Origin of the sequence: Paenibacillus sp. FSL F4-0087 (assembly GCF_038020215.1) — a bacterium.
Taxonomy (GTDB): Bacteria; Bacillota; Bacilli; order Paenibacillales; family Paenibacillaceae; genus Paenibacillus; species Paenibacillus taichungensis.
The window spans coordinates 5,594,137-5,651,807 of the sequence record NZ_JBBODJ010000001.1 but is presented as its reverse complement, the minus strand read 5'-3'; the positions used below and the strand labels follow the sequence as shown (position 1 = coordinate 5,651,807).

Sequence of the window (57,671 nt, the reverse complement as noted above, 5' to 3'; positions counted from 1 at the left end):
CTCCTCGTCCGTATCCACTAAAGCCAAAGTTCCCTGGTTCAAGTATGGTGAGTGAACCATCTGCCAGATGGATTGACGACCGAAAAACAGGCTACCCGCCCCAATAACAACTACCTTTGGATGCTGTGTGTTTGTAGCATTCATCAATAACCCTCCTCGTAACGATATAAGTTCATTATAGGTGAGTGGGCTAGAATCGGAATGTGTGATAGTTTTCAAAACATGTCATATGGTACGATAGATAACAAGAGATAAATCCTTTGCTACATTATTAAAAAAATGAAGGATGTCATAAAGTGGAGGGGTGATGAGTTGGATCAGACGCATGCAGGGATAGTAAATATGAGTATAATGGACGAACTTTCGGAGTATATCACACTTCGCATGAGCTCCTATTTGGAACAAACTCACGACAGCAATTGGATGGAGCACAAGTCTCATTCCGATTATGATCTGTGGTTTATTACAGCAGGCTCCGTCCAGATCACCATCGATGGGATCGAACATATGGCGGACCGGGGTGACATTGTATTTTTTTATCCGGATATGCCCTATCTGGCTTCCACGACTGGAGAGCTGTGCCGATTCATATACATGCACTTTGATTTCAGCATTGCTGAGCAAAAGCGAATTCTGGGCGAGTTTCAACTGCCGGGCATCGTACCTGGCAACCTGGTTAGGGAGGAATCAACATTGTTCACCTCGTCCTATCTAAGGTTCAAGCAGGACAGCGGCGCTTCCGGAAGTCCACTCTATTTGAAAGCTTCTCTGCTTCTCGTCATTGCAAAAATATTGGAGCTGCACGGGCAAGGTCTGTATAATGGTGAATTTCTAAAAGACCGAAAATCGAGGAAAACGGAAGGAAGTCTGGAGGTTCTGCAGAACGTATTCCCTTACGTGAATTCGAATCTGCATCGTGCCATCCGAGTTAACGAGCTTGCAGCCATTGCCGGTGTCTCTGAGAAATATTTTATTTCTTTGTTCAAGAAAATTCTGGGTATTACACCGGGACAGTACATCAATCAAATCAAGATGAACCGGGCACGGGACTATCTGTATGAGAAAAAATATACGGTCCAGCAAATTGCCGGATTTCTGGGCTATCCCGATCCCTTCACCTTCTCCAAAGCATTTAAAAAATTTTACAACGTGCCTCCTTCCAAATTTGAATAGAGTGCCATAGCTAAACAAAGAGGCAACCGGTCTATGCCGGCTGCCTCCACATTTGGTTAGTCACTGGTTATTCATGCTTCAGGTGTAAGTCACTTCAGCGTTTCTCATAACGTAAAGGGTGCTTCACTCGAATATATGTCATGGAAAAATCCCCTGTACGGTATATCCTCTTCCAGACATTTAATGAGATACAACACTTCTTCGTTATCTTCCGGTTCTTCACCAGTATGCTGCATTTCCTCCAATTGACCTAGGATATTCTCCAAAAGGGTAACTTGAATAAATAAAGGCAGCATCTCCAACATCGAATCTTCGATCTTGGTTTCGGAAGTATAACCAGCGAGGGCAGTTTCAAAATAATCATGCATGAACGCTTTGCGTTTACCGGCGTCAGGTTCGAATTGTATCCAGCCCACACCGTGTGTCCATAGATCTGCCAGATCATACATATACCAACCGAAGCAGGAATTATCAAAATCATACACCGTGATTTGACCGGTATCAAAATCGATTGAGTAATTCCCATCATTATAATCGAAATGGATCATCCCGAATGTTTCCTGGTTTGTATCCAAACCTTTTAAAGTATTCAGCAGTTCGACCATCTTCTCCTTAAGCAGCGAGAATGATTCAGGTATCAAGTTATTGATATATTCACCTTTGTAATTATCAAAAAAATGATGCCGGCGATGAACGGGTACATAGCTTTTGGATAGCTGATGCATTTTGCCCAAAACTTTGCCGCTATTATAATAGTATTCGGTAAGTGGAACACCTTCTCGGTACTGATAATTATTTTCTACCAGCAACTTTCCCTTGGCCTTGTTAAACAGGCTGACAAAAAACGTATGATGATTATAAGTGATTTCTTCTAACAGATGGCCCTTTTTCGAGTTGACTACATTCGAGACACTTGCCCCGTGTTCAAATAAATAACGGACATACTCCAGTTCGGCAATGTAATCTTCCCGCTTTCTGTCAGGCAAAAAAGACACTCGGAGTATGAGCGATTCACGCCCCTCTTGCTCACAGGTATAAACGACATTCCGCCCACCCTCATGAGGTGGAATAAGCTGAATGTTGTAACCCTCCAGATAAAACAGCTCGCATACCAATTCCAGTACGTGCGTATTGCTGATGTTAACAGCTTCGTTAAAGTTAATAATGATCTCCTCCAGTAAACATTGTCGGGACGATCTCCCGCACTGCAATGTCCACAAAAGGAATCTCCATTCCGCAAATATCCTTCTGTGAACCTAAAGCACAATCACCTTGTTAGTCATTGAAATTCGCTCCTTTTTGTTCAGATATATATATCTTAACCTAAAATTCCAGATTATTCTATTGTTTTTACTAACACTGTTGCCACCTAATAATATCGAATCAAAATATCTGGGTCGTCGTCAATGGACCATGAGTAAAAAAAGATTTGGTGAAAAGCAAAAAAATGTGTCTATGTAAATGAAAAAAGATAATTCAGAGGAGATGTCACTTGGGATTGAATGCAGAACAATTTAATTATATTTCAGAGACAGAACGATTAATAATAAGACCTTTAAAGAAAGACGACTATGAAACTTCCCATCCTTATTCCAATTCAGGTCTGGTTGCTATCGATTTGGATTTCATATGATCGGGGTTATAACAGTAATTTGAGTATCTACCCCTCCATCAAGCACCATTCCCTCAAAATACTTTCCGGTCACATTCCCTGTAAATGTAATCATGACAACAGAATCATCCACGCTGTAATTCGAATGATTTCCCAATGTTCACATGTACCGTGAACATTTCTTCTAATCTCACGCGTTACCACCTCCAGATTAAGTTAATTATAACTCTACTCCTTATTTTGTAGGTAGCGAGGAATTACATGAGGGATAGCATGACCCACGGAACCAAAGATCAAAATACCAAAAAGACTGATCCGTATTTGGAATCAGTCTTTTTCAACATCATTAATATTGTTTTAATCCGTTCTCACCGGTAACTTGCCCTCAGCTTTCCGTTGGCCAACAAGCACTTTGATCCCTGCTGTCGTATTGGACTCCTGCTTTCCATACACGGCAAGCCCTGAGCGCACATTCTGCAAATAAATCATCTCATACGGATTGCCAAGCGACAATAGGGAGTAACGCTGATTACGCCTGTTCATCGTATCAATCAAGGTTTGATAATCGGACCAACCGAACTCACTGGCCACGTTACGGAACTGGTAAGAAGCGAGAATGACGTAGTCGGCCTGTCCAATCGCCTGGAGGGCTTCATTCGTCTTCCCTTGTCCAATAAGAGAAATTTCTGTCTTCAGGGATAGGTTACTTGCAGCTTGTTTCAGTTGCTTTTCAAGCTGCTTTGCCTGTTCCTGTTCGGCTGCGAGAATAACGACCCGGTCGCCTTGTTGAATTTGATCCGGAAGTACACCCTCACGGCTGGCCAATACGGTGACCGCTCGCTCGGCAATTTCCTGCTCCACCGCACGATGCTGCTTCGATCCAATGATACCGTTAAGCTCGGTTAACTTTTGGGCTAGAGTCTGGCTGCGTTCAAACAAACCATATTTGGCTTTCAACTCCAAAATTCGCTTCACTGAAGCATGAATGGTTTCGTCCGGGATCTTCCCGCTCTTCACTGCGTTCACGAGCGTTTGATGTGCAACTGCCGGATCTTTTGGCATAAGGATGATATCAACACCTGCGGAAACAGCACGTTCCACGGCTTTATTCTCCCCAAAATGCTCCGCAATCGCATTCATGGTAAAAGCGTCAGATATGATCAGACCTTCGTATCCCAGCTCCCCCCGAAGCAGTCCGGTCAGCACCTTTTTGGATAAGGTGGCAGGAATGGGCACACTCTTTCCGTCTTTGAGTGAAGTGACATGCTCGTTATCAATGGCCGGGAAAGCAATGTGTGCAGTCATGATCATCTCGACCCCGTTCTCAATCGCATCCCGAAATGGTTTTAATTCTACCGCATCAAGCCGTGCGCGGTTATGTGTTAGCACAGGCATACCGAGATGTGAGTCTACGGTCGTATCCCCATGCCCTGGGAAATGCTTGACTGCCGCGATCACCCCGGATTGCTGTAGACCCTTTATCGTTGCGAGACCAAGCCGCGTCACCAAATCCGCGTCTGAGCCAAACGATCGTATGCCAATGATTGGGTTGTCTGGATTGCTGTTAATGTCTAGCACTGGCGCAAAGTTGATCTGTATCCCCAGTGCCTTCAACTCCTCTCCTGTCAACTGACCAGCCGCTTCAGCTAGAGCTGTATCTCCCGTTGCGCCAAGCGCCATTTGCCCCGGCAGATTCGTCCCGCCCGGTATCCGCTTAACGACGCCTCCTTCTTGGTCGATGCTAAGAAATAAAGGAATGTCGCCGGCTTCCCTTTGCATGTCATGTGTGAACGTTGTAAGCTGCCTAATATCTACAATATTTTTGTCGAAAAGAATAAGCCCGCCCAAATCTTGATCATGAATGCTGCGTTTCAGCCCTTCATGAACGGTCGTAGTCACTTTACCGTTCCATTGCCTAATGTCAGGCATAAGCATCTGGCCGACTTGCTCGCTTACGGTCATATAGGATATCAGCTTGTCCCAATCTTGTGTACGAATGGCTGCTTCACGTTCGAACCGAATCACTCGTGACATAAATACAGCATATTCCGCTCGCGTGACCGTTTGATTCGGACGATAAGTACCATCCGAATATCCGCCGACCAAGCCGTTGGAGCTCAAGATCAGAATAGGCGCTTCAGCCCAATGTTGTTTTGTATCTGACCAATTAGCTGGTTGCTTGCCTTCCAAGAGTGAATACGCACGCGTAAGAAATGCTGCAGTTTCGGCACGGCTAAGCGGTGCATCCGGACGGAAGGAGCCGCCAGGAAATCCGCTGGCAAGTCCGTTTTTTGATGCTAACGCGATTTCCCGATAAAAGGGGTGAGTTGTCGGAACATCCGAATAAGTCGTTGTACCTTCCACTGGTTTCTCCAGCTCTTGAGGATAAAGCTCTCGCACCATAAACGTGACGGCTTGCGCCCTTGTTACCAGCCCTTGGGGCTTAAATATTCCATTTCCATATCCTGCGACCGTTCCTCGTTCGGCCATATACTCGATACCGTCTTCTGCCCACTTCGAATGCTGAAGATCGGTAAAACGTTCTTCCGCATCTGCACTTCCTGCCCATATGAGCATAGAGCCGAGAACAGCACCGAATATCGCCATCATTTTTAGTTGCATCTATTTCACTCCTGTTGATGTTCTTTGTAAGAAGAATAGACGCTATTGATGTATGTTTTGTTGCGTTGGGTCGCTGCTATTATCGCTTGGGTACATGATTAACACCTATGAACACTTGACTGTTATCTCACCATCTAAGATAATTACAGTTTGACTAAAAAATTCCTACAAGAGGATCTTTCATTTGGAAGGGGGGCGCTCGTTATTAACTGGTTAAATGATCTCTATAAGATAAATAAACGGGAATCAAAAAAGGAAATCGAACGATCTTTGGTTAACGCCATCTTCCGAATCTATGATCGGTTCCCTCGAATTGGTCTTAGAGAGCGAATCGGGCAGCAAGAAATGTCTCTCGATATAGCCGATGCTTATATCCACGGGCATAACGCCATGATTGAAGCTGGTGTCGGAATCGGCAAGTCTTTTGGCTACCTGATACCGAGCCTGCTCATGAATCAAATGTCGCAGAAACCGGTCATTATAGCCACATCTTCCATTCAGCTTTCGGAACAGATACATAAAGATTTAAGAGTCATTGGTAGCAGGTTGGGCTTCACAACAGTTCGCTCTGTCGTTGGGAAAGGTATGGGGCAGTATGCGTGCCGAAGTAGGGCCGCGGAATGGAGCAGGCCTGATAATCCGAACTCCTCACTGTCTACCCTTGCCCAGCGCATTTTAGATTTTGAAATTGATGAAAGAGCGGATATTAAAGCTGGAATTAGTGATGCCGAATGGTCCAACTTTTCCGTAAATGATTGTAAATTTGAACGTTGCCATCATAAAAATGCATGCTTGTTTTACGATATGAGAGCTAAATTAAATGCAAAGGCTCATGAGATTGATTTTATTATTGTGAACCAGGACCTGCTCATACGGGATTTGATGAAGAAAAAAGAAGGAACCAAGAGTATCATCTCAGAACAGCCTGCTCTGATCGTCATTGATGAAGCGCATAATCTGGAAGCAAAAGTTCGAGATGCCAGAACGCTTGAGTTTACTTATCGGGGAATCAGCCGCATTCTGGATAATACTGTACAGCTTCTAACGAAGCAGTCCGGGGATAAAAGTCTCTTCTCACAATCCAAGTTTATAAAAAAATGTGTTGAACGAATCTTCCAACAGATAAACGCGGATCTGCTCCACCATGCGAAGCAGGATAGCGACCGTATAAAAGTGTCGGAAATCAAAGGTATACCGTTAAACCAAGTCTCGAACGATTTGAAAGATCTTAGTCTTCGCCTTTCCATTTTGACCTCCCGTCACGAACGGGAGATTGATGACGCTTTTGAAGCTATAAACGGGCTTATTACCCTCATCCATGTTTTGGCTGAAATAGAGGATAACTATCTCATATGGGCAAGCAGTCCCTTGGGAGTAGCCACAATCAGCATCTGTCCCAAAGATATAAGCCAATTTCTGAAGTATGCTTTATTTAATGGCAAAGCGCCTGTTATCCTAACATCGGCAACGCTGTGCCAAGGTGGGGATACGCTGGAGGAACAATACTCTTATTTGACGCAGTCCCTCGGTTATAAGGGGGATTTTATGGATCGAAAATCCTCCCCTTTTGATTACACCAACCATACCATGATGTACATCTCCAACAAAGTTCCATATTACCACCATGATCAGCGCGAAAACTATCTTGAAGCAGCCTACAACGAATTGGTTCAACTTTGTAATTTAACACAAGGAAGAACAATCGTCCTTTTTTCAGCAAAGGAAGACATGAAATACATTCATAAGAAGCTAATTTCAAGGCCTGATGAATATAAAGGGGCAGTTCATGTTCAGAAAGAGGGATCTTCCCAGGACAGTGTCATCGCCGAATTCAGGAAAAGCAAAGGTGTGCTCCTGGGTACCGGTGTATTCTGGGAAGGCGTGAATATCGAGGGTTCTGACCTGTCACAGGTCATTATTTTCCGGCTGCCCTTCCCTGTTCCTTCGGATCCTATTTATGAATATAAGGCATCTGTAACGAAGAATTCGTTCATGGAGGTGTTTGTACCGGATATGCTTCTCCGGTTAAGGCAAGGAACGGGACGCTTGATTCGCAGTGAAACGGATCTTGGCATACTCAGCATACTCGACTCCCGTCTCAGCGCAGCGGCAAAAAAGAGTTACCGGGAACAGGTGCTGGATACGCTGCCATTCAAAAAAGTGACTGAGGATTTTTCGACTTTGGAAAAATTTGTTCAACAAAAAGGGATACGACGTACGGATTGATCGTGGAACAACCCAACCATATAACTTTGCAAATCACATGAAATAGGCCCTTCCACCCATAAAGCGGAGGGGCCTATTCAATGCTTGAAGTAAGATATATGCTACAATATATTCCAGATCTAAGAATCCCAAAGGAGGCAATTACATGGTTGAAAGACCGACTACAGAGGAGTATGCAGCTTTTTATGAAGGGTACATCCAGCTTGTTCCTGAAGGGAACATCATCGAACAGTTAGAGCAGCAGGCCAACATCGTACAAACTTTGCTTTCTTCATTAACAGAGGAGCAAGCAAACTATCGTTACGCCGAAGGCAAATGGAGCGTGAAGGAGGTCATCGGCCACCTTTTGGATAATGAACGCATCATGAGCAGTCGATTGCTTCGCATCGCCAGAGGCGACAAAGCGAATCATCCTGGCTACGATCAGGACGTGCTTATGCAGAGCCAACCTTTTAACGCGTATACCGTAGCCGATTTGAACGAAGAATATGTCATCACACGCCGCTCTACCATTCTTATGCTCCGTCACCTCACGCCGGAAGCTTGGCTCTGTAGAGGGATCGTCAGTGATAATCCTGCTTCAGCTCGATCGATCGCCTATATTTTGGTTGGACATGAGCTTCACCATTTATCAGTACTTCGCGATCGTTATTCGCTGGATGTGAAATTATAATCCCAACTAAATTATATTTCTGGCTTCTTCTACAATTTGATTGATGATATCGCCTGCAGATTGGTTATCTGTTAACATTCTCGTTCCCTGACCTGCCCAAAGGGCCATATACTCGGGATTATTTTGCTTAGCTGAAGCATTTCTAATCTCGCGAGTTAATGTATTTTGGGTAGGAAAGGTTAGCGGCTTAATACTGGATGCTTCCCAATGTTGTATAAAGTCGTTCTTGATGCCACGCGCCGGCCGGCCAGAAAAGGCATTTGTAATTACGGTGCTTTCCTCTGTGCTATCAAGCAATGCACGTTTATATACCTCATGTGCGCCAGACTCAACTGATGTTAAGAAACGAGTTCCCATTTGTACACCTTGAGCTCCTAAAGCGAGTGAAGCCACCAGTCCTCTGCCATCCATAATTCCGCCGGCAGCAATGACTGGAATATGAACGTGATCTACAATTTGTGGGACTAGTGCCATGGTTCCGATATTTGCTCCACTAGGCTGAGATGATACATCAAAAGTTCCTCGATGCCCTCCTGCTTCACTACCTTGTGCAACGATGACATCACATCCGCGCTTCTCCGCTTGAATAGCTTCCTCTACCGTGGTGACCTTACTCATAATTTTGATCCCTAACGATTTTGCCTTCTGCATATGATGCTCGGAAAATAATCCAAACGTTGTACTAATAATCGGAACTTTTTCGTCCAGCAAGATGGCAAACTGTTCTTCAAAATGATTGGGTGTACGTATTTCATCTTGAGCACGCTGCTTCACACCCAAGGATTCTCGAATTGGGGTCAACTCTTCGTTTACCGCCTCAAAATTCGTATAGTGATCCGGTCCAACATGAGCAAAAATATTTATGGCAAACGGTGCTTGCGTCCATTTTTTAACCTCGTGTATCGCGCCTCTTAGTTCCTCAGGACTCATATAGGCAGCGCCTAACGTCCCTAACCCACCTGCATTAGAAACCGCAGCGACCAGGGGTGCCATGTTTGCAATACCCGCCATCCCCGCAAGAACGATTGGATAACGAATATTGAAGCTTTCACAGAACTTACTGTTTAATTGAATAGACATCGAGGTTCCCTCCTCATCAATTCGGATTCCATTCTTTATAGTTTACATCGAGTTTATCCATCTTGTATAATCCGTAAATCAGATGTTATATATCATGATTTCAGATAGATTGTTTTCTAAAGGAGGGTCAACTTGGATATTCACTTGCTGGAGATTTTCATTCAAACCGCTCATGAAGGGAGTATTTCCAAAACAGCTAAAAGCCTAAATTATGCTCAATCCAATGTTACACACAAAATTCAACAGTTAGAGGCCGATCTTCAAACCGTCTTATTCTATCGCCACAAAAAGGGAGTTACACTTACTCCTTCTGGACAAGTTTTAGTAGGTTATGCCGAAAAGATACTAAATACCATTAACGAAGCCAAAGCCGCAGTAGGAAGCAGCTCCATTCCTTCAGGTCCTCTCATTATCGGTTCTATGGAAACAACTGCAGCGGTTCGGCTGCCTTCCGTTTTCGCGCAATATCATTTGAAATATCCGAATGTAGATTTTTCTTTAGTTACAGGGCCAACAGAAAGGCTGCTTCATGGAGTCCTGCATTATGAACTGCATGGAGCTTTTGTTTCCGGTCCGATAGAACACCCAGATCTCACGCAAGATAAAGTCATTGAAGAGAGGCTTGTTCTTGTTACTTCACCCAAGCATCCCCGGATACAATCGATTCATGAGTTACAAAATCATACGATGCTGGTTTTTCCCAAAGGATGTTCATACCGAGCCAAGCTTAACACTCTCTTACAAGAAGAAGGATTATTGCCTGTGAAATTAATGGAATTTGGAACCCTCGAAACGATAATTGCTTGTGTTAGCGCAGGTATGGGTATCACTTTACTGCCTTATTCCATCATTTCGGATTATGAAGTACGTGACAAGGTAACCTGCCACTCCTTACCGGAGAAGTATTCTTCAGTAACAACCATGTTCGTTAAACGAAAAGACACCCTCATTACACCGGCACTATCTGCTTTTTTAGATGAAACTAAGAAAGAAATTCTCCAAAGCTAGCTGTACCGATAAAACAAAAAAAGCCGCTATTACAGCGACTTTCAATGGGGCTATGCTCTGTTTCCTCCACTTACGCTTTTGCCCACTTCAATACTCTCTCTTGATTACAAAAAATGAACCCCGAATCGTTCCAGCTAACTTAGATTTCTGTCTGGCAAACTTAAACTTGCCTTCCAACTCCGCTGGAACTTCCATCCCCTCAGAAAGCTTAAAACCCACGGCCCGCTTCTTAGGGTCATCCACCGTATACATGACATTGAGTCCAAGACCATCTTCATAAAAGACGTAGGAAAATCGAATGTTTTCTACTTGAAAAGCGGATGTTTCCAAGGGCTTGGCTGCAAACTCAATATCACGTTCTTCCTTCAAAATTCGTGTTACATAGTCAAGGGTGTCCTGACTTTCGCTAGCAGGAACAACCGTAAATTCATGCTTATATTTGTTCATAAAATAACGGGCTTCATTCGCACGTAAACCTGCAAGTGCTGCTGCTACTGGTGAAGACTCTAATCCGACCGTAGACACATTTTTAAAATCAACGATATACGACATTCCGATCTCTCCTTCAAGTTTATTTCTTAATAACAGGAATCCATATTTCACCAAATAACAAGCCGTTTCGTTGTCCCATCTCAACCGTAGTATTTGGCCCACCGACATAAGCATAATTCGTTTCCGTTGGAAGGACTTGACCAAAAGCAACGCCAGTAAGGTTATTACTTAACTCATCAGATGTTGCCCCTTCCCCTTTAACGACTAGGTACTCACCTTTAGGGAATTGGATCACTCTGGTTGCTTCTGGCAGTGTTTCTTCTGTCATGACGCCAGCATAATGCATCATCTTGTTATTCACCGCTTCGTTCACAGCAAAAATATAGTCATTTGTCGCTATTGCTTTTAAAGAGTCCAGACTTCCATCTTCTTTCACAGCCGACCAAAAATCAGCCTTTTCTTTGTTAATACCAGCATAGTCTGTGTAGTTGCTCTTAAGCTCCGTTCCAATACCCAAAACGATAAAGCTGTCTTTTCTTCAAAATTATAATTACTCATTCGTAACACCATCCTCTTTAAATTTATCAATGCATTTGTCTTTTCACTTGATGGGTTTATAATAACCTTAAATCATGTCAAATTATGATACTGTTTAGGAGGACCCGATGAAAAAAGTTGAACGGATTAATATCATCATGAGGTATATTAACAACCGTGCTCACTTTACCATTTCTGAAATCATGCGGGAATTTAACATCTCTCGTTCGACTGCTATTCGAGATATCCGAGAAATTGAAGCTATGGGCATGCCACTTGTCGCTGAAGTTGGGAGAGATGGGGGTTATTTTGTCATGAACAACTCTGTCTTGCCTACGGTCCGCTTTACGGATAATGAAATTAAAGCTCTTTTCCTCGCCTTTATGGCAACCCGAAATCAACAACTCCCTTATCTAAAGAGCCGTCAGTCTTTAACCGAAAAGTTACTGGGCCTCATCTCCAAAAATCAGCAAGATGACCTTGTTCTTTTAAATCAAATATTGCTTTTTGAAGGGACAAACCCCCATAATCCCGACTTGCTTGATCTGTCAGACCTGCCCCACCCTATGTTGGAAAAACTCATCCAGCTTCTTCTAATAGAAAGCTCTTTGTTGGTTACCGTCCAGGAAGAAAGGGAAATAAAGTCGTATCCCATATATCTCCTGCACCTTTATCGTGAGAAAAGCCTATGGATCATTGAGGCCTTCGACTTAGAGGAAGAAAAGCGGCGGATTTTATCTGTCGACAATCTCACCCATATAGAACCCTTTCCTACGAAGAAAAAGGTAAGTAAGAAAAAAATTTTAGAAAAATTAAGTAAGCAGGAAGAAATGATCAACCTTGTCCTTGAACTAGGTCCAAAGGCGATTGCACAGTTCAAGAAATATCACCCTTTAAAGCTTTCACTTTCTTATACGAACCCTTACCAAACTACAGCCGTTATAAAGACGTTTATCAACGTTCATCATGCAGAAGAATTAACCGAAATAACCAATTGGTTGCTTTTCTTGGGTGGAGATATCCAGGTTAAGGAGATGCCAGAAGAAATTTTAGCAGGTGTACAAGAGAAATTAAGCTTATTTTGCCCATAAGTAGTAGTGGATAGTTAAACCCAAATAATTTTGAACTTGATCTTGCTTTTTATTATCTGCTGTTTCTACTGAGATCTACTATGGGACATTATCCCAATTGCCCTAAGCTTTAAGGAAACGTTTAGCGATAAAAAAACGCATTGAGGAATTATCTCCTCAACACGTTTTCTGGCGATCTACAAATCGCTTATATCATCTGTTATTATTAAGCTCTTCAAAGAACTTAATATTAGTCTCGAAATCAGGCACGGTTTGAGATTCTTCAGCTTGTTTAACTAATTTTACAACCATATCATTATAAGGTGTTGAGATTTGTTTGCCTGAAGCTGACCGTGGAACTACTCCATTAATATAATCAATTTCGGTCTGCCGTTGCTTTTCGAGATCCTGTAACATGCTTGCTTTTAACAGTCTGGAGGACTCCATGAGAATCCGAAGTGTTTCAATTCGTTCCGGGATATCCTTATCACGTTGTATTTCCAAAGATTCAATATCAAAGCCACCCATCGTGGCAAATTTCACACCATTTGCGTGTCCAACTTTGATTGTTTCATCGGCAATACGGACGGCACTTACAATACTAATATCATGATCAAGCACAACGCCATACTCCACGTTTAGTGCTGCAGATAGGCCGCTAAATGCATTGTTAATAAGCAATTTAGACCACTTCGTGCCAACCAGGTTATCGGAAATATGTGTTCCACCCACAAGGTCTAGTATAGATTTGATCTGTTGAATTCTTTCGGTTGTTTCACCATTTAATTCGCCAATTTGAAAAGCGTACTGCTTAAAGCGATTGAACTCTGTTGTAAGTCTTGATACTCCCGGTTCAATAAACGTAGCACCAAATTCAACAGATCCGGCAATGACCCGTTCTCGGCCAACAATGGAAGCCACCTTTTCTTCAGGGATACCGTTTTGCAAGGAAAGCACAACACTTTGGTCATCTAAATACGGCAACAGGTCTTTTAGTACGGACTCGTTATATAGCTGTTTAGTTAGAAGCAAGACTAGATCATAAGTTCCTGACATGTCGTCAGGAGTAATGGCCTTCACCTTTGCCTGAAAATCCGTAGTGCCAGTAATTTGGGCCCCTGTCTGGTTTAATGCGTCCACATGTGCTTGATAGACATCGATCAACTCTACATCTTGTCCGCCGGCAGCAATATATGCACCAGCAATGGTTCCTAAGGAACCTGCTCCTAAAATTGCAATTCTCATATGAATTCCCCTACCTTTTCTTTTTGATTGCTTTTAATGACGTTTATTTTTCATCAGCTAAATAATCATATATAACTGTTGGAGAAGGCAGTGAAAGCTCTGTGATGATATGGGAAGCCGAAACAACCTCAATTACAGGCAAATCTGCCATCGGCGCAAGAGCATGAGCGAATAGCTCCAGTCTTGCAGGGCCTGACCAGGCACCTTGTATTTTAATATCCGTAATTTGGCTCCGGACCAATTCACAGATTCTTGGATATCCGTCATAACCAGGCATCTTTTTCAGCATATAATTTGGTTTAACAATCTCTTGTAGCGCCTCCGAATGATCAAGTGGAAAATGCTTATATCCCATGGTCGCGGTAGCCACTCTCAAAGAGCCATAATCCATAAGTCCAACCAATGTGTCGGAATCTACATACAAACTGGGTTTGCCCATTTTTTTAGGATAGGCACCTATCTCCCTGCCTGATGCGATTGCAGGAAAACTGTCTACGTACATGGCGTGGAGATAATCTCCTTCCTCCCCTTCAAAGCTCACAGGTATCACCTGACCACACTCTGTATAGGAACCAAGGCCTGTTACATCCGGCATTTTCATAATCTCAAACCTTACAAGCGGAGAGGTAACCTCCAATGGCTCCGGAACGATTTTTCTTATGCTTTCCAGATCAGTCCTATATAAAATGTTCAGATATTCGCGATTATAAAAACGATATGGCCCCAAAGGAAATGCCCCTGCATCTAGCGGAGTTGTAAATTGCTTAACCACTTCTTCCTTTCTCATCTGAACGACACCTTCCGATCTCTAATTTCTTCATTCTGTTGTCTGATTTCTCTATCGAAATGATGATTACAAAACCCATTTTACATCTCAATTTACATTTAATCTAATACATGATAATATATAAACTCATTTATTATAATAAATATAGGAGGTGCACTATAGTGGAGCTGCTTCAGTTGAAATATTTTCAGACCGTCGCTTATACAGAACATATTTCTAAGGCTGCCGAACAATTAAATATTGCTCAGCCTTCTTTAAGCCTGACGATAAAGAGACTTGAGGATGAGTTGGGTACAACCTTATTTGATCGGAAAGGAAGAAATATTCAATTGAATGCTTCCGGAAAAATCCTCTTGAACCATGTCAACAGGATCTTCACCGAAATTGAAAATGCAAGAATGGAAATACAGACGAAGGATATGGCAATTGACCATACCGTCAAAATATCGATTTCAAATCCTAGATTCCTATCTGGATTGATCAGCAGGTACATTACCCAGTGGCCGGATACCAATATACAACAAGGACTCGGAGCTAGAAATGACATCCTTGCAAGCTTAAAAAAAGGGGATATTGATTTGGGGATCGCAGGTCCACCTATAGCGGACGATGAGATTGAAAGTTGTGTCCTTATTAATGAAGATATCGTGCTAGTTTTACCATCCACTCACAAGTTTGCGACAAAATCTGAAATTTCGCTAAGCAAAGTGGCTGATGAATCTTTTATTTCCCTTGCTAATAATGAGGAATATAGCTTTTTTACAACCGAGCTTTGCAAAAAAGCAGGATTCACTCCCAAGAATATATTCGAGGTTGATTCTCATTTACTGGCAGAAATTATTAAGGTTAATCAGGGTATCGCGCTGCTCCCAATTTCGGTCTGTAGAAAATTGGATTTGATTTACGTCAGAATTGTGGATATTAATCCTACCTATCCAGTGGGACTATCTTGGGTGAAGGATAGACATTTGACTTCTTCGGCCCAAAATTTCCGGGACTTTATTATTGCATATTTTAATGATCATTACGCATTGTACAAAGTTTGAAAAACTACACATTCGGAGCATTCTGTGACTTTTTGCGACTTGAAATTAGTCATTGTTTTTCATCTATAATGCTGTAATATATCATTCACTGATTGCTCAGGTGACTGCTCCGAACTGTCCAGCCAAAATCCCATTTGAGGCGTTTCCTTCAAAAAGTCTGAATACAAATTCTCTACCGTAAAGCCAGTGTACCCTACCTTTCCTCTTGACTTTTCACGCTCTTTTACCACCTCTACCTTAGGACACAGCACAACTAACTGAACCGGATAATCCTTTAACTGCTCCATCATATAGACTAATTCCGCACCATAGTAATTATCCTGCAAAACTACAGAAAAACCATTCTCATAATAGGTTTTTGCGGCATTTGCGGCTAACTGATAACGCAAATATAATTGACGGACTGCTTCATCCGACGGTTCAGCGGACATGTCTTCGCGGCCGGATACAATCATGCGACGGAATATATCACCACGCAGATGCACGGCTTTTCCCAGCTTGGAAGCCAGCAGCTCCGACACTGTTGACTTACCAGAAGCCATTACGCCTGTAATTAAGTAGATCGCTTTTTCCATAACTAAGTACCTCCTTCTTTTCATAAAAAGAAACAACCCTATACAAAACAGAAACACTCAACATAAATAAGAATGAGCTCTTAGGAATATTTATTTAACATAGCATTTAGAAACTCTCGAAACTCTTCAACATATGCTTTAGGTTCTATGATTTCCAAATCCGTCCCGAAACTAGCTAAAAACCGAAATCCAAAGTGGTTTTGTGGCATATCTATTTCGGCTATAAGGAGTTCAGAATTGTAAGCTTCAATCCTTTTGTGACCGTACCTTTCAATAAATTGATCTTTTATTCGATGTGAGATCAATACTTTAATTGTAATTAGTTTCGGTTGATAATATTGCTCTGTTTTCTGTTCAGTCATATAATCTCTAGCAACAAATGTTTTAATATCGATATTCAGATTATCCGTTCTGGACAATTTAAAAGTTCGATATTCCATTCGATCTAAACAAAACCCCTTCAAATACCAACTCATTTCACTAAAACGAAGCTGGTATGGCTCGACCCGTCTCTGCGACTTGACTCCACTTTGATCTATATAATCGAATGTAAGTAACCTTCCTTGCTCTATTGCTTCCTGGCAGGTCTTTAAGATTTGGACAATTTCAGGACGACCATCCCAATTATAAAAAGACAGTTGAATTGTACCTCCTGAAATCGTTGAACCTATCATCGATTCAATCTTTTTAAGCGTTGATTCTATTTCGTCACTAAAGAGAATTTTTCCCAATCCACCCAGTGCAGTTAGTATATTTTCTAAATCTTTGCTACTTAAAAGTCGTTTGTCTATTTTGTATTCATCCATAATCCCGTATCCACCGTTCACTCCATTTATAGCATAAATGGGAATGTTAGATAATCCGAGTGTTTCCATATCACGTAGAATCGTCCTTTTGGACACATTGAATAATTTCGCAAATTCGGTGGCTGATACCACATTCTTTTGCAACAAGATCATTATGATCGATATTAATCTTTCAATTTTGTTCATGATAGTCCTCTTTAGGTAAATAAATTTTGAACGTAGCACTAATAGGTGACAATCTAGCTGTCACCTATTATAGCTTACACTTCATGTATTACAAGAAGGAGGTTTTATCATGTCAGTTATTGCATATTTAAATTTTGATGGGAACACTGAGCAAGCCATCGCGTTTTATTCAGAAGCTTTAAACGCAAGTGAGGTAAAAAAAGTGAAATTCAAGGATTTTCCACAAGATCCAAACTATCCTTTACCAGAAAATGAGTTAAATATGATTATGGAGTCATCGTTAGAATTCGCTGGTGGGAAAATAATGATGTCGGATCTTCTTCCTTCGATGAAGAATGTAACGGGTGAGCTGGTTAAAGGCAACAATATAATCATTAGTATCATTATTGATGATAAACAGGCAATGAAAAACTACTTTACTAATTTGTCTGAAGGCGGCTATGTGATCATGCCATTATCAGAGATGCCTTGGTCTTCCTGCTTCGGAATGTTGGTTGATAAATTTGGTATCGTTTGGAAGTTTAATAGCGACGCTTACACATTCCTGGATAGCGTAATTTCTAATGCTACTTAATGAACTGCTTCCAGCAAAGTCAAAAAGCGAATTGAGATCTTGGTTTCAAGAACATTACCTGACTGAAAATTCTTGCTGGATCGTTGTGAGTATGAAATCAACACCAGGTACACTGTTGTATCTGGATGCTGTTGAAGAAGCTTTGTGTTTTGGATGGATTGATGGACAAAAAAAGAAAATTTCCCTGACTCAATTAGCTCAAAGACTATCTCCGAGAAGTAAAAAAAGTTCGTGGACTGAATTGAATAAAGAACGAGCCCGTCGCCTTGAATCGTTGGGATTAATGACAGATGAAGGTCGAAAGGCTCTCCCTGATCTCAGTTACGAATCATTTAAAATTGACCCTATTATTGAGCAGAGGTTAAAAGAGGACACGGATGTGTATCAGAATTTTGCGGCATTCCCAGATCTTTATAAAAGAATTCGAATCGACACCATCCAAAGCTATAAAAATCAACCTGAGTTATTTAACAAAAGATTAGATAAATTTATAACAAACACCAAACAAAATAAAATGTATGGTAATTGGAATGACAATGGACGCCTTTATGACCAAAACACCTCACCTTGAATATTCAAGGTGAGGTGTTTACCTTTTAATTGCCTGTCTTTTTCTTCTCGGATTCGGGATAGCGGTCACCAACAATTTGGATCTTGCTAATCTCATCATTAATTGTCATCAATTCTTGCACGGTGAAGACGATCTCGGTTGCTGCAACATTTTCTGTGATTCTACTGACATTTGTTGTCCCTGGGATAGGCACAATAGAGGGTTTCTGAGCAAGAATCCATGCTAGCGTAATTTGCGCTGTGGTTACATTTTTCTTCTCAGCCAGCTTACTCAGATACTGAACAACCACCTGATTTGCTTCCATCGCTTCCTTTGTAAATCGCGGAAGCTCGCCCCTATTGTCATTCTCTGTGAATGAAGCATTCTTGTCTAATTTTCCGGTAAGAAATCCACGACCCAGGGGACTATAGGCTACCAAACCGATCCCCAACTCATCGAGTACAGGAAAAATATCTGTTTCCAACTCTCGCCACCAAATCGAGTATTCACTTTCCACTGCCGTTAGTGGTTCAACGGTATGCGCACGACGAATCGTTGCAGCGCTCGCCTCTGACAACCCCCAGTGAAGAATCTTACCTTCTTTTTTTAGTTTTTGCATCGTCAACGCCACATCTTCAATTGGAACCTTTGGATCAACACGGTGGATGTAGTATAAATCGATATAATCCGTTTTTAATCTTTTTAATGATCCTTCAACTGAACGAATAATGGATTCTGGTCGGCTGTCCAGTTCATTTGTTGTGCTAGCAATCTTATGGCCTCCTTTCGTTGCAATTTGTACCTTATGCCGATGACCTGTTAGCGCCTCACCAACAAGCTCCTCATTGGTGTATGGCCCATAAACCTCCGCTGTATCAAACATCGTGATGCCAGCATCAATAGCTGAGCGTACAACGGAAATCATTTCACCCCGGTCTTTTGCCGGTCCCCGATGGTAGTTCAGCCCCATACATCCAAATCCAACTTCAGAGGTTTCCAAACCGTTGATTCCCAAAATTCTTTTCTTCATCATCGTTTCCTTTCTTAACCGTATTTTTTATCAGTCTCATAAATTTGTATAAGAGTATCTACTCCTATGGTAATTTCCAAAGCGAAAGATTTCTAATACCTATGATGAATTTTTTATCATGCCTAATGTGTATCGTATAATTATCTGTAAGTTATCCATTAGTGGACTTATGGAAGGATGATTAGAATGGATATTCGTGTTTTGAAGTATTTTTTAACTGTGTCTAACGTAGGCAATATAACAAAAGCAGCAGAAATCCTTCACATTACACAACCAACACTAAGCAGACAGCTTATGGATCTTGAAGAAGAGCTGGGTACTCGTTTGTTTATACGGGGCAAGAGGCAAATTACGCTGACTGATAGCGGGTTACTTTTTCAACAACGAGTAAAAGAAATTATTTCCCTTCTAGATAAGACAGAAAGAGATCTGGTAGAACAAAAAGATTTGATTGGTGGGGTTGTTTCTATTGGATGTGTTGAGTCCACCGTTTCTAGAGCGTTGCCAGAATTACTAGAGGAATTCTCCAATCGGCACCCTAGGGTACAATATGAATTGTACAGCGCAGATGGAGATGACATTAGAGAGAAACTTGATCGAGGAAATATCGATATCGGTATATTTTTGGAACCAATTGAAGCTGCAAAATATGAATATATTCGATTACCCTATGAGGAAAAGTGGGGGATTCTGATGAGACGTGATGATCCTCTTGCTCAGAAAAAATCTATTGGTATTGAAGATATTCTTGCTTTACCCTTAATTCCACCCCGACGTACAATTGTACAAAATGAGATTGCAAGCTGGCTTGGAGTTGAGAATGATAGCCTGTCAATTTTTGCATCACATAATTTACTGACGAATGCTATGCTGTTGGTAGAACGGAAACTTGGATATGCCATTTGTGTGAGTGGATCTTATACGATCCGGGAAAGTAGTCGTACTTGTTTTGTTCCATTTGAACCTGAACGAACCACTAGCCATGTACTCGCATGGAAAAAGAATAAAATATTCAGTTCAGCTACTGCACACTTTATTCAGTTTATAAAAGATAGCTATCAAACTTAATCTCCATGATTATTTAAATAACCCAAAGCCCACGTACTGCTCCAAATTGAGCAATACGTGGGCTTTTACGATCTTAATTCATCTGAACAGTTAGGTGACCTTCTCCGGTATTTTTGGATTCAGCATGAAGTCATCTCCCTAATCCAAATGTTCATCCATCGCTGGCTTCGCCTTACTTGCCCATGCTGTTCCAGAACGCTTGGAAGGCGCCTTTCTCGATTTCGAAGAATACCGGTACATTGCCATAACGCACCAGACCTTCCCCAAATAGGACTAATTGGACCTGCGTCTTATCTTCGAGCGTCAGGTAGATGATCTTGCGATCTTCCTGCCCGTATAGGCGCTCCTCCAGTTCAGGGCTTGTCGCTACCGGTTTGGCAGCGTATAGCGCTGAGATAAAGCTGTTCAGCGATTTGTCCGCTGCGAACGGTTGCAGCTGCTGCAAGCCGTTGTTCCAGCTGGCGAAGGTCTCCCACTGCGCCGAAGTGACGTTGCCTTCGAGATGAAGCTTGCCGATCAGGTCTTCACCGTTGCCGATAGCGATGCCGTTGCTCTGGTCAAACAGTTGGGCATACCCCTGACCATCGATCTCGGTGTAGGACATGATGCGGAATTTCGTGTCATAGCCGTTGACCGCATAGATGTCTGCTTCTCCAATGTTGGAGGCCAGCTCCGTGTACTCCCCCTTGTCACTCAGCTCATGAATGCCCCCGGTCGTAGTACCGAGCTTCTCGCCTCGCAGGGCAAGCGCATCCGCACCATCAAGTGATGTAGCAGACTGTGTATAGACATTGCCCTGATAAACCACCAGTTGAAGCATATCGGCTTTCACGCCATTCTTGGAATCCGGCAGCTCTGTCTTCGGAATCACCACAGGGTCGAATGATGCACCCGGAGTGACCTGTGCCACCTGCGTCGCTGGCGCGGCTGGTCCGCTCACTTGCTGCCATATGCTTGGCGCCGCGAGTCCAACACTGGCAGCAATGACAACGCTCGCTGCAATGTATAGAGGTTTTCGCCGGCGCTTTTGTTCATGACGTTGTGTGTTCAAGGTTTGCTCTATCCGTTTTTTCATTTGGTCATTTGTTTTCATATGGTCCACCGCTTTCTTATAATTTCGTTTGAATTGTTCCTCGTTCATTGGGGTTCTTCTCCTTCCAGCTCCAGTTTTAACAGCTGTCTTCCCCGCTTCAATCGCATCTTCACTGCAGACTCGCTGATCTGCAGAATCTCGCCGATTTCCCGGATCGGATAATCTTCGTAATAGTACAAATGAACCACCGATCTATACTTGACGGGCAGTGACAGCACGAGTTCAATCAGTGCCTGATCTTCGGGGTCGTCTGTCGTAAGGGGATCTGCTCCCTCCAGCTTGACCTCTCGTTTGCGCCAGCCTCTGCCTAATAAGGATTTACAATGATTGGTGATGACCCGGATCAACCATGCTTTCTGATGTTCTGCATCGTTGAACGTAGGGGCTTTTTCCATTAACTTGATGAAGGTATCCTGAGTGGCTTCCTCCGCGTCCTCTCTCCTGCCGAGGTGCACCATGGCAATCCGGAACAGCGTATCCGCGTAAGTCTCATAGACTTTCATCATATGATCTCCCCGTTGGGGCATTGATCGCTGCATGGTTGTTCTGCCCTCCTTTATATCTCTAACACTCTCAAGGACGGCATTTGGTCACATTTTGTTGTAAATTTAATATTTAGATATTTTTCAAACGAGTGACCAGATCAACCTCTTGTTCTCAAGGACGGATATAGATTTGTAAGAAAAATAATAAAAAGCCGCTAAAATAGCGACTTTGACGATTAAAACCCCGATTGGGATTCATCATAGAGCGGAGCTTCTTTTCGCAAAGATTAAACTTACAGAAAATGTAGACAGACAAAAAAGCCGTCATAATGACGGCTTACACGATTTAACGCATCTATGGTAGTTACAGCAATAACAGAAAGCGTGTTAAATACTTCTATGGATCACACTTCTGGTCTCTGCTGCCTCAAAAATGGTCTCAATCAGTACAAGTACTCTGTGAACTTCATCATTCTTAATTGCAATTTCAGATTTCCCTTCGAGTACAGAGACAAAATTTTCATAGAAGCTTTGCTCCTCCAAGTCCGGCTTTTCTATCGCAAACTTTAGCGTGGACTGTTCGGACGGCGGTGCCATCGTTTTGGTCAATCCCTGTCCCGCTTGGATAGGTTTCGGCTCTATATGAGCAACATCCGGATTTCGAGTGATAATCTCTCCACTTAAATCCCAGTCCCTAATCACTGCTGTACCTTCCGTTCCTTTGAGATACCATCTCGGTAACTTCACATAATTGGTTGTTCCCACTTCAATAAGTGCTGTCAGGCCATCTTTAAACGTTATATAACTCGTAAAACCATCATCCACTTCAGTTCCCAAAATATAACTTAAATTAGCCGCAACACTTTCAATTTGACTATCTGTAATCTGTAGCAGTTGGTCCAGCAAATGCACGCCCCAATCCAGCAGCATACCTCCACCGTAATCCTTCAGCTGGCGCCAATCGCCAGGGATGCCGTTGGCTCCTTGAACCCGGGATTCCAAATGGAACAGCTCTCCAAATTTCTTTTTATCGATGATGTCCTTGGCAGTCCGGAAATCTTCATCCCAGCGACGATTTTGATGGACCGTAAACACACGTTTCTCCTCGTTCGCTACCTTAACGATATCATTAAAATCCTTGCTGGTTATTGTAACCGGTTTTTCGCAAATCACATGTTTTCCAGCCTGCAGAGCTTGAATTGCTATTTCTTTGTGAACATCATTAGGCGTAGCAATTAAAACGATATCCACCAGATCATCTGTTAGCACAGCATCCAGATTTGCGTATGTTTTATAGCCGGCTTCCTTTCCCAATTCCATTCGATATTCAACAGTATCGTATACCCCAATTACGGAAATCTGTGATACAGGCTCAATTAACTGGCAATGATAGCTGCCCATCCCTCCAAAGCCAACAATTGCTATATTATAAATTCGGTTATTCATCTTCATCGTCCTTTCCCTTTTTGAATATGCCTACATGTTAGATTTCTCACAGCAAACTTTATGTAAAAAAGATGAGTGGCTGCGACCTTGATTTATGCAAGATGTATAGCACCTCAACTTGTTTAATACCCTTATCATACAAGTCTCATAAAAGACTATCTTCCTATTTTCTTGCTGTTTTATTCCCGGATATTGTCATGCGATACTTTAAAGGCGATGTCCCCGTCGCTTCCTTGAAGAAGTGATGAAATGTCTTAACGCTATTGAATCCGGCTTGCTCTGCTATTTCGGTAATCGAATAGTTTTCATTGAGCAAAATCCATTTCGCTTTATTAAGTCGATATTCATTTAGAAAAGTTACAAAGGTCATTCCTGTATTTTTCTTGAAAAACTTAGTGAAATAATAAGGACTGAACCCTATATAGTCGGCAACGTCTTTTAGTATAATTGATTCCTGGTAATGGCTTTCTACATATTCAAATATTCGTTCCAGCTTTAATAGCATTTCTTTGGTCGGAGTCAGGATATTTTCCGAGATTTGGGGTCGATGTTTCTCACTCCCCCTTGGTACTTCTCTTAGAATAAAAGTCAACATTTCATAAAGTTTGGCCTTGATCATATATGCATAGCCCTCTTTGCGCTCGTAATCTTCTGTGCTTATGTTTTGCAGAAGAGGAAGAAGCTTGGTTGCCGTTTCACGAGGCCAGTTCCTGCTAGATTGCTCTATTTGAGTAAAAATGTCACGAAGCGATCGATCATCGTAAATTAGTGTGGATACGTCTTGGAACAGGTTCAGATCAAATTGAATAACAATTCGCTCACTATCAGGCGATGACAAAAAAAAGTGGACGTCACCGCCATTAATGAATTGGACTTCCCCCTGCTTCAGACGGATTACATTGTCATTCAACCCCAAATCCAGGCTTCCCTGGGTAACATAAATAATTTCAATTTCCTTATGCCAGTGAGGATAACAGAGCACATCCCCTTTGTGAATAAAGCTTCGAAATGGGAGTCGTTTGTCAAGTTCCGGGATCTCCAGATATAAACTCATGTACGCTAGCTGTCCTCCTTATATGTGTTGCATTCAATATATATTATGTAACCGTTTTCGCAAAAACCTCCTGTGCTAATTCCTTATTTTCATTCTCTGTAGATCCAATAATAATTCAAAAGGATACGTTTATAAACGTTTTTCTCATAACAATTGTTGCTAAGTAATCTTGCCTCATCCATTCGATTTTGAAGGTAACAGTGGAAGATTAACAACAAGCCTTTTTTCAAAAACCGTACATCCGATATCCGGATGTACGGTTTTGTTTACATTCTAATTCCCTTGTTCCTGTATCACCTGTTCAATTCCCGACAAAATCAGCTTCAAGCCGAACTCAAACGCTCCGTCGCTCCCCATCATCTCAAACAGCCCGCTCTTGTGCATTCTTCGGAACAACCCTGCTTCTGTCTCGCTCATGGAGTCCAAGAGCTGAATCATCTCCCCGCCCGGAAGCTCTCCCTGATCCTTAATCATTACGGATACTGTGCGCTGATGCTCATAATTATCCAGAACAAAGAAGAAAACATAGTTCACAAGCGTAAGAACGGCTTGCAATTTCTGTTCTTGCTCAAGTGGCGTCGATTCCATGCAGAGAAGCATACGGTTGGTGAAGCGAATCATGTCCGGCTCATGTGGCAGCGTCTGCATCATAAGCTGCGTGGAGCAGGGATAACGGCGGAGTACACTCCGTATCGATATCGCAAGGCCCTCCATTTGCACCTTCCAGTCCCCATCGGATTGGAATTCATTCAGGATCATTTTCGATATCTGGTTGGCCAGATGCTGGTAGAGATGCTGCTTGCTCTTAAAGTACCAGTACAGAGAAGGAGCCTGAATACCCAGCCGATCGGCCAATCGCCTCATACTGAATTTCTCAATACCTTCATGCCCAAGAAGCTCCCAAGAGGCTTCCAAAATCTTATCCTCCGAAATCTGAGGCTGTTGTTTTTTCATCCGTATCCGCCCTTTTATCTAACAGTGTAAGATTATGCTTTACAGGTTCATAAGTTCATGATACCATCTAACACTGTAAGGCACAAACTAACACTGTTAGATTGGAAGCTGGAATAGCATTTGAATTCCAAATCATTTCAAAAAATAAATGAAGAAAGTAGTGACTCACACATGGATGCAGAAAACCTCCATTATTTTGAAAAAGCACCGATCGCAAAAGCCGTAGCTCACTTCGCTGTACCGATGATGTTAGGTACGTCGATGAGTGTCATCTATTCTATCCTGAACGCCTTTTTCCTTGGTACATTGGGCAATACTGCCATGTTAACCGCACTTGCGCTAACCTTGCCATTATTCGCAGTGATTATGGCGCTCGGCAACTTGATTGGTATGGGTAGCGGTACATTCATCTCTCGTTTGTTAGGAGAAAAAAGATATGAGGATCTAAAACATGTTTCTTCATTCGCCTTTTACAGCAGTTTAGTTCTTGGACTTATCGTAATGGCCATCGGCCTCCCGCTGATCGACCCAATTGTTCATAGCCTGGGAGCAACGCCTGAATCCTTCGGATTTACTAAAGACTATGTCACGATTATGCTTATCGGTTCACCTTTCGTCATATTATTCTTCACACTGGAGAACATCGTGCGCTCGGAAGGTGCGGCAATCACATCCATGATCGGTATGATTCTCAGTGTGGTTGTAAATATTATTCTTGATGCAATCGTCATCTTCATCTTCCATTGGGGTATAATCGGCGTTGCTTCTGCAACGGTCATTTCTAACTTGGTTGCCAGTGTTTTTTACGCATTCCATATGGGGTATAAAAGCCAGTACTTGACTGTCTCCGTAAAATGGTTCAAGGCTTCCAAGGAAATTATGAGTAATGTTTTCAAAATCGGAGTTCCCGTCTTTATCATGAGTATCTTCTTGGGTGCAATGTCGCTCATTTTGAACCATTTTCTTGTCGAATATGGAGATCAGGCCATAGCGGGGTACGGAATTTCATCACGCTTGTTGCAATTTCCTGAGTTTATTCTGATGGGCTTATGTGAGGGAGTTGTGCCATTGATTGCCTTCTCTTTTACAGCGAATAAATTACGCATGAAACATACCATTGGATTTACGATCAAAGCGATTTTGGCGTTAGCTGTTGTGTTCGGCGTTGTCGTCTATTTGATTTCCGACCACTTAATTGGTTTATTTACGAATGACCCGCAATTAATTGAAATGGGTAGCTACATTCTGCATGTGACGTTCCTATCCTTGTTCATTACAGGAATGACCTCGTTGTTTGTGGGGATCTTCCAAGCAACTGCGCAAGGAACGGCCGCGTTTGTTATGTCAGTCATTCAAGGAATTACTCTGATTCCTGTACTCTATATCGCGAACCGATTGAATGGCTTTCACGGGGTTGTATGGTCACTCGTCATTGCGGATGTCGTCGCGTTTCTTGTTGGAGCCATCATGCTGTATATTCTTCGTAACAAATTGCAGCCAGATCTAGAGAATCTAGTGCATTAGAAAATAGTTAATACGCTTTCCACCTAATCAACGAAATACTAATCAAAATAAGAAAACCGTTCCTCTTGTCTAGGAACGGTTTCTTTTTTATGTGTTTTTATTCAATTATGCTGCAATCGGCAAGAATCTCTGGTTTATAACGCATGCTGTCCGATTCTGTGATGGGTCGAATGACTCTGCAGGGTACACCCGCTGCAAAAGATCCTTCAGGGATATCTTGGGTCACTACACTTCCAGCACCAATGACGCATCCGTCGCCAATGGTAACACCTCCGCATACGGTGACGTTAGCCGAAATCCAAACATCATTTCCGATGGTGACAGGTTTAGCATAACAGAGCGACTTAGGTTCCCCGTTTTGGTCCAGCATTTGTCGACGTTCTGAAGCAATGAATGGGTGAACCGGTGTAACAATGGTCACATTAGGTCCAAAGCTGACGTGATCACCAATGGTAACCTTAGCATCATCCTGGACGGTCAGATTGTAGTTCGCAAAAAAATGGTTACCGATTTCTGTGTGAACGCCATAATGAAAGAAAATGGGGCCTTGTATAAAACAACGCTCTCCTTTTCGACCCAGAATCTGCATGAGTAATGCTTCGCGTTCTTCCGTTTGATCCTCAAAAGTACGACTATATTGACTACTAAGATTGTGAGAGCGAAGCTTAATCGCCTTAAGGTCAGGATGGCCCGGGCTAAATAAGATCCCATTAAAAATTCGTTCTTCTTCAGTCATGTTATCAACTCCTGTTATAAATACTTAGATACATGAAACCATCAAACTGCTAAGATAAATAATAAAACACACTTTATTCAATACCTTTATAATGAATATTTATAAAGTGAGCAAAAAGCATCCTACGAAATCAACTACAAATCAAGTGTATTTATCCACACCATTTCTGTCAATGAATACTCGGAGGCTTTTCGATCTTCCAACAACGTTTATTTTCCCTACAAACTGATTCCCTTTTCGTTTCGTACTTTGTCCGGTGTTACATCATTTCCATCTGGATCGAGTATGGTAAGCACTGAAAAAGTGTTTAGAACTTGCCCACGAATTTCCCGTAAATAGTCTTCTCGTAATACTTGTTGTTCAACTCGTTCCGCATTGGTCAAACCTTCTTCACGCTCTTTTTTCGCCAATTCATTAATGCGACCTAAATGTTTAATCATCCTTTTCCTCTCCTTCTTTACAATTAATCTTACTGGTAGTCTAGCACCGAAATGCATACATTGCACCTATTTATTAGATAACGCCGGAAAATATGGAACCACTTCCTCCCCTAATTCTTGAATCACCTCGTCAACCGGACGTGTTCCATATTTCAAGTTAAATGCAAGATGATTCACACCGATTCCTTTTAAAGCATTGAGGTATTCAATTAAAAATTTATATCCGCTCCTAAACCCTAAGTGAATAGGAGTTGGATCTTCATCTGGATTTTCTGATAAATCGATATATAACGACTGATTAAAAGGCTTAAATTCATCCGTTAATGTACGCCATTGTTGAATAAGTGATGCTTGATCAATGATATTTCGTGGGTAATACAGCCAGCCATCACTGTGTTTTGCTATCCATTCCGGCGTCTGCGAAGAATGGCCTGTTACCAAAATAGGAATATCCTTTAATTCCGGTTTGGGTAATAAATCGCCACCCTGAAGGTTAAGGCTTGGTGAATGAATTACCGGGAAATCTTCATTCCAGACTTTTCTCATGACTTGCAAAGATTCTTGAAATAATTCACCACGTTGTTCTCGGTCCACTGAAAATGCCGAAAACTCGCTAGGACGATCCCCCGTAGCAACGCCCAGCACAAGACGTTTTCCGGAAATTCGATCAACAGAAGCTGCTGCTTTTGCTACATGCAACGGATGGCGTAGTGTGGTGATCATACTTCCGGTACCCAATGAAATCTTTTTCGTATGAGCTGCCAAGTAGCCAAGAAAAACCCATGGATCATATATTTGTCCCACATCCCCAAAGCTTGGAACATTTAAAGGAACATCTCTAACGAATAAGGAAGCAAAGCGCGCTTCTTCTGCCTTTTTCGCCAATTGCATTTGTTGCTCTAACTGCATCTCCGGGATACTACCCTTATAAGACTCTATCGGAAAATATATCCCGAGCGTAAGTTGCTCTTCTTTAAACATGTTTGTATAGCCCAGATGTGATTCAAATTTATTCATTTCCTGACCTCCGCATAAATATCCAATATTCAGTTGCAAAGGCAATGATAAACCATATAACCTTCAGAAAATAGTACGCACAATTTTGTTCTATAGGATAAAATTTGTGATATTGTATACTTTTTTATACCAAACGGGAACTGCCACGTTCGACAGTCCCCGTCTCCTATTTACTGCTTGCCTTGAAGCTCCTCATGCCATTCCTGTTTGAGCTCACTCCAATGTGCTCGTTTTTCCAGTGCAGCCTGGAAATCACTCCAAGCCTGTTCAAATTGTGAGTCATCCTTCGCCATAATCAGCTTGGCTTTATACTCTTTTCGCACATTATCGAGTTCAGGCAAATATTTCTCCCATAAGCCACCCGGTTTGGCCTTCACCATATCATAGTTTTCAGCAACCCGGGTCCCACCCATTTTGCCAATCTTTTCGGTGAATTCAATCGTTTTGAATCTTCCTTTCGGATCAGTAACCCCATAATTCCACCATGGATACCAGTCATTACTATAGGAAGAAGCTGCGTATAGCTCTGGCGTCGTGCTTGCCTTCTTCGCTTGATCTCCGGAATCATGCAAGGCCTTGTAATTCTCATCCGTGTACACCCATTTTCCCAACGGTTTATCCACCCAGTCCCAGAACACTCCTGGCGGACCTTCATTCACAACCTGCTGCTGTTCGGGCTTAGGCTGTAGTGTGTAATCAAAGAAAGCAAGAATGGAATCGAGATTTTTAGTATTTTTATTGATAAAAACGTCATTGGCAGGATAAGGATTGATAATCTGATTAGCGCCAATCTCACTCACGCCATCCACTTTCGGATAGGGAATGACATCATAGTACCATGCCGGATCGGTTGGCCCGTCAAGAACCTCCCATAACTGTGCGTCCATATTAAAGAACCCACCTGCATTCATGGCTACACGTCCGGATTTGTTTTTCTCTTTGTAACGCTCCTTCTTGTCTGTAATCGCTTCATGGTCCAGAAGCCCTTCCCGGAACATGTTGTTCATCCATTGGTAAGCCGCTTTATATTGTGGATTGTCATAGATAAACTGATAGTCATTACCTTGCTTCTCTACTGGAATGACGCCGCCCGCTGTGCTGACCGTAACGCCAAATGTACTCAGGATGACATTTTCATCGCTTGCGTCAGAGAGAAAACTAAGGGGAATCAACGGTTTCCCGTTTTCATCTTTCTGCTTAGCCGACAATTTCAAATACTTCTCTATACCATCCAACGATTTCAGATCATCCATCGTCATGCCGGTTTTCTCCAGTACATCTGTACGGACAAACCAGCCATAGGAAGCCCAACCAGGCCAAGGATCATCGGGATTTTGATCAAACCATGTCGGAATGGAATAGATATGTCCGTCCGAAGCTTTCATCTGATCCAGATAGATTTTCGGAATGGAGGCCAATCCAGGATATTTATCCGGCATATCAAAGTATTGCTCCAGCGGAAGAACGCTGCCCGAACGCGTCATCGCAGTGGTCACGACATCACTACGTGAGAACAGAGCTGCATCATCAAAGCCACCAGTATTCAATTTCAGGTTCAGCTCTGTCATTACATCGCCCTGCGTAGCCTCCAGCCGAACGTCTATGCCCGGCTCCTTTTCTTTCCAATACATTTGGACCATACTTTGGTTATTAATTGTTGCATTCCATCCCAGCCATAGCTTAAAGGAATTTGCAGAACTGCTGCCACTCTCTGTGCTGCTGCTTGAGCATGCCGTTATCCCAAACATCAGTAGAGCCAAGGATAATAGCACCAGTTTTCTTCCCTTTTGTTGACGTAAACTCATCACATACGTCCCCCTCGGTTATTTTGAAATTGTATAGGATTAGAAAACCCATTCTGTTGCTTCATTTTACATTGGGTTATCCTTTTACTGAGCCGATAAGCACACCTTTTACAAAATACTTTTGCAGGAATGGGTACACACACAGGATCGGAAGCGCGCTTACCATAACTGTCGCCATTTTGATGGACATCAGTGTAACGTTAGAGAGCATGGTGCCCCGGGCAAGCGCTTCCTGATTATTGTTGGACCCGAGGACAGTCGAGATATCCTGGGCAGACAGCAGTTGTTGCAAAAACGTTTGAACCGGAATCAGATTCTGATCTGAAACATAAAATGCGCCAGAAAACCAGTCATTCCAGTGCCCCACTGCAGTAAAAAGGCCAATGGCTGCAAGCATGGGTTTCGAAAGCGGCATAATAATAACGAAGAGAATGCGGACAGGATTGGCACCATCAATCTCAGCCGATTCGATCAGTGCTTCCGGAATCCCCTGGATGAATTTCATCATCACAAACATATTCCACGCCGAGAAAGCGGACGGAATGATATACACCCAGAATGAGTTTAATAATGACAAGTGATTAAGCTGGATATACAAAGGGATTAATCCGCCACTAAACAGCATCGTAATCAGCACGTATCCCAGGAGGGATTTCCTGAAAGGAAGCTGCCGATAGGACAAGCCATAAGCCGCCAGAAGTGTGATCAGTAAGCCGACAAAAGTGCCTACGATTGTACGGGATATCGTAATTAAGTAGGCATGTTGAATAACCGAATTCCCAAGCACAACCTCATAATTGTACAAAGTAAACTCTCTAGGCCACAGATAGACACCGCCCTTTGCCGCATCGCTGCCAACGTTTAAGGAAACGGCGAGCATATACGTGAATGGATAGATTACCGAGATACAGAGAAGGGCCAATAGAAACACAATAATTGTCTGGCCCACCCGTTCCCTCATAGAAGTTCTCATATTACCAAAGCCCCTCTCCGTTGAACTTTCGCGCCATCTGATTGGTGCATAGTACCAACACCAGACTGATGACCGAAGAAAGGAGACCCACTGCAGTGGCCATTCCAAAATAACCTTGCTGCAAGCCATTTCGTAAAATATATGTGTCTAGCACATCTGCGACTGGCTGATTGGCCGGATTCATCAGAGGATAGATTTGATCCATGCCTACTGCTATCAGTCCAGGCATACTGAGAATCAACACGATAGAGATGGTCGGCATTATACCCGGCAGTGTAATGTTGCGAATTTGTGCAAGCCGTCCTGCTCCTTCTACCCTAGCGGCTTCATAGAGCTGCGGGTCAATCGTTGTAATTGCCGCCAAATACAAAATCGTATTCCAGCCGACCTCCTTCCATAAACCGCTCACTACGATCATGGGCCGGAACCACTCCGTGGATCCCAAGAAAAAAATTGAATCTCCCCCGAGCTTCTCTATCAACTGATTGACCAATCCGCCGTCCAACGTTAGCAGGGATTGCAGAATGTAAGCCACCACGATCCATGAAAAGAAATGCGGAAGATAACTAACGGATTGGACAAACCGCTTGTATTTGTTGTTTTTCACCTCATTGATGAGCAATGCCAAAATAATAGGAGCTGGAAATCCGAATACAAACTTGAGAATTGCGATGTAAATTGTATTCTTTACCACAATCCAGAACTGTTCATCTTGCAAGAATGAGAAGTTTTCCAAACCAACCCATTCACTACTCCACATCGTGCTGCCGATGTGAAAATCCTTGAATGCCACCTGGATGCCCACCATCGGAATGTAGCTGAAGAGAAGCAGCAGGATCGCACCAGGTAGGATCATTACATATTGCCAACGGTATTTTGCCAGTCGTTCAATCATTTAACCACCTCTGCCATCAGTATAGAGATCATTTGAAAGCGGTAACATACAACAACGATCGGATTTCTATCGATTGGATTGGCAATATCAGAAAAAAGCGAAGGAACAACTTACAAATCAAATACGCTGCGTACGATTAGCTGTGATTGCAGTTCTTCAAGGGATGCCGGTTTGTTGAGATCATCTTTCTTCAGAGAAATGGTCTTTCTTCCACCTGCTGACAAGTCAAAATAATTGTTACTGAAAATACCGTCTAATTCACTGAAATCAAGCTCCACAAACCGTGCAAAAGCTTTCGAATCAACCGTAATAACAAAACGATCCTCTTCTTCTGTCATCGTGGTCTCAATTGCAGGATCAATAAAACCAAAATGCTTTGGCTTCACAAATAACACTGTACCTTCGCTGACAACTTCACCATCCACCACAAAGGAAAACTGTAAATACGTATTCCGTTTTTTAGTAGTTGTATCGAGCATCTCAGTGAAATCAAGCTGTTCGAATAACGAGGTTGATAACGCTTTCAACTCAATCACTTTTGAAGAAGCTACGATTTCATTGGATTGCGAATCCATGAGACTCCATTTCAATGCTCCTTTTACAGCATTCCTACTCTCATTCGATACGTGAAGTTCTACCTTCGAACCATCTTCCCGAGCCGATACAAGAACAGGCGCGAAAAAGCGTTTGGCTGCATAATGCAGTGCTTTCCAGCGACCAAAGTAATCGATACTGGACCAGGAAGCAACAGGCCAGCAATCATTCAACTGCCAGTACAGTGCTCCCATACAGCGTCCACGATGTCTGCGCCAGTGCTCAACCCCACATGAGATTCCTTCAGCCTGAATGAGCTGTGAAGCGTATAACAGGGAATTGAAATCTTTTGGCAAGCGATACGTCTCCCCGATGTAATACAGAATTTTCTCATTTCCCGTACCATTCTTCTGATGAGATTCCATGACCGGTGAGAAGATATTGCGGTCTTCCGGCAACGTAAACGTTTCTATGGTCTTGTGATTCGGGAAGGATTGCAATCCGAATTCGGACATGTAGCGCGGGAACAATGCGCGGAATTCGGTAAAAGGTTTCTTGCCATGCCACACATCCCAGTAATGCATGTCTCCGTAATTTTCATCGTTCGGATTGTCAAAGCTGCCTTTGGATGAAGGTGAAGCTAACCAGTAGAACGTGTTCGGATCATATTCCTTCGCAATAGCCGGAAGTAATACCTCATATTGCTTAATATAGTCTGCTTGTAACTGTAAGGATGTTTTCTTCGCCCAGTCCCATTCAACCCAAGCCATCTCCTGCTCATTGTTTCCACACCAGATTCCTAATGAGGCATGATGACGCAAGCGTTTCATGTTATCGATGGTCTCTTTAGTAATCGATTGCTTAAATTCCTCAGTCAGTTCATATACCCCGCAGGCATACATCAAGTCCTGCCATACAATCAAGCCGTATTCGTCGCACAAATCATAGAAATAATTCTCCGGATAATGTCCCCCACCCCAGACACGAATTGTATTGAAATGGGCTTGCGCACAGCTCTTGATCAATCGTTCTGTCCGATCTGGGTTACAGCGCGGCAAGATGTTATCTTCCGGAATATAGTCAGCACCCATCGAGAAAAAGGATACACCGTTCACTTCAAATTCGAAGGACTCACCCCATTGATCCTGCTCTTGCTTCACAGTTAATGTTCTCAGTCCAATGCGCTTAGCATCACGATCCAGCTCCACGCCTTGTTCCATAAGCGCAACGCTTAGCTGATACAATGGCTGTTTGCCCAGACCATTCGGCCACCATAACTCGGGATGGTCCACTTCAATCCAGATATGATGATTAGCATCATTCACGACGGACGTCCATCCTTTCAATGTCTCCCCGGAAGGAGTATCTAATGTGACCGTGATCTCTCGCTCTTCTTCTACCCAACCTGATGCCTTTACTCGTACATCTAAGGTTACCTTGCCTTCGCTATGCATTTGTGTAACGTAGACATCTTCCAAACGGGCATGATCATAGCCTTGAATGGAGATATTTCGCCAGATTCCCAAATCAGGTAATTGTGGACCCCAATCCCAACCGAACATGGAGTGTGCTTTACGCAAATGGGAGATTCCTTCCACTGCATCACTGCAGTTAATCAACGGGCGCTCGGCTTGTTTACGCAGTACATACTCCACCGGGGAACGAAGAATAATGTGTATGGTATTTTCACCTTGTTTGATAAAGGAGGTAATATCGATTTCATAAGTACTGTGCATATTACTTACATTCGCGATATTTTTTCCATTCAGAAACAATTCACCAATTGTATCCAACCCTTCACATAACAGGATAATCCGGTCATGCTTGAGATCCGCTGCGCTTACTTCAAAAGAGTGTTTGTATTCATAATCATAATTACACAATTCAAGTGCCGCCTGCTCTTGCTCGCGGTAGTAAGGGTCTTCCATTTGTCCAGCTTGAAGCAAATCATTAAAGACCGAGCCTGGAACCGTCGCCGGAAGCCATTCGGCATGATCCACTCTCTTCATTTGCCACCTGCCATTGAGATCGATAAGCAACATTTGCGATACCTCCTGATGTCTTTGTAATCTATTTCATTCTATCAAGAGGTCTCCATACTTTCTTATGTTGTGTTCACGGAATTCGTGTGCTATTTTGACATTAACAATAATTGGAGAGGTTCGAGCCATGATCAAATACACAGCGTCTACTCACATCAATCCCGACCTGCTCGTAGATCCATTCTGGGTCGATTCCTTATCGAAAGTATCACCCGAGCATACCCATGACTTTTACGAGTTCTTCATTCTAAGTGAAGGGCAGTGCCAACATATCGTCAATGGAACAACCCAGCATTTAAGGCCGGGCTGCCTTGTCTTTATTCGACCGCATGATATTCACCGTTATGAGCCGGAAGGCGCTCAGGACTGCCGTTTTCTGAATAGCCCGTGTCGATCCGCAGTAATAGAAGAAGCTTTGGCCTACTTGAATGAACAGAAGTATGCGCAAGGACTCTTACAGGCTCCTGTTCCCCAGATTGCCATGTTATCTCAGTTAGAAATGACAGAGATGGTTCGAAGCTTTGAACGGATTATGATGCTCTCCACAGTGGATAAGAAGAAGGCTCGCGTATACGCAAAAGGGCTAATTATTCAGATTTTTACGCAGCATTTCTTTGAGTTGGATACCATTGAACAACCCATTCTCCCGCTGTGGCTTGAGCATGCGATCTCCAAAATGCAGCTGAAAGAAAACATGATTCGTGGTCTTCATGCGCTCTATGAATTGTCAGGTCGAAGCGTTGGTCATGTGAACCGCGCCTTTCGTCAATATCTGAATCAGACACCAACAGAGTATATTAATCAGCTTCGGCTGAATGTAGCCAAAAACTTGCTGCTCACGACTGAGCTTCGTGTGCTTGAGATTGCACTGGAAGCGGGATTTGAGAACGTCAGCCACTTCTACCATCAGTTCAAAAAATACTATAATCAAGCTCCGCTAGATTTCCGTAAAAACGCGACAATGAATAAGGAATCGCTGCTACCATAAGGAATTCAAAGCATCCATATGGTGATATCAGCAGCATGCCATCCATCATATCCGAATCCAAAATTTAAAAAAGCTCTCCCTATAGTGCAGGGAGAGCAGGGTACACACAAAGCCACTTATGCGAAGTATTTATATTGGCGATTGGCGACACAAACCCACTCGAGCATTTCCACTATATCTCTCACTTCGAGGTTTGGTGCAGCTAGAAGGATATTGTTGCCGCCCTTTCCTTTCAGACACGTTGAGCCGCAGGGAAGCCAAACGAGATTACAGCTCCTCCCTCCTTACGGTTGGTCGCCTGAATCAGCCCGCCGCAGCGTTCCACAATAGCCCGGGCAATCGCCAGACCTAGTCCGGATTCACCGTCTTTTCCTTTGACAAAACGGTGGAATAAGGTGGGCAGCAGCTCCTGCGGAAAGCCGGGACCGTCATCCGAAACGGATAGCGCGATCTTCCCTTTTTCCAAGTTCGCAGTGATGTGAATTTCTTCTTTGGCGTATCTTGCAGCATTCGTCACGACGTTGAGCAGTGCCTGTAGCAGTTTATCCTGATCAGCCATGACGAACAGCTCCTTATTGTCCGGACAAGCGATATGGAGTGTAAGTCCTTTCTTTACAAGCAGCGGATTGACACGTTCGGACGTTTCCGTCAACAATTCATTCAGACTGACCTTGGAAGGTTTGAAAATATCCTCTTCACTATCCAGCTTCGCGAGCAGCGTCATTTCGGTAACAATCTTTCCTAATCTGCCGCTCTCCCCCAGGATCACGTCCAGCCCTTTACGAACGTTCTCACCTTCAAAGATCCCATCTCGAATGCCCTCCGCATAGCCTGCAATGGACATCAGTGGGGTCTTCAGCTCATGAGAAGCATTCTGGAAAAACTGCTTCTGCACCTCATTGAACCTGTTCAGTTCACCAGCCATCTCGTATACCGTCTGTGCTACAGCTCCAATCTCACCGCCAGCCTTGACCAGCTGCACATCCGTGAAATGACGTTGTTTGACCTTCTTAAGTTCCTGCTTTAGATTCATCAATGGCTGAATCAGCCTTTTCGTAATAAACAAACTGAGCAGGAACATAATAGCTCCAACGATACAGATCACCAGGATGAGACGCCCCAGAAGCGCCTGTTCGATTGCTTTGATCTTGCTCATGGGCGTCAACAGAGTCAGGGTTCCTTGGGGGATGGGACTGACATCCATCACATAACGTCCATCCGTTCCCTTCCACAGGTCCTTGATGCTGGATGAAGTGACCGCTGTGTATTTCGACAAGTTTGCTGGTACGGCTTCAGTCAATGTGTTACTGCTCGCCATTCCGGTTGTACCACTCACAGACAAAGTCCCTGACAGCACATTTCCGTTAAAATCAGTGACAAAGGCTTCAACATCCGCAGGAATGAGTGTTGAAGGAGCACTCGTAGCCTCTCCCGTAACCAACTGGACGGACTGCATACCCGTAATATTCAAATTAGGCATCGTGACAGCAGTTCCAGTCGTAAGTACAGGACTCATTGTGATATCCCCTGCTTTCGTTATAGAAGCGGACATCGCCGCACTTAACGTCTTGAGATCATTCTTCTCTGTCCCAATGAAATGATCCAGCAGCACATAATGAAGTAAAACGGCCGTGACGGAGAGGATCAGAACCAGTGACAATCCGAACGCAAGATTAATTTGATGAACAAGTTTCATATTAAACTTCACTCCGATCTGTACGCATACGATACCCGTGTCCCCACACCGACTCGACGGGAAGTTCCTCAATCTTTTTGCGAATCCGCTTAATTAAATGATCCACGGCACGGTCACTGCCAAAATAATCTTCTCCCCAGACAAAACTGAGCAGCTCGTCCCTCGTAAACGCACGATTTGGATGTTCAGCCAGTACCTTGAGCATGGTGAACTCTTTGCTGGTCAGGTCCACTTCTTCCCCTCGCCATATGGCCCGCCTCTCTTCCAACATTAATTGAAGCTCTCCGGTATCGATTCGTGGCGCCGCAGCTTCGCTTACAACAGCTCTTTCTTCCGCACCGGTAAGTCTAATCCAACGTTCCAGCTGCCGCTTGATGCGGGCTACCAGCTCACGGGGGCTGAAAGGCTTCACTAGATAATCGTCACTGCCTAGCTCAAGGCCAAGTATTTTGTCCACCTCATTATCCTTCGCCGAGATCATAATAATGGGTACCTCTCCTTCATTCCGGATGCGTTTGCATAATTCATAGCCATCCATTCCGGGCAGCATAATGTCCATCACCCACATGCTCGGCGGACTTATTCTATATAAAGACCAGGCATCCTCGGCATTAGCAAGGCCTATCGTTCGATAGTTCTCTTTGTGCAAATAAGCTTGAATCAGTGTGCGTATATTCTCGTCATCGTCTACAACCGCGATGAGGTAATCGTTATTCATGAACGGGGCCTCCTGTACTTTTCTCTATAGTGAGTATACCAAAGGTATTTATATGGGAAGAGCTTTGCCATTGTTTTTCCACAATTACACCAATATTGTGCCACACTCCTTCGGTAAATTGATAACTGTAAGACAAACCAAATCATAAGGAGTGTTACGAAATGAACTACAGTTTTAAATTCAGAAATGTTGCCCTGTCCGCCCTGCTGCTCACTGCGATCTCCGCACCGATTGTCGCGAATGCCGACAGCGCCGCTAACGCAAATGCTGTTACAAACGGAGCAGCCACCTTGAAAGATGCGAAACCCGCTATTGCAGCCTTTACATTGGCTAATCCAGTGGAGCAGGCCAAAAAGTACGCGCCAGAAACAGTAAGCGAATGGGAAAAAACGCTGGCCCGTTACAATAAACTGCTTTCACAAAACTATACATCCCGAGTAATGGCCACTTTGGTTGCTGTTGATGTAGACTCTGACGAATGGAAGAAAGTTTCCGAGAACGCCAAACCAGGTGAGATCAAAGAAATGCAGGCCTTAAAGGTTGAGGAAGGCAAACTTACGTCAGTTGAGAGTGTAAAAGCCGAAAAATTACCTGATTCCGAAAATAAGAACACCTTGTCTTTCTCCATTACCACAAACAGTTCGGATCTGAAAGGATTAGTTGAGAATGCAGAATCTGGAGTGCCAATTGCCGTCAGCTCTCTGAATCTTGACGAAAAATCAACCGGAACAACAAGTGCGGTTATAGCGAATGCTGAAAGTCTTCAATTTAGCGGTACTACAGCTGCCAGTGCATTCTTCTTAGCACAAAGTAATTTGAATAATGCTGTAACAGCTAAGGACGAAGCGGCAATCAAGACTTCCCTTGCCGACCTTCTGAAGCAATACAAAGCGCAAATTACTGAGCTAGAGGCAGCTCAAGAGTAGGCTTAAATACATTTCAGCTTTAACAACATCATTAAGCAAAAATACCAAATCTTACGCGAACTAAAAGACCGAACGCCAACAACCAGCAGGCCTCCATGTGGAAGCCTGCTGGTTGTTGTTTTATCGACTATAAGTTTATATCTGTTAGGTGTTATCTTTATTTTTCATTAACCCGTGTAACCACAAATGGCTCGTTCAACGCATGCAGGGCTGCGGCCATATCTTCAACCGAAAGTCTGCCACCAGCCGAAATATGATATTGAAACTCATAGAAGCCGCCCAATGTTGCTTTGAAATTCGTTTCCCAATAATTCGTCATCAGCCAGGCATAAGCTTCCGGTTGAGCGTCAGGCGCTTGCTGCGTGTGGACCTTTCTGGTCCCGTAATCCAGCGTTCCCCATTGCACGAGAGGTGTGTCCGGGACAGCAAGCAGCAGACTGCGGTCATTATCCTGCCAGGCAATGCCCGACTGTACAGCGGAATAATCCAGGCAAGTTCCTGGAATCTGATCCTTCCAGGGGCGAACGAGGCCTCCTGGCTTGTCGGCTAACAGGGTAACTGGCCCAGTGCCTCCTGGGGTGAACGGCAGAGCCAGATAAACGTTCTCCGGATTCCAGATGCTCTCTTTATGGAACCGCGCCGAAATATCCATTCGGTTTTGACGGGTATAGATCCGCAAGTGTAGTGAAAAATAGGCGATGCCCTTGAGCTGATAACCAAGCTCAACGGTAGCATACAGCGGTCCATTATCCACCGCGCGCACTGAGATGAGCTGACCAACCGAACGCTCCACGTTAAGGCCTTTACGATTGCGTCCCATTTTGGAACGAACGCTCCATACCTGAGATGCATCTGCAGGGTTCGCTGGATTTGTCACCTCATAGATGGGTGTAAACGCCCCATACAGATCATCTGCTTTCAGCAGTTCGCGGCCTGTCTCCTTATCGATCCACGACACGATGCCGCGCTCTTTCGACCAAGTCAAGCGTACATAAGGTGACTCCAGCCCCGTTTGGCAAACGGAGACCGGCGCTTGCTGTCTGCCTGCCGTTAAGGAATACATATCCTCCATATCGTACACCTGGTCAGCACCGATCAGCTTCGAATTGGAGGTTGACGTTAAGGAAGAAAGACTATTCTGCGCTGCCAGTATTGGGCGCAGGATCAATATGCAGCTCTCCATGCCTTGGAGCTTAAGTTCCGCAATAATCGTCTGTGGGTGGCTTGACTGCTGGATCAGCACCTGTCCCGTATCCTCCCGGATTACTTCTACTCCGTTCAATAGCTCATCCGGTTCCCATCCTTCAAGCTTCAACTGAACCAACTCGGTTACCTCCCGCTCCGAGAGATTCGTTACCTTGAAGCGATAAGGACGCCCCGGGTACAAGGTGGCGGCATTATCGGCAAGCAGCACCTGATCTAGCGCGCGATAAGCAAGCCTGCTTGCCTCTGCAGCGTGAGCTGTCTTGCGAACCTCAAGCATCTGCACATTTTTGTGCCACGGTTCATAAACAGAGGAGTGATACCCCCAAGTGTGTTCGGCATAAAGAGTAAGCGCCTGCTCTACAGCCTCGATTTCCTGGAGACTAACACTTTTCTTTCCAGGGTCGAGCTTTTCCACCTTGCGAAGTGTCCGCTGTGCGTCACGGTAAATCTGAGTGTGCATCGGTGTGGAGCTTACACCATCCGACCACCAGTCTGGCCAATCCCCTTTATGCACAGGCAGACCATCCGTCCCTTCCTCCTTCAAGCGTGCAAAAAAGCCGCTCAACGTACTCATCTCCACGGAAATCCCCTCGCCGTTTTGACGGTTCCATACATCGATCCATTCCATAATTGAGCTATTGGGCGATCCGTTGTCTGTGGGCAATCCAGACAGCATCATCGGCACGAAATCGTATGGATACTGCTCCGCCTCAAGCTGGGCCAAGTACCGGTGGATGCGAATATTGGCGATTTGATTATGAATGTTCGCTGGTTCCACAAGTCTGTGGCCGAATTCATCACGAATCATGTATTTGCCAAGCGCACCAGGACAGAAACCAAGCTCGTTGCCAAGCATGTAGTGGTCTCCATTCCAGACCAGCAGGCGTTCCCCACTTGGAGCTTCCCACCAGAAAGGGGACTGCTTGCGGCCCAGCGCATACATGCCGTGATGAGTATGTATACAGCTGAATAAATGTCCGATTCCGTTATTTAGCAGGCTATCGGCATATCCCCAGCTGTAGCCATTGATATCCGCCGTCATCGCACTGTCTATTGGGTGACCGATAGATTTGGCATATGTCTGAGCTTTGCTGTGTATTTTGTTCAACAACTGTAGGTCGGGCAGCTCGGTCATATTCAAATACGTGCCGGATAGCTCGATATCGCCCCGTCGCACGGCTTCGGCAAAGGCACCTTTTTCTTCGTCTCCAGCTTGCTTCAGGAATTGCTCCACGGCCCAGAAGGTCTCGCAGGTCCAACGGAACCCTTTCCACTCGGGGTTTACACCGTTATGAGCATCATTAACAATACGCAGCGCCTGACGGATAAAATCGATATGATATTGTTCAATCTTCTCTTGTCGGTCCGTATAACCAATGTCAGTATGGGAATGGTGAATGACGTATATTTTCCATTTCCGTTCAAGCGTTGGGATGGCTGCCTGTTTGATTTGTTGTTCGAGTGTCATCTTTTTTCTCCTTTGTTGATGGATTAGGTACCTTTTACGAGTTGGAAAATCCCGTGGAACACATGCTCCTGCATTTGTTTCTCATTATGCAGAGCAATCTTCTCGGGCAAGAGCGCTTCAGAAAGCGCGCTGCCAAATAGATCATGGGTTTCGGCAATTTGCCCCCCCAAGATCAGACGAGCGGGGCGAAATTCTGCCACGTACGGACGCAGCATTTCCCCAAGCCGCTGACCGTAAAGCTGCCATACACGGATGGCGGAGGAATTTCCCTGTCTGGCCGCTATGGCTAGATGGTACACGTCCTCTCCCTGGCTTCGAGCATCATGGCTATCTGCCAAGGCCAAAATGCCTCGGCTTCCGAACAGATCATCCACGGTTCCTCCGTTGTATTGCTCGGCATACAACATGCCTGAGTCGGGAATTCCCCATTTTCCGCTGACAATGGACCGGTTCTCAACAAAAGCTGAGCCAAGGCCCGTTCCCAATGTAAGGCAAAGCAATCTGTCCTGTGGAAAAAGCCTGCTGACCCCCAGAGCGAACAGAGTAGCATCATTGCCAAAACGAATATCTGCGTTGGCAAGCTGGGTCATCCATGTAGGAGCAGTGGGCTCCGCTGCAAGCGCCGTTAATTCACACCGCAGCAGTGTTTTTAGATTGAATTCATAAAGCTGCTCGTATTTATTCAATCCCTGGATACGGGAAACCCCTGTGTCGTATTCAAAAGGTCCGGGGAAAGCAAAGCCGATGTGAAAATTGGCAAAAGTGGCCCGGGTCCCTTTATCGGTACTTAGCCTCTCCATGTAGGCGACGTATGCCGCGGCAAGCTCCTGGATCACGCCAGCCAGATTGGAGGCGATTTCATACGCGCTACTGTCGGAGTGCGATGACCTTTTGACATAAAGTTGTGGTAGAAGATTCCCGTCACTCAGTACAACGGCACCCTTCAAAAAGGTCCCCCCGGCATCAATGGCAATCGTGACGTCAGGGTTCATAAAGGTTCACCAGATTTCCAGTGATGCGGAAGCAGAGGCGTGTTCCAGTCTGGCGAAACCTGTGCCCGGATCAGAGTGCACGATCGGTCACCCAGAGACTCCAGACGGAAACCTCCGACGGAGGCAGGAACGATATACGCTTCGGCGTACCCCCACTCCACAGCCGCTGTCTTATCATCCAGCGGAGTCAGCCGCACACGGTCACCTTCTACGAGGTTAAACATAACAAACTCGCCAGCCGTATCGTCGATCCACTCTCCGTCCAGTTTTAATCTTTTGATCTGAAAAAGCAGATCCTCCCGTTCGCCTAGCAGCTCTTCCCTGCTGTCTCCCTGTACTCGGCTTTCCTTTGGAACCACTATCAAATGCTTCTGAACGTAATCCGTGTCAAACTGTTCCTGCATGTTGGCACTGGCATGATCGCCGTTGATCGGACGCGGACGCCCGTCTCTGTCCAGCCGCAAATGGTCGTATATTTTGAAGGTAAACCACCATGTTGTCGAAGAGATCTCCAGCACCAGATTGTTTTTGCCCGAAAAATGTACGGCGCCTGGCGGGATCAGAAATAGGTCACCCTTATTCGCATCCCAAATGTTCACATATTCTGGGATCTTCAGCGGTTGTCCCAAGGTGTGGGCAGATTCAACCGCCTGAAGCAGCTCCTCCCCGGTTGTACCCTCCGTGAAACCCAGTCCCACAAAAGGTTTGGCGCCTTCCTTCTGTTCCATAATGTAATAGGATTCCTGCTGCGTCATCGTTTCGTTGAACGTCTGCTCGATGTATGCCTGCTGGGGGTGGACCTGCAAAGACAGATGATCCCCGTCGATCGTATCGAGATAATCAAACCGGATCGGAAAATAGTCGCCAAACAGTTGCACATTCCGCTCGCCCATAATTGCTTCTGGATGAGCAGACAACAGCAGCGGGAAAGGAAGCTCCACTATAAAATCCCGATAACCGATTAATAGCGTGTTCTCCGGTGCGATAGGTTCAAACCCCCATGCGCAGTTATTCCAATCCTTAGGCAGGTCGCATAGTTCTTTTAAATACTGTCCGCCCCAAATCCCCGGTGCAAAAAACGGTTTTACTCGAAAAGGCTGCTGGGCTGCTGAAGCCAAAAGTCGGCGCAGCATAGGGACGGTGACCAAAACGGGTCGTTCCCGGTTGTTCGTATCCACATAGTAGTCAAAGTCATACAAGTGGCGTTTGCGATATTCCTCCCAGACGGGCCATTCCAGAAACAAGGCATGCTTATAGGTTTCGACCGTATCCCGGCAAGTGCCTAACCCCAAAGAACCCATCCCCTGCTGATGCAGTTTCTGCTGTGCCTCTCTGGATAAGTCGCAAAACAGAGAAACGTTCGTTAAACCTGATGCTGTAGAAAGGAAACCAGATCCAGACCCAAAGGTCACAACGATGGGGGCTAACTGATCTATGTTTGGCGACTGGACCTCTGCATGTTCAGCGGAATGATAAAGCCGAAGTTGATCGTCTACATCACTGAGCCAGACCGACTGTGCATGTGGCCGGAAATAATCCTTAACGCTGACGTCCGAGGCTATAACGCCAAAAGCACGGTTATCCGTCAGATAAGTGTGAAACTGCTGAAGCAAATCTGTAGAAGACTTTAAATAATCAGCGCTGTCTATTTCAATTAAAACCCTGCTCTCTAGGTGGCAGCGCGACCGCAGTATTGCCAGACATTCGTTGAATGCGGCACCATGTGTACCATCAATGACCATATAAAAAGGAAGCAAATCATTCTGTACACATTCAGGCCAAATTTGATCAAGCCATTCTTCATACGCATTCCAGATCCCCGGTTCTGTCTCTTGGTCGGGCTGAAGCTGAATGAAATTGACTGGGTTGGTTTGAAAGGCCAAAGGGGCTATTCGGGGCATGTTTAAAACCTCCAACTCTATATCGATTTATGTTCATCATTGTATAGGGAGTTGGAGGTGCTGTCTTTAAACGATCAAGCTGTGTTTTTGTACAATCAGGACATTCGGGGTGGGTAATGCATTTTGCCAGAGCGGCCTTCGGCAAACTGATTGCGTCGGAATTTGGCCGGGGAAACACCAAGCTCGCGGGTGAATATCCGGGTAAAATAGTGCACGGATTGGAACCCGCACTTGATGGCGATATCTTTAATTGGTGTCTGTTCATTTAATAAGAGCCCAGCGGCTTGCTGCACACGTCGTTCCTGAATGTAGTGGACGAAGGACTGCCCCAGATTTTCCTGAAACAACCGGGTCAGGTGACGGGATGAAATGTGGAGGTGCCTCGACACCGTCATAAGTGTAAGCTCATTGATCAAATTATCATCAATGTATCGTTTGGCCTGTCGGAACAACGTATTTTGTTCCATGGGCTGCTCTCCCGTATCGGCCGAGTCTGTTCGAGTCGGAACGTGCAAATCTGCTATCGATAACAGCAGAGAAGCGGAAATTTGCTTTACAGCAAGTGGAAGAGTTGCCCCAGGCTGGTCGAAAGAAGTAATGAGCGCTTGCCATAAATGGCCAGTTGGCGTAAGGTCCGCTTGCTGGGATACGCTTTGTCCAAGCTCGGCAAGTCGACGGAAAAATTCAGTATAATAAACATCTGTGTGGGCTTCATCCAGTTCGAAAGCCACATAAGAAAGTGTCAGTCCGGTCTGGCTGCGAATTTGATGCCATACGCCTGGAAGAGATAGAAATGCTGTTCCTTTATTTAAAGCATAATGCTGGTTTTGTTCTATGTAGCTTCCTTCACCGTCTACCACATAACAAGCCTCAAAAAAGGAATGCCGGTGGAAGGCATTGTCGAAATGATCGGGCATGAATCCCCAATACAAAATGGACAATGAAAGCCCTGTTTGCTCCACTTTTGTAATATAACGATTGCATATGTGATTGGCCCGGCGGAAGCTGGCTTCGATGGTCATGGCGTTCCTCTCCCTTCAAGCTCTCATTATACGTTTACATAACAAAAAGGCAATCCAGAGTTGATTGCTTTTATGGTAAATAGATCGGTCCATTGACATTTGTCCAAACAAATTCGTTGCTTTTTTTTCATTGTCTCCCCTCTTAATGATGCCTATAATAACATTTGTAATTGATAATCATTATCATTTATAAACCAAAAAAAGCAGGGGGCAACAGGAATGAACAGCACATTAATGAAACAACTAACAATATGGGGAGCAAGCTTCCTTCTTCTTGCTGTGTTGGCAGCGTGCAGTCGTTCGGAAAGCATTCCTTCTCAGGAGCTTGAGGAGAATCGTGAGCAAACCATAAGCTATACAACCCAATCAGGTGAACAGGTTGAGATTCCGGCGCAATCACAGCGGGTCATTTATCTTGGTTCTACACTAGAAGATCTGCTCGCAATGGACATTCCTGTCGTTGGAGCCAATCTGGTTCATGCCACGGGCAGCTATACGGAAGGCCGATTGGAAGGTATTGAGGATGTTGGGAATCCTGGAGACCTGGAGGCAATAGCTGCCTTGCAGCCTGATTTGATTTTAAATGGCTACACAGAAGATGCAGACCGAAATACGGCTTTTGCAAAGATTGCTCCTACCATCCCCTTTAATTCAGCATTGCCGTTCAAAGAACGCGTGCGAGAGCTCGGTACCATATTTGACAAAAAAGATGAGGCAGAAAAATGGATAACCAAATTTGATGCAAAATCGGAATTGATGTGGGACAAACTGCAATTGGAAGACGGTGAGACGGCAACGATTTTCTTGCAATTGGGCAAAAAACTCTACGTTATGGGCAATCGTTCGCTGGGCGTAGTCCTGTATCAAGAGCGCGGATTCGCAATCCCGCCGGCCATTCAGCAGAATATTATCGCCAAAGACCAAACCTTCATTGAAGTGTCGGAAGAACTGCTGCCGGAATACGCGGGGGATCATCTCTTTGTACTCGTTCTCGGCAACGACGAGAGCCAGGCAGAGTCAGATCGGATGATGCAAAGCCCATTGTGGCAAACGTTACCTGCAGTTCAGAATGGGAACGTCTATACCACCTCTGCTGAATGGAACACCGATAACCTGCTGGCTTTGGAGCAGTTGCTTGATGAACTGCCGAAGTGGATGAACCGGTAATAACTAACGTCGAATATTGTTGACCCCCATTTTGGCTCTGCGCCTGTGGGGGATTTTTTATGCAAAGATCGGCACCTTGTTTTGGTACCTGTTTCATAATTAACGGTCTGTGAAGCAAAAAAATATGATACACTATTGAAGTTGAGAATTATTATCATTTAGATGGGAGGGCTCTCGAATGCGAATGGCTTCCCTTTACATTCAACTGCAGCAGTATGAACTGCTTCAGCTTGCCCGGCTGTCGGAATCCAACAGCCCAAGTATACCAGCGGAGAACATCGGTGCCGATTGCTGCACGCTGCTCATCGCACTGGATCGGGGCGTTCGCCTGCATATCAACAATATCGCCCAAGATTTGCGGCAAGGCAGTTGTATACTGCTACTGCCGCAGCAAACCTTCTGCCTGGAAGGGACCTGTGAGCAACCGAGGGTGATTCGGTTTACTTTTCAGGCTTTTGAAGTGGAAGGACTGGTCCTGCGTCATGTCGCAAGCCCACCCCTCATACCAAGCTATCCTTATAGTCTGCCTTTTTCCACATTAAAAAGCGTATTAGGGAACGAGGACTTGGCATCGTTCCAACCTGTGCAAAGCAGCCCTGTCCCCCCTCCACTGTTGGCTATTCTACAGGCAAGATTGCAACTGGTGCTCGGCATGATGGCCCAATTGGAGCAAACCTCCTCTTCCCCAGTCCACAATGAAAAAGCAGTACAACGTACGCTAAGCTACATAGAGCAGCACTACAACGAAGATTTGACTGTGGAGCAGTTGGCCGAAATGGCCGGAATGGTCCGCTGGAAATATAGCAAACTGTTCAAGGCTATCGCTGGCAAGAAGCCGACCGATTATATTACAGAACTGCGGGTCAAACACGCCAAGCGGATGCTGATCAGTTCCACTGAGCCCTTGCGCGAAATATCCCGTCAAGTCGGCTTTAAGGATGAATATTATTTCAGCCGTCGCTTTCAGCAACTGACTGGCTCTCCTCCACGCGAGTATGCCAATACCCAGCTGCGTTCCAGAAGGCGAACGGTAACCGACTCGCTTGGTAGGCAGATTCGTCTTCCGGAAGTGACGACGCGTGTAGTGGCAACTGGTACAAATACCCTCGGTGAATTGCTTGCCCTCGGCATTTGCCCCGTCGGAGCAGGAATTGCGACTATGAAATCACAAGTCATATTCAGAAACAGGCTACAGAACATTTCTGATATTGGGCTGCGAGCGGCACCGGAGCAAGTCTCACCGCTGAAGCCGGATCTTATGCTGCTAGGCAATTATTGCGAGCAGCAGCTCCCCGAGTTGGACGCCATTGCACCAACGATTGTATATTATGAAACAAACAGCACCTATGAGCGTCTTCGTTACATTGCCAGCCTTTTTGACCGTGACAAAGCAGCCGAGCAATGGATTAATCGATACGAGAACCGTATGAGGCAAATACGGCGACAGCTGGAAGACCAGTATGCCGCAGGTGAGTATGCAACCGTCTATCTGCTGCTTGGTACGAACGTTTATGTTATGGGGAAAACCGGATTTGCGGCTACTTTGTATGAAGCCCTCGGCTTCCGTCCCTCCCTGCCAGTCCATCGTCTGATTGAAGATAAAAAGCCCTGGATACAAATCAGGCACAACGAAATCAGACATTACACCGCCGGCCGTAACTTTGTACTGGTACCCAAAGAGGAGATGCAATTAAACGCTCCGAGCCCGCTGTTAACCTTAGTTTTAAACTTGGCACCCAGCAAAGTCCATGTGGTGGAGGCCAGCTGGAACTATGACGATCCTATAACTCGCGAAAGGCTGCTGACTGTTCTGCCTTCTATCTTGGCTAAGAAACAGCATGCTGTGGTGCAGGTTTAAATTATGCTTTTGCTCCTGACATACAAAAATCCGATTGCGTTCAGTATCAGCAATCGGATTTTTGTATAAATTTTATTGTTCAGCCAATTTCAGAAAATACTCTGATGCCAAACGGACAGCCAGGACACTCGCACTATTGAGAGAGTTATCAAATATAAGAACATGGTTGTTTTTTACGGCCTCCAGTGAGTTCCATACCTTCGAAGATTCCTTTTCCTTCACGGCTGCCTTTGCAACGTCAATATCATGCTGGATAATAATATAATCGGGATTCATGTCGTATAGCCCCTCCAGCGTAAGCGCCTCGCCACCCTCAGGATATCCCTTCGGTGCCAACAATCCAAAGCCTGCAGTTTGATTGTAATACATTGTATTTTTAGATCCTTGAGCATTAAAATTGGCTTTTCCATCAACCCGCAACAAGGCAAAGGTCTTATCCTCAAGAGTACCTAGCTGATCTTTCGTTTTTGTTATCATTTCTTGGGTTTCCTTAATCAATTGTTCTGCATGCTTTTCTTTTCCAACAACTTCAGCGAGAAGCATCGTTGTTTTTTCCCAGGTATCGGTGTAGTCGATCAAAATGACAGGAGCAATCTTGTTCAACTCATCATAAATGGTATCCACAGACCCCTTAAAGGTTACAATCACATCAGGCCGGGCCTCAATAATCTTTTCCAAATTCGCTGAGTCGCTACCCAAATCAATAATATCAGCAGACCCGGCGTAAGGCTGTAAAGTAGCAAACTTCTCCATCGCCTCCACCGCGCTTATTGATGCGATTGGAGGCGTATTCAGAGCAAAAAAGTAATCTAAATATAATGGATGCAGCACCGCTATACGCTCTGGTTGTTTCTCAAGCACCACCCCATTATCGCTGGCATCCGCAATGGTTCTTGGCCATGCTTCACCGTCGATCTTGCTGGCCTCAGGAGTAACTGCACCGGGCGTTTCGGAGCACCCAGCCAGTATCCCCCCTGCAAGTAAAATTACAGTTAAAATCAATCCAGTTAGTCTTTTCATATGTCCTCCCCAATTACTGTGTATACAATGTTTTATGAATTCCCTAAATGATCGCGCAATGTTTCCCCGGTATATTCACTTCTGAACAGTCCTCTTTCAACCAACTTCGGAATCAGCTTATCAAAAAATATTTCCATCGATTTTTCTGAACCGCCTGGCAGGGCAATGAATCCATCAATAGCACCAGCCTCAACCCGCTCAATAATATCATTCATTACGGCCTCGGCTGTTCCCACAGATACCCAGTGAGCAGATCCGACAACCTCCGGCCGATTCAGAATATCTTTCACTGTAGGCTGGTATTTGGTAATATATCGGCGCAACAGTTCGGCATGTGTGCGGCTGCGAACAGCCTGATCAGGATCAGGTAGCATATCCTCGGTTACGTGTTGATCCAAGGGGAAACCGCTTAAATCAAGCCCCATCAACGATTGCAGAGAGGCATGTCTGCGCTCAAGACTTAAATGGGCATGAGCAGCCTTATGTAATTCAAGCGCTTCTTCGTGCGTATCAGCCAGGAAAAAATATAAACCCGGCAAAACTTTAATCGTGCTTGGATCGCGCCCATGTTCTACAGCTCGTTTTCTCAAATCACTTCGCAATTCCACGCCCGACTCAAGATCCGGCATCGCCGCAAAAATAGCATCCGCTACGGATGAGGCAAAATTTCGGCCAATATCCGAAGCACCGGCTTGAAACAGAGGAATGGTTCCCGATGGATGAGAAGGTAAAGTAAGTGGCCCTTTTACATTGAAAAATTCACCGGAATGATGGATAGCAGTCACTTTTTCCTTATCAGAAAACATGCCTGACTCACGGTCAATAACAATAGCCTCATTCGGAAAACTATCCCAAAGCTTGCATACCACATCCGTAAATTCGATTGCCTTCGCATACCGTTCTTCCGGTGATGGCATTGGCGAATTTCCGAAGTTATCGGCGCCTTCAATAGAAGTGACAATATTCCAGCCGGCACGCCCATTACTTAGCCAGTTCAAGGACTGAAGCTGCCGGGCAACAACATAAGGCGGATTAAACGTGGTAGAAATGGTCGTAACGAGTCCGATCCGATTGGTTTCACGAGCTATTGCTGCAAAAAACAAAGTAGGATCTGGGCTACCGAAATTAGAAGAATCGCCTAACATCTGCGGGCTAATATACAGATAATCAGCTCTGAAAAGAAAATCGAGCTTAGCGTTCTCCGCCATTTTTGCCCAATGAATATAATAGTCAATGGTTCCTGTCTGCTCCACTCCGCTATCCGGGTGCCGCCAACCGTCACCTTTATTCCATGTTGCATTCAAGGACAATCCAATACATAGTTGTCTGTTTGAAGTCATTTCTACCAACCTTTCTTAGTTCTTATCATTGTTTGCTCCTAGAAAGCCCTCCCGCTCAAAATCGAGCCGCTCTAAGTAATAATGATTCTCATTATCAAAATAAAGTTTAGCAAGGATTCAAGCAAATTTAAATACACAAGTTACAAATCTGATATGCACAATTATCTAAACTATGGTTGGACAGCTAAAGGTTAGGTCCTTGCCTCACGACAAAACAAAAAAAGCCGCATCGATGCGACTTTGATCTTTTAACACTATAACTTGTGTCATCTGTACTGTTTGACACACTGCTGTCTCTGCACCGATGCCACTTCTAAATTAGACTCATAGTCAAAGTAACTCCAGAGCTTTCAACAAGGCATACTCACTAGAGGTGGCACCTATTTGAGAAAAATGTGCAGTCGGAATCATTGGAGCCAAATGATGATATCCAGGAAGTACTTGCAATTCGATCAATACACCGTCAAAGGCAAGTTGTTTGGCAAATAATAAGGTTTCGTCTATAAACAAATCAACGCTGCCTATGCTCATATAAGTGGGTGGTAAACCGGTAAGAGATTTGGCACGCGCTGGCACGTAATACTCATTTGTTTCCTCTTGTCCGGGTTCCTGACCTAAGACTGATTTCCAGCCGAAATAATTGCTTTTTTTGGTCCAAACAAACTCGCCGGCATAAGGATGGTCTGGCAAAATACTTGTACGGTCATCAAGCATTGGGCTGCGCAATCTTAGATGATGGATGTCGAATTCCTTCTGGTCGCGAATGTACAGAGCTAACCCCGCCGCTAATCCACCACCAGCACTGCTACCAGCAAGTGCAACTTTCTTAGTATCTATCCCTAATTCCTCGGCATGTTCGATACACCATTTCAAGCCGGAATAACAATCCTGTAATTGACTTGGCTGAATATGTTCTGGCGCTAGCCGATAGTAAACCGATACACAGCAAAAACCATGTTGCACAGCCAGTGCCGCATTGCCTTGACGTTCACCGACCGGACTGCCCATAACCATTCCCCCACCGTGAATCGAATAATATAACGGCATCTTACTATACTTTGGTTGGCGGGGTTTAATAATTTCTATACGAATATCAGGACCGCCAAAATAACTTGGCACTACCCTTTCTTCGAATGTGACTGGAAACAGCTGCGTTACATCGATTTGCTGCATCATGTTTGTTTGACTTTTCCGTGCTTCCAATAGTGTGGCAGCGGAAAGATCGGTGGTTGGTATTAAATCAATCGCACTTATTATCTCCTGATCGATCAGATGTTTGCTTCTGCTTGTTGGTTCATTCATATTTACCGTTTCCTCGCTTTCTTAATCATGTTCAATGAAGTGCTGCTTTCTCTCCAATGGTCCAGTATTCCCGATTCGAATTCAAATCAAAAGTTACACTTTCTCTCACCGTCTCGACTCCTCTTCTGCCTAATCCTATTGTAAAGAGCGCAATAAGCTAATTAAATGAAAACAATAAGTTAGAATCGTTTTTGACATAAAAAAACACTGATGAATTTCTTCATCAGTGCGTGTACTACTTATTTTTGGAATAAACAATTTTCTTAATGGTTTCGATAGAGAGAAAGTAGTCCTTAGCAAGCTGCTCAACACTGCTATTATTCTTAAAAGATTGTCTAATAGTGGCATTTCGGTGATCTAACCATTGCCTTCCACCACTCAAACTTCCCCAATGATTATATTCCTTTTCCTGTTTCGGAATGTAAATCGTTTCTCCCTGGACATACTCTTGAATCATTATAATTAACTTTTCGGGTAATATTTTCTTAGCGTTTGTATATTTCACTTTGCTTCACTCCTTATTTTTGAAAATAAGGTGCAAAGCCAAAATATTAGAAAAGCTTATTTAGCGTTAGAAAAGATTTAGCCCCATGCAAAGTAACGCTTCTCCAATACTGGCTTTGCACAAGTGAAGCAAGTCACAGACAATCTTAACAGATTCTCCATCAGTAAAGCACCTCCCTTTTACGTTGCCAGTATAGCATATTTCTAATTACTTCGGACCATCTCATGAATAATAGTTAGTCGCTCCTATGGAAGAAACGATTGAAGATGCTATCCTCGCAGCAGATTTATTGCGCAAAGATCCACGTATTGATACCAACCAAATATTCATTATAGGTCATAGTTTAGGCGGGATGTTAGCTCCACGAATTGATGCAGAAGGCGGCCATTTTGCTGGTATCATCATTATGGGTGGGTCCCCACGGAAGTTAGAAGAGATTTTGATGGATCAAAACAACGATGTTTTAGACTCATTAAATATGTTTTTGAAAATGATTGCGAAAAAACAAATAGCAACACTATCAACTAAGTTTGATAAAATTTATACATTAAGTGATGAAGAAGCGAAATCAAATGTGGTTTTGGGGAAATATTCTAGAGCCTTCTACTTCAAAGAGATGGGAGAACATCCATCCATTAATTACCTTAACGTATTAGATAAACCCGTACTCATTTTGCAAGGAGATCAAGATTTTCATGTATCCGTAGAAAAAGATTTTAAGGTTTACAAAGACTTATTGGGAGAAAGGCCTAACGTTACGTTTAAACTTTATCCCCACCTAAATCATTTATTTATGCCAGCTGTTTATGGAGAAATATTAAAAATGAAAAAAGAGTACAAAGTTGCGCAACATGTAGATAAGAACGTGATCAATGACATTTCCGAATGGATTCATTCAGTTTAGGAAAAAGCCAATAGTAATCAGTAACTGACTGATTTCTTCAATACTTCTATACTTTCCTGAAGGAACGATTGATTTCTTTCAACTCCTCTGTTTTTACACCAAACAACGGCCCCGAAAGCATCATAGAAATTATAGAACGGCAATACAATTTCGAGATTTAACATGTTCCGAATGGTTTGGTAACCTTCGAAATACGGGGACTTCGTTCTCGGGTTTACTTCCCAAATATATCTATTGATTTTAGTAAAGTCTATTTCAGAGGAGCCACCCCGGGCACTCTCAAAATCAATAATGCCAGTAACCCTGTTACCATTCACCAATATATTGCCAGGTCGAAAATCCATATGTACAAAACAGGGTCCGTCAGGATCTGGTAAAGCAGAGAACACGCCATCAAAATGAAGAATACATCGTTCATACAATGCTGGTTCGAGGAGCTCTTTGCAGGGCTCTTTCCACTTTTCGAAATTGTTTTTGATATGTAGTCGCCAATTATTTTGGTCAAGAAATTTAAATCCGTCGGTTGAATGGTAACCGTATCCTTGTGTTTTTACCTCATGGAGCATCGCATGATACACACCCATTTGAAAAGATAGCTTCTCATCCATATTTTCTGTACAAGGAACCCCTTGAATTGCAGAGAGAAGTAATGCTCCAGTATTACTTTCATCCCCACACCAAATGTCCAATACCTTAGGAACAGGTATGACGTCCTTCAATATTTCAAGCACCTGAAATTCGCGAAACAGCTTATCCTTGTTAAATGGAATCTTCACATATACATCTTCTCCACTAACAAGAGTAAGTTTAAATACATCAGAACTATATGATTCCGGAACATCTTCAATATTCAAGACATTCAACTTCAGCTTTTCTATAACGTTTAGAATGGAACTCATATGGCACCTCCTTTATTGGGCGTTCAAATATAAATCAGCGAGCCCGTTTGATGTGGCTCGCTGATTTTATGGGATCTTATATTAACATATTTATCCTGTATTTGGCTAATGAGATAACTGCAACTTTTTACTTTTTCAAGCTTTCCATAAAATCATGCAGTGCGTTGGATACCCACTTCTTCGGATGAAGGACGAGCTGTATTTCGAGTTGGAGCTCTGCATGTTCAAGGGGTAAGGCTTTCAACTCTCCCCGCTCGATTTCTTCCATTACAGCCATTTGCGGCAAAATCGAAATGCCCTCCCCTGACTTAATGCTTCTTTTGATCGCTTCCGGATTGCCAAGTTCCAGACCGATCCGATAAGGGATTGAATTCGCGCGAAGGACTCTTTCAAGCAGCTGCCTGTAATTGCAGGTATCTTCAGGCATGATCCATTCCATATCCTTTAGATCCTTCAATTCAATCTGCGTTTTGGCGATCAGCGGATGCTGTGGATGGACGATCAGCAAAAGCGGTTCTTGGCGAATGGTAATCCACTGCAAAGCCGGATCGCTCGAATCATCTGCGAGAATAAGTCCGATATCGGCTTCACCTTCCCTGACCTGATGCAAAATTAACCCCTCACGGTTCGTATGCAGTCGTATGTTCAGATCCGGGTATTCCTTACGGGTGGCTTGCATATATGGAGGTAAAAAGTAAGAAGCGATAGAATCCATCGTACCGATCGTTAAGGAGCCACCACCCTGCTTCGCCATTTTTTCCTTGGACTGCTCAAACAATTCCAACATCTGTCCGGCAAGCTTGAACAGCTCTTCCCCGGCAGAAGTCAGACGAATCTTGTTATTGCTATAGCGTTCAAACAGTTTGACTTGGTATGCTTTTTCCAGCTTCTGAATTTGCGTAGTAACACTGGATTGTGCATAACCCAGCACCTCTGCGGCTCGGGTGAAGCTCTCACGAATTGCGACCTCTCTGAACGTCTGAAGATAGATTAAATCCAACTTGCTCACCTCATCGAAAATATTGATGACAACTATCATTTGTTATAGGTAACTGTGATGCTGATTCCTATGTTACATTAGTTTCAATATAACGGGAAGAGGTAGTTGATAATGATGAATGAACAACATGTTCAAGGAATTTATATACCGGTAATTGCCCCTTTTTCGGATGATAACAAACTCGACATTGAATCGTATCGCAAATATGTTACCCATCTTGCCAAACACGACATTCAGGGATTGGTCGTAAACGGCACGACCGGAGAATCTCCGACTGTTTCCTGGGATGAAGTAAAGCAGATGGTGGAAGTAACGAAAGAGATTTTGATCAGTCTGAACAAAACCATCCCCCTCGTTGTGGGAACAGGAACCAATGATACCTATTCGACGGTTCATCGGACCGAAATGGCCGCTGAATTGGGAGCAGATGCTGCTCTGGTGGTCACTCCTTATTACAACAGACCGACGCAAGAAGGAATTCTAGAGCATTTCTCCAACGCGTCCCGGACAGGATTGCCAATCCTAGTTTATGAGATTCCGGCTCGAACCGGTAGTCGCATGACCTTGGATACGATGAGAAAAGTCATGGATCTGGACGGGGTTATTGGCCTGAAGGACAGCACTGGCGGTTTGGATCTGCTGCTGGCGCTAACCCAACATGAGACGAAGCCTGTACTTTGCGGCGAGGATGCATATTTCCATGCGATGCTATGTCAAGGTGCTGCAGGCGGGATGGTAGCATCTGCTAATATTCATACCCAACGGTATGTGGACGTGTATCAACGCTTTGTATCTGGTGACGTGAATGCGTCAAGAGACAGCTTTAAGCAGCTGCAGCCACTGATTAGTGACGTGTTTGCAGAGCCTGCTCCAGCCTCGATCAAATGGTGGCTTGCTCAGCAACAGCTGATTGCCTCTGCAAAACTGCGTCTGCCGCTGACTGCCGCATCGGAAAAAGCAAAACAAAGGTTGGCGGATACACTCGCAGAGATGGTCGTACCTTCTTAAACTTGCTACAATTTATGAGTACATCCAGTCTGATTTAATGAAACATCATGGAATGGAAATAAAAAACAACCAGTATTGATACATCAATACTGGTTGTTTTAACTTTAAACACAGATCTTCAGACGAAGAACTAGATATTGCTAATTCACCATTCATCAAGGAATGCTGAGCACAACTTTGAATATTAAAAGTAATCCGAAAAGTAAGGTGCCTGCTGCTCAATAGCATCTTCTAACAAATCAAGCGTTTCTGGATCACATTTAATCCGGCCAATCTTATGCAGATACTCAGGACGCTTATAACCTAACAACATGGTCGTCATGGTTTGGATACTTATGCTGTCTTCACTACGTCGATTTTGACTCCGAATTACTCTTCCGCTTCCATTCGGTT

Annotated in this window: 51 protein-coding genes and 1 pseudogene (2 of these 52 only partly in view); 16 read left to right on the top strand and 36 right to left on the bottom strand. The window is 44.1% G+C overall.

Annotated elements, in window-relative coordinates; genetic code table 11:
• On the bottom strand, positions 1-144 hold the start of the coding sequence (locus MHB84_RS26010; protein WP_076289272.1) for a family 4 glycosyl hydrolase. It extends 1,263 nt beyond the left edge of the window; the window shows 144 of its 1,407 coding nt (coding positions 1-144); its start codon is at positions 142-144; its stop codon lies beyond the left edge, outside the window.
• Positions 145-351: 207 nt separating this feature from the next.
• On the opposite strand from MHB84_RS26010, the gene MHB84_RS26005 reads away from it, so the two are divergent.
• A complete protein-coding gene (locus MHB84_RS26005; RefSeq protein WP_341143074.1) occupies positions 352-1,173 on the top strand; it encodes a helix-turn-helix transcriptional regulator in 822 nt (273 codons plus the stop codon).
• Positions 1,174-1,277: 104 nt separating this feature from the next.
• On the opposite strand, the gene MHB84_RS26000 is transcribed toward MHB84_RS26005, so the two are convergent.
• Both MHB84_RS26000 and MHB84_RS25995 read right to left on the bottom strand, forming a co-directional pair.
• A complete protein-coding gene (locus MHB84_RS26000) occupies positions 1,278-2,393 on the bottom strand; it encodes a phosphotransferase enzyme family protein (RefSeq protein ID WP_246318096.1) in 1,116 nt (371 codons plus the stop codon).
• Positions 2,394-3,142: 749 nt separating this feature from the next.
• A complete protein-coding gene (locus tag MHB84_RS25995; protein ID WP_076289270.1) occupies positions 3,143-5,407 on the bottom strand; it encodes a glycoside hydrolase family 3 N-terminal domain-containing protein in 2,265 nt (754 codons plus the stop codon).
• Between the two features lie 270 nt (positions 5,408-5,677).
• On the opposite strand from MHB84_RS25995, the gene MHB84_RS25990 reads away from it, so the two are divergent.
• Positions 5,678-7,633, top strand: coding sequence for an ATP-dependent DNA helicase (locus MHB84_RS25990; RefSeq protein ID WP_256716810.1), 1,956 nt, complete (start codon positions 5,678-5,680; stop codon positions 7,631-7,633).
• Between the two features lie 145 nt (positions 7,634-7,778).
• Positions 7,779-8,306 carry a DinB family protein gene (locus MHB84_RS25985; protein ID WP_076289269.1) on the top strand — a complete coding sequence of 176 codons (528 nt, stop codon included), beginning with the start codon at positions 7,779-7,781 and terminating at the stop codon, positions 8,304-8,306.
• 6 nt (positions 8,307-8,312) lie between these two features.
• Here the strand turns inward: MHB84_RS25985 and MHB84_RS25980 are convergent, their stop codons facing one another.
• Entirely contained in the window at positions 8,313-9,386 is a 1,074-nt protein-coding gene (locus MHB84_RS25980) for an NAD(P)H-dependent flavin oxidoreductase (protein ID WP_076289268.1), read from the bottom strand.
• Between the two features lie 132 nt (positions 9,387-9,518).
• Between MHB84_RS25980 and MHB84_RS25975 the strand changes: the two genes are divergently transcribed.
• Positions 9,519-10,394, top strand: coding sequence for a LysR family transcriptional regulator (locus tag MHB84_RS25975; protein WP_076289267.1), 876 nt, complete (start codon positions 9,519-9,521; stop codon positions 10,392-10,394).
• 87 nt (positions 10,395-10,481) lie between these two features.
• Here MHB84_RS25975 and MHB84_RS25970 read toward each other — a convergent pair whose 3' ends face one another.
• Entirely contained in the window at positions 10,482-10,946 is a 465-nt protein-coding gene (locus tag MHB84_RS25970) for a hypothetical protein (RefSeq protein ID WP_064637420.1), read from the bottom strand.
• A gap of 19 nt (positions 10,947-10,965) precedes the next feature.
• Positions 10,966-11,444: pseudogene (locus MHB84_RS25965) on the bottom strand (GyrI-like domain-containing protein).
• Between the two features lie 107 nt (positions 11,445-11,551).
• Between MHB84_RS25965 and MHB84_RS25960 the strand changes: the two are divergent.
• Positions 11,552-12,514, top strand: coding sequence for a helix-turn-helix transcriptional regulator (locus tag MHB84_RS25960; RefSeq protein ID WP_076289266.1), 963 nt, complete (start codon positions 11,552-11,554; stop codon positions 12,512-12,514).
• A gap of 192 nt (positions 12,515-12,706) precedes the next feature.
• Here MHB84_RS25960 and MHB84_RS25955 read toward each other — a convergent pair whose 3' ends face one another.
• Together MHB84_RS25955 and MHB84_RS25950 are read right to left on the bottom strand one after the other, a co-directional pair.
• Positions 12,707-13,738: a ketopantoate reductase family protein gene (locus MHB84_RS25955; protein ID WP_076289265.1), complete on the bottom strand. Its 1,032-nt coding sequence runs from the start codon at positions 13,736-13,738 to the stop codon at positions 12,707-12,709.
• A 43-nt stretch (positions 13,739-13,781) separates the two neighbouring features.
• Positions 13,782-14,525, bottom strand: a complete 744-nt coding sequence (locus MHB84_RS25950) for an acetoacetate decarboxylase (RefSeq protein WP_076289264.1) — start codon at positions 14,523-14,525, stop codon at positions 13,782-13,784.
• A 161-nt stretch (positions 14,526-14,686) separates the two neighbouring features.
• Between MHB84_RS25950 and MHB84_RS25945 the strand changes: the two genes are divergently transcribed.
• The gene (locus MHB84_RS25945; RefSeq protein WP_076289263.1) at positions 14,687-15,571 is read left to right on the top strand and encodes a LysR family transcriptional regulator; all 885 of its coding nucleotides are present in this window, start codon (positions 14,687-14,689) and stop codon (positions 15,569-15,571) included.
• Between the two features lie 59 nt (positions 15,572-15,630).
• Here the strand turns inward: MHB84_RS25945 and MHB84_RS25940 are convergent, their stop codons facing one another.
• Positions 15,631-16,146, bottom strand: a complete 516-nt coding sequence (locus MHB84_RS25940) for an AAA family ATPase (RefSeq protein ID WP_076289262.1) — start codon at positions 16,144-16,146, stop codon at positions 15,631-15,633.
• A gap of 80 nt (positions 16,147-16,226) precedes the next feature.
• Positions 16,227-17,138, bottom strand: coding sequence for a helix-turn-helix transcriptional regulator (locus MHB84_RS25935; RefSeq protein ID WP_076289261.1), 912 nt, complete (start codon positions 17,136-17,138; stop codon positions 16,227-16,229).
• Between the two features lie 109 nt (positions 17,139-17,247).
• Between MHB84_RS25935 and MHB84_RS25930 the strand changes: the two genes are divergently transcribed.
• Complete coding sequence (locus tag MHB84_RS25930; protein ID WP_076289260.1) at positions 17,248-17,712, top strand: VOC family protein; 465 nt, start codon at positions 17,248-17,250, stop codon at positions 17,710-17,712.
• Positions 17,702-18,283 (top strand): YdeI/OmpD-associated family protein, encoded by a 582-nt coding sequence (locus MHB84_RS25925; protein ID WP_076289259.1) that lies wholly within the window; start codon positions 17,702-17,704, stop codon positions 18,281-18,283. The genes MHB84_RS25930 and MHB84_RS25925 overlap by 11 nt, the downstream gene beginning before the upstream one ends.
• Before the next feature lie 25 nt (positions 18,284-18,308).
• Here MHB84_RS25925 and MHB84_RS25920 read toward each other — a convergent pair whose 3' ends face one another.
• Positions 18,309-19,292 (bottom strand): aldo/keto reductase, encoded by a 984-nt coding sequence (locus MHB84_RS25920; RefSeq protein ID WP_076289258.1) that lies wholly within the window; start codon positions 19,290-19,292, stop codon positions 18,309-18,311.
• Between the two features lie 186 nt (positions 19,293-19,478).
• Between MHB84_RS25920 and MHB84_RS25915 the strand changes: the two genes are divergently transcribed.
• Positions 19,479-20,360, top strand: a complete 882-nt coding sequence (locus tag MHB84_RS25915) for a LysR family transcriptional regulator (protein ID WP_076289257.1) — start codon at positions 19,479-19,481, stop codon at positions 20,358-20,360.
• A 172-nt stretch (positions 20,361-20,532) separates the two neighbouring features.
• Here the strand turns inward: MHB84_RS25915 and MHB84_RS25910 are convergent, their stop codons facing one another.
• From MHB84_RS25910 to MHB84_RS25890, 5 genes are all read right to left on the bottom strand, one after another.
• Positions 20,533-21,501 (bottom strand): hypothetical protein, encoded by a 969-nt coding sequence (locus MHB84_RS25910; RefSeq protein ID WP_076289256.1) that lies wholly within the window; start codon positions 21,499-21,501, stop codon positions 20,533-20,535.
• Positions 21,498-21,992, bottom strand: a complete 495-nt coding sequence (locus MHB84_RS25905) for an RNA polymerase sigma factor (protein WP_076289255.1) — start codon at positions 21,990-21,992, stop codon at positions 21,498-21,500. The genes MHB84_RS25910 and MHB84_RS25905 overlap by 4 nt, the downstream gene beginning before the upstream one ends.
• A 333-nt stretch (positions 21,993-22,325) precedes the next feature.
• Entirely contained in the window at positions 22,326-23,390 is a 1,065-nt protein-coding gene (locus MHB84_RS25900) for a Gfo/Idh/MocA family protein (RefSeq protein ID WP_076289254.1), read from the bottom strand.
• Between the two features lie 157 nt (positions 23,391-23,547).
• On the bottom strand, positions 23,548-24,438 hold the full coding sequence (locus MHB84_RS25895) for an AraC family transcriptional regulator (protein WP_076289253.1): 891 nt from the start codon (positions 24,436-24,438) through the stop codon (positions 23,548-23,550).
• A 273-nt stretch (positions 24,439-24,711) separates the two neighbouring features.
• A complete protein-coding gene (locus tag MHB84_RS25890) occupies positions 24,712-25,392 on the bottom strand; it encodes a TetR/AcrR family transcriptional regulator (RefSeq protein WP_076289252.1) in 681 nt (226 codons plus the stop codon).
• Positions 25,393-25,563: 171 nt separating this feature from the next.
• On the opposite strand from MHB84_RS25890, the gene MHB84_RS25885 reads away from it, so the two are divergent.
• Positions 25,564-26,916 carry an MATE family efflux transporter gene (locus tag MHB84_RS25885; protein WP_076289363.1) on the top strand — a complete coding sequence of 451 codons (1,353 nt, stop codon included), beginning with the start codon at positions 25,564-25,566 and terminating at the stop codon, positions 26,914-26,916.
• Between the two features lie 97 nt (positions 26,917-27,013).
• Here the strand turns inward: MHB84_RS25885 and MHB84_RS25880 are convergent, their stop codons facing one another.
• From MHB84_RS25880 to MHB84_RS25850, 7 genes are all read right to left on the bottom strand, one after another.
• Positions 27,014-27,652, bottom strand: a complete 639-nt coding sequence (locus MHB84_RS25880; RefSeq protein ID WP_076289251.1) for a sugar O-acetyltransferase — start codon at positions 27,650-27,652, stop codon at positions 27,014-27,016.
• A 218-nt stretch (positions 27,653-27,870) separates the two neighbouring features.
• On the bottom strand, positions 27,871-28,092 hold the full coding sequence (locus MHB84_RS25875; protein WP_076289250.1) for a DUF896 domain-containing protein: 222 nt from the start codon (positions 28,090-28,092) through the stop codon (positions 27,871-27,873).
• Positions 28,093-28,158: 66 nt separating this feature from the next.
• Entirely contained in the window at positions 28,159-29,109 is a 951-nt protein-coding gene (locus MHB84_RS25870) for an LLM class oxidoreductase (RefSeq protein WP_076289249.1), read from the bottom strand.
• Positions 29,110-29,279: 170 nt separating this feature from the next.
• The gene (locus tag MHB84_RS25865) at positions 29,280-30,914 is read right to left on the bottom strand and encodes a hypothetical protein (RefSeq protein WP_076289248.1); all 1,635 of its coding nucleotides are present in this window, start codon (positions 30,912-30,914) and stop codon (positions 29,280-29,282) included.
• Between the two features lie 76 nt (positions 30,915-30,990).
• Positions 30,991-31,887: a carbohydrate ABC transporter permease gene (locus MHB84_RS25860; protein WP_063562693.1), complete on the bottom strand. Its 897-nt coding sequence runs from the start codon at positions 31,885-31,887 to the stop codon at positions 30,991-30,993.
• A 1-nt stretch (position 31,888) separates the two neighbouring features.
• On the bottom strand, positions 31,889-32,782 hold the full coding sequence (locus MHB84_RS25855; RefSeq protein WP_076289247.1) for an ABC transporter permease: 894 nt from the start codon (positions 32,780-32,782) through the stop codon (positions 31,889-31,891).
• Positions 32,783-32,892: 110 nt separating this feature from the next.
• Complete coding sequence (locus tag MHB84_RS25850) at positions 32,893-35,358, bottom strand: beta-mannosidase (RefSeq protein ID WP_076289246.1); 2,466 nt, start codon at positions 35,356-35,358, stop codon at positions 32,893-32,895.
• A gap of 127 nt (positions 35,359-35,485) precedes the next feature.
• Here MHB84_RS25850 and MHB84_RS25845 point away from each other — a divergent pair, with 127 nt between their 5' ends.
• The gene (locus MHB84_RS25845; protein ID WP_076289245.1) at positions 35,486-36,346 is read left to right on the top strand and encodes an AraC family transcriptional regulator; all 861 of its coding nucleotides are present in this window, start codon (positions 35,486-35,488) and stop codon (positions 36,344-36,346) included.
• Between the two features lie 232 nt (positions 36,347-36,578).
• On the opposite strand, the gene MHB84_RS25840 is transcribed toward MHB84_RS25845, so the two are convergent.
• Positions 36,579-38,042 (bottom strand): sensor histidine kinase, encoded by a 1,464-nt coding sequence (locus MHB84_RS25840; RefSeq protein ID WP_076289244.1) that lies wholly within the window; start codon positions 38,040-38,042, stop codon positions 36,579-36,581.
• A gap of 1 nt (position 38,043) precedes the next feature.
• Positions 38,044-38,760, bottom strand: coding sequence for a response regulator transcription factor (locus MHB84_RS25835; RefSeq protein ID WP_076289243.1), 717 nt, complete (start codon positions 38,758-38,760; stop codon positions 38,044-38,046).
• Positions 38,761-38,921: 161 nt separating this feature from the next.
• On the opposite strand from MHB84_RS25835, the gene MHB84_RS25830 reads away from it, so the two are divergent.
• Complete coding sequence (locus MHB84_RS25830) at positions 38,922-39,686, top strand: hypothetical protein (RefSeq protein ID WP_076289242.1); 765 nt, start codon at positions 38,922-38,924, stop codon at positions 39,684-39,686.
• A gap of 157 nt (positions 39,687-39,843) precedes the next feature.
• On the opposite strand, the gene MHB84_RS25825 is transcribed toward MHB84_RS25830, so the two are convergent.
• The 4 genes from MHB84_RS25825 to MHB84_RS25810 form a co-directional block, all read right to left on the bottom strand.
• Positions 39,844-42,360: a glycoside hydrolase family 38 N-terminal domain-containing protein gene (locus tag MHB84_RS25825; RefSeq protein WP_076289241.1), complete on the bottom strand. Its 2,517-nt coding sequence runs from the start codon at positions 42,358-42,360 to the stop codon at positions 39,844-39,846.
• A 23-nt stretch (positions 42,361-42,383) separates the two neighbouring features.
• Positions 42,384-43,352 carry an ROK family protein gene (locus MHB84_RS25820; RefSeq protein WP_076289240.1) on the bottom strand — a complete coding sequence of 323 codons (969 nt, stop codon included), beginning with the start codon at positions 43,350-43,352 and terminating at the stop codon, positions 42,384-42,386.
• Positions 43,349-45,253, bottom strand: coding sequence for a class I mannose-6-phosphate isomerase (locus tag MHB84_RS25815; protein WP_143764685.1), 1,905 nt, complete (start codon positions 45,251-45,253; stop codon positions 43,349-43,351). The genes MHB84_RS25820 and MHB84_RS25815 overlap by 4 nt, the downstream gene beginning before the upstream one ends.
• A gap of 95 nt (positions 45,254-45,348) precedes the next feature.
• The gene (locus tag MHB84_RS25810) at positions 45,349-46,275 is read right to left on the bottom strand and encodes an AraC family transcriptional regulator (RefSeq protein ID WP_076289239.1); all 927 of its coding nucleotides are present in this window, start codon (positions 46,273-46,275) and stop codon (positions 45,349-45,351) included.
• A 219-nt stretch (positions 46,276-46,494) separates the two neighbouring features.
• On the opposite strand from MHB84_RS25810, the gene MHB84_RS25805 reads away from it, so the two are divergent.
• Together MHB84_RS25805 and MHB84_RS25800 are read left to right on the top strand one after the other, a co-directional pair.
• Positions 46,495-47,442 (top strand): ABC transporter substrate-binding protein, encoded by a 948-nt coding sequence (locus MHB84_RS25805; RefSeq protein ID WP_076289238.1) that lies wholly within the window; start codon positions 46,495-46,497, stop codon positions 47,440-47,442.
• Between the two features lie 178 nt (positions 47,443-47,620).
• A complete protein-coding gene (locus MHB84_RS25800) occupies positions 47,621-49,300 on the top strand; it encodes a helix-turn-helix domain-containing protein (protein ID WP_076289237.1) in 1,680 nt (559 codons plus the stop codon).
• Positions 49,301-49,372: 72 nt separating this feature from the next.
• On the opposite strand, the gene MHB84_RS25795 is transcribed toward MHB84_RS25800, so the two are convergent.
• From MHB84_RS25795 to MHB84_RS25780, 4 genes are all read right to left on the bottom strand, one after another.
• A complete protein-coding gene (locus MHB84_RS25795) occupies positions 49,373-50,320 on the bottom strand; it encodes an ABC transporter substrate-binding protein (protein WP_076289236.1) in 948 nt (315 codons plus the stop codon).
• Positions 50,321-50,352: 32 nt separating this feature from the next.
• Positions 50,353-51,660 (bottom strand): NtaA/DmoA family FMN-dependent monooxygenase, encoded by a 1,308-nt coding sequence (locus MHB84_RS25790; RefSeq protein WP_076289235.1) that lies wholly within the window; start codon positions 51,658-51,660, stop codon positions 50,353-50,355.
• Positions 51,661-51,990: 330 nt separating this feature from the next.
• The gene (locus tag MHB84_RS25785) at positions 51,991-52,962 is read right to left on the bottom strand and encodes an alpha/beta hydrolase fold domain-containing protein (protein ID WP_076289234.1); all 972 of its coding nucleotides are present in this window, start codon (positions 52,960-52,962) and stop codon (positions 51,991-51,993) included.
• A 235-nt stretch (positions 52,963-53,197) separates the two neighbouring features.
• Positions 53,198-53,467 (bottom strand): CD3324 family protein, encoded by a 270-nt coding sequence (locus MHB84_RS25780; protein WP_076289233.1) that lies wholly within the window; start codon positions 53,465-53,467, stop codon positions 53,198-53,200.
• A 247-nt stretch (positions 53,468-53,714) separates the two neighbouring features.
• Here MHB84_RS25780 and MHB84_RS25775 point away from each other — a divergent pair, with 247 nt between their 5' ends.
• Positions 53,715-54,371, top strand: a complete 657-nt coding sequence (locus MHB84_RS25775; RefSeq protein WP_083678898.1) for a serine aminopeptidase domain-containing protein — start codon at positions 53,715-53,717, stop codon at positions 54,369-54,371.
• Positions 54,372-54,388: 17 nt separating this feature from the next.
• On the opposite strand, the gene MHB84_RS25770 is transcribed toward MHB84_RS25775, so the two are convergent.
• Both MHB84_RS25770 and MHB84_RS25765 read right to left on the bottom strand, forming a co-directional pair.
• On the bottom strand, positions 54,389-55,270 hold the full coding sequence (locus MHB84_RS25770) for a phosphotransferase family protein (protein WP_076289232.1): 882 nt from the start codon (positions 55,268-55,270) through the stop codon (positions 54,389-54,391).
• A gap of 127 nt (positions 55,271-55,397) precedes the next feature.
• Positions 55,398-56,270: a LysR family transcriptional regulator gene (locus MHB84_RS25765; protein ID WP_076289231.1), complete on the bottom strand. Its 873-nt coding sequence runs from the start codon at positions 56,268-56,270 to the stop codon at positions 55,398-55,400.
• A gap of 111 nt (positions 56,271-56,381) precedes the next feature.
• Here MHB84_RS25765 and dapA point away from each other — a divergent pair, with 111 nt between their 5' ends.
• Positions 56,382-57,278 (top strand): 4-hydroxy-tetrahydrodipicolinate synthase, encoded by an 897-nt coding sequence (dapA, locus tag MHB84_RS25760; RefSeq protein WP_076289230.1) that lies wholly within the window; start codon positions 56,382-56,384, stop codon positions 57,276-57,278.
• A 184-nt stretch (positions 57,279-57,462) separates the two neighbouring features.
• On the opposite strand, the gene MHB84_RS25755 is transcribed toward dapA, so the two are convergent.
• Positions 57,463-57,671, bottom strand: partial view of a GNAT family N-acetyltransferase gene (locus MHB84_RS25755; protein ID WP_076289229.1) — the final stretch only. 1,006 nt of this gene lie beyond the right edge of the window; the window shows 209 of its 1,215 coding nt (coding positions 1,007-1,215); its start codon lies off the right edge, out of view; its stop codon occupies positions 57,463-57,465.

What these genes read in the sequence shown, in the direction of transcription:
- MHB84_RS26005 (WP_341143074.1), top strand. Translation starts at nt 352, where the DNA reads ATGGACGAACTTTCGGAGTATATCACACTTCGCATGAGCTCCTATTTG.
- MHB84_RS25995 (WP_076289270.1), bottom strand. Translation starts at nt 5,407, where the DNA reads ATGCAACTAAAAATGATGGCGATATTCGGTGCTGTTCTCGGCTCTATG.
- MHB84_RS25985 (WP_076289269.1), top strand. Translation starts at nt 7,779, where the DNA reads ATGGTTGAAAGACCGACTACAGAGGAGTATGCAGCTTTTTATGAAGGG.
- MHB84_RS25980 (WP_076289268.1), bottom strand. Translation starts at nt 9,386, where the DNA reads ATGTCTATTCAATTAAACAGTAAGTTCTGTGAAAGCTTCAATATTCGT.
- MHB84_RS25970 (WP_064637420.1), bottom strand. Translation starts at nt 10,946, where the DNA reads ATGTCGTATATCGTTGATTTTAAAAATGTGTCTACGGTCGGATTAGAG.
- MHB84_RS25960 (WP_076289266.1), top strand. Translation starts at nt 11,552, where the DNA reads ATGAAAAAAGTTGAACGGATTAATATCATCATGAGGTATATTAACAAC.
- MHB84_RS25955 (WP_076289265.1), bottom strand. Translation starts at nt 13,738, where the DNA reads ATGAGAATTGCAATTTTAGGAGCAGGTTCCTTAGGAACCATTGCTGGT.
- MHB84_RS25950 (WP_076289264.1), bottom strand. Translation starts at nt 14,525, where the DNA reads ATGAGAAAGGAAGAAGTGGTTAAGCAATTTACAACTCCGCTAGATGCA.
- MHB84_RS25940 (WP_076289262.1), bottom strand. Translation starts at nt 16,146, where the DNA reads ATGGAAAAAGCGATCTACTTAATTACAGGCGTAATGGCTTCTGGTAAG.
- MHB84_RS25935 (WP_076289261.1), bottom strand. Translation starts at nt 17,138, where the DNA reads ATGAACAAAATTGAAAGATTAATATCGATCATAATGATCTTGTTGCAA.
- MHB84_RS25930 (WP_076289260.1), top strand. Translation starts at nt 17,248, where the DNA reads ATGTCAGTTATTGCATATTTAAATTTTGATGGGAACACTGAGCAAGCC.
- MHB84_RS25925 (WP_076289259.1), top strand. Translation starts at nt 17,702, where the DNA reads ATGCTACTTAATGAACTGCTTCCAGCAAAGTCAAAAAGCGAATTGAGA.
- MHB84_RS25920 (WP_076289258.1), bottom strand. Translation starts at nt 19,292, where the DNA reads ATGAAGAAAAGAATTTTGGGAATCAACGGTTTGGAAACCTCTGAAGTT.
- MHB84_RS25915 (WP_076289257.1), top strand. Translation starts at nt 19,479, where the DNA reads ATGGATATTCGTGTTTTGAAGTATTTTTTAACTGTGTCTAACGTAGGC.
- MHB84_RS25910 (WP_076289256.1), bottom strand. Translation starts at nt 21,501, where the DNA reads ATGAACGAGGAACAATTCAAACGAAATTATAAGAAAGCGGTGGACCAT.
- MHB84_RS25905 (WP_076289255.1), bottom strand. Translation starts at nt 21,992, where the DNA reads ATGCAGCGATCAATGCCCCAACGGGGAGATCATATGATGAAAGTCTAT.
- MHB84_RS25900 (WP_076289254.1), bottom strand. Translation starts at nt 23,390, where the DNA reads ATGAAGATGAATAACCGAATTTATAATATAGCAATTGTTGGCTTTGGA.
- MHB84_RS25895 (WP_076289253.1), bottom strand. Translation starts at nt 24,438, where the DNA reads ATGAGTTTATATCTGGAGATCCCGGAACTTGACAAACGACTCCCATTT.
- MHB84_RS25890 (WP_076289252.1), bottom strand. Translation starts at nt 25,392, where the DNA reads ATGAAAAAACAACAGCCTCAGATTTCGGAGGATAAGATTTTGGAAGCC.
- MHB84_RS25885 (WP_076289363.1), top strand. Translation starts at nt 25,564, where the DNA reads ATGGATGCAGAAAACCTCCATTATTTTGAAAAAGCACCGATCGCAAAA.
- MHB84_RS25880 (WP_076289251.1), bottom strand. Translation starts at nt 27,652, where the DNA reads ATGACTGAAGAAGAACGAATTTTTAATGGGATCTTATTTAGCCCGGGC.
- MHB84_RS25875 (WP_076289250.1), bottom strand. Translation starts at nt 28,092, where the DNA reads ATGATTAAACATTTAGGTCGCATTAATGAATTGGCGAAAAAAGAGCGT.
- MHB84_RS25870 (WP_076289249.1), bottom strand. Translation starts at nt 29,109, where the DNA reads ATGAATAAATTTGAATCACATCTGGGCTATACAAACATGTTTAAAGAA.
- MHB84_RS25865 (WP_076289248.1), bottom strand. Translation starts at nt 30,914, where the DNA reads ATGAGTTTACGTCAACAAAAGGGAAGAAAACTGGTGCTATTATCCTTG.
- MHB84_RS25860 (WP_063562693.1), bottom strand. Translation starts at nt 31,887, where the DNA reads ATGAGAACTTCTATGAGGGAACGGGTGGGCCAGACAATTATTGTGTTT.
- MHB84_RS25855 (WP_076289247.1), bottom strand. Translation starts at nt 32,782, where the DNA reads ATGATTGAACGACTGGCAAAATACCGTTGGCAATATGTAATGATCCTA.
- MHB84_RS25850 (WP_076289246.1), bottom strand. Translation starts at nt 35,358, where the DNA reads ATGTTGCTTATCGATCTCAATGGCAGGTGGCAAATGAAGAGAGTGGAT.
- MHB84_RS25845 (WP_076289245.1), top strand. Translation starts at nt 35,486, where the DNA reads ATGATCAAATACACAGCGTCTACTCACATCAATCCCGACCTGCTCGTA.
- MHB84_RS25840 (WP_076289244.1), bottom strand. Translation starts at nt 38,042, where the DNA reads ATGAAACTTGTTCATCAAATTAATCTTGCGTTCGGATTGTCACTGGTT.
- MHB84_RS25835 (WP_076289243.1), bottom strand. Translation starts at nt 38,760, where the DNA reads ATGAATAACGATTACCTCATCGCGGTTGTAGACGATGACGAGAATATA.
- MHB84_RS25830 (WP_076289242.1), top strand. Translation starts at nt 38,922, where the DNA reads ATGAACTACAGTTTTAAATTCAGAAATGTTGCCCTGTCCGCCCTGCTG.
- MHB84_RS25825 (WP_076289241.1), bottom strand. Translation starts at nt 42,360, where the DNA reads ATGACACTCGAACAACAAATCAAACAGGCAGCCATCCCAACGCTTGAA.
- MHB84_RS25820 (WP_076289240.1), bottom strand. Translation starts at nt 43,352, where the DNA reads ATGAACCCTGACGTCACGATTGCCATTGATGCCGGGGGGACCTTTTTG.
- MHB84_RS25815 (WP_143764685.1), bottom strand. Translation starts at nt 45,253, where the DNA reads ATGCCCCGAATAGCCCCTTTGGCCTTTCAAACCAACCCAGTCAATTTC.
- MHB84_RS25810 (WP_076289239.1), bottom strand. Translation starts at nt 46,275, where the DNA reads ATGACCATCGAAGCCAGCTTCCGCCGGGCCAATCACATATGCAATCGT.
- MHB84_RS25805 (WP_076289238.1), top strand. Translation starts at nt 46,495, where the DNA reads ATGAACAGCACATTAATGAAACAACTAACAATATGGGGAGCAAGCTTC.
- MHB84_RS25800 (WP_076289237.1), top strand. Translation starts at nt 47,621, where the DNA reads ATGCGAATGGCTTCCCTTTACATTCAACTGCAGCAGTATGAACTGCTT.
- MHB84_RS25795 (WP_076289236.1), bottom strand. Translation starts at nt 50,320, where the DNA reads ATGAAAAGACTAACTGGATTGATTTTAACTGTAATTTTACTTGCAGGG.
- MHB84_RS25790 (WP_076289235.1), bottom strand. Translation starts at nt 51,660, where the DNA reads ATGACTTCAAACAGACAACTATGTATTGGATTGTCCTTGAATGCAACA.
- MHB84_RS25785 (WP_076289234.1), bottom strand. Translation starts at nt 52,962, where the DNA reads ATGAATGAACCAACAAGCAGAAGCAAACATCTGATCGATCAGGAGATA.
- MHB84_RS25775 (WP_083678898.1), top strand. Translation starts at nt 53,715, where the DNA reads ATGGAAGAAACGATTGAAGATGCTATCCTCGCAGCAGATTTATTGCGC.
- MHB84_RS25770 (WP_076289232.1), bottom strand. Translation starts at nt 55,270, where the DNA reads ATGAGTTCCATTCTAAACGTTATAGAAAAGCTGAAGTTGAATGTCTTG.
- dapA (WP_076289230.1), top strand. Translation starts at nt 56,382, where the DNA reads ATGATGAATGAACAACATGTTCAAGGAATTTATATACCGGTAATTGCC.